This is a genomic window from Citrobacter sp. CK195, from assembly GCF_030333365.1.
Lineage (GTDB): Bacteria > Pseudomonadota > Gammaproteobacteria > Enterobacterales > Enterobacteriaceae > Citrobacter_B > Citrobacter_B koseri.
Window position 1 is genome coordinate 213,857 of sequence record NZ_JAOWGB010000024.1, and the last position, 56,702, is coordinate 270,558.

Consider the following 56,702-nt stretch of genomic DNA (forward strand, 5'->3'; position numbering starts at 1 on the left):
AAGCGGGAATAGCTCAGTTGGTAGAGCACGACCTTGCCAAGGTCGGGGTCGCGAGTTCGAGTCTCGTTTCCCGCTCCAAATTCTTATCTCCATAAAATTATCCACAGCGTATTTTCACGTTGGGGACCTTTTATTTTGCCTCTGAAACACTCTTGTAAACAGACTTATCCACAGGTCCAGGCATTATTCCTGGAATACAAAAAACTTCGCCTGGTGAATAGTAACTTTGTAACTTATTGAAATTGATAAATTAATTATCATTTCGAAATGTTAATGCGATCACTTGACGATTTTTTCCCTCTTGAATCGCAATGTCTTTTTATTTTTATACACAAGCTGTGGATGACTCAGGCGTCGCGCGGCAGTCCCTTTTCAATGACCCTGACCAGGCGTTGTTTCTTCGGTAATTGCACCTCCACCACGCAGGTATTTCGTTTCTCAATTTGCTGCGCAATCGCCCACTCTATGTGTTCATCGAGAAGTGGGTGCTCACCCCGGCGACTTTCCAGGGCGGTAATCACGGCGTTATCCCAGGGCGCATTGCCTAACGCGACGGCAATATTTCGCAGCCAGCGTAAGTGACCAATGCGGCGAATCGCCGATCCTTCCGTAACTTTTAAAAACCAGGCTTCGCTCCAGCCAAACAGTTCAATCAGCTCTGGCGCGTGAAGATGCTTGCGGGGACTGAAATCTTCTTCATCGGTCAGTTGCGAGTAGCGGTTCCACGGGCAGATAAGCTGACAATCGTCGCAGCCGTAAATCCGGTTGCCCATTAATGGCCGAAGCGCTTCTGGTATCGCCCCCTCCAGCTCAATCGTGAGATAGGAGATGCAGCGGCGCGCATCCACCGTGTAGGGCTCGACGATTGCGCCGGTCGGGCAGATGGTCAGACAGGCAACGCATTTCCCGCAGCCTTCTTCAACTGGCGTATCAATGGGGAGAGGCAAATCAATTAACAATTCCCCCAGGAAAAAGAACGAACCGGCTTCGCGGTTAAGGATTAGTGAGTGCTTACCTGTCCAGCCAAGCCCGGCTTTTTCAGCCAGCGGACGTTCCAGAATGGGCGCAGAATCGACAAACGGTCTAAAATTCAGCGAAACGCAGTGCTGCTGAATCCTCTCGCCGAGTTTTTTGAGACGGTTACGTAACAGCTTATGGTAGTCACGACCCAGCGCATAACGGCTGACGTAGCCCAGAGAGGGATTTTTTAGGGTACTGGCGAAAGCGGCATTGGCAGGCAGATAATTCATGCGCACACTGATGACGCGTAGCGTGCCGGGCAATAATTCGTGAGGGCGGGCGCGCATCATTCCGTGGCGAGCCATCCAGTCCATTTCGCCGTGGTATTGTTTATCCAGCCATGCCTGTAATTTGGGTTCGCTGGCGCTGAGATCGGTATCGGTAATACCGACCTGCTGAAAGCCCAGTTCCAGCCCCCACTGTTTAATATTTTGCGCTAACTGATTGAGATCGAGGGGCTCTGACATGACGGACCATACAATGAAGAAAAACCCCGCAAGTATACCACACTCCATCTGGCCCGCCGATGAGATCAAACGGGCGGAACGCGAGGCGGCGGACAGCTTAGGGCTGACGCTGTATGAGCTGATGCTGCGGGCGGGGGAAGCCGCATTTCAGGTTGCACGCGACGCGTACCCCGATTCCCGGCGCTGGCTGGTGCTTTGCGGTCATGGTAATAATGGCGGCGACGGCTACATGGTGGCGAGGCTGGCGAAAGCCGCAGGTATTGAGGTGACGCTACTGGCGCAGGAGAGCGATAAGCCACTTCCTGAAGAGGCGGCGCAGGCGCGCGAGGCGTGGCTCAATGCCGGGGGCGTCATTCATGCGTCGGATATCATCTGGCCGGATCATATTGATGTGATTATTGACGCCCTGCTGGGGACCGGTCTGACGCAGGCTCCGCGCACCTCCCTCTCTACGCTTATTGAACGAGCGAACAGCCATCCAGCGCCGGTGGTGGCTATTGATATCCCCTCCGGTTTGCTGGCGCAAACGGGCGCCACGCCTGGTGCGGTGATGAATGCCGCGCATACCGTTACCTTCGTTGCGCTGAAACCCGGTTTGCTGACGGGCAAGGCGCGGGATGTCGTGGGAGCGCTGCACTTTGACGCGCTGGGGCTGGAAAGCTGGCTGGCAGGACAAGAAGTTCGTATCCAGCGCTTTGCGGCTTCGCAACTTTCCCACTGGCTGACGCCACGCCGCCCGACGTCGCATAAAGGCGATCATGGTCGGCTGGTCATTATTGGCGGCGACCATGGGACGGCGGGAGCGATACGTATGACCGGCGAAGCGGCGCTGCGTGCCGGAGCGGGATTAGTGCGGGTGCTGACGCGCAGCGAAAATATCGCGCCGTTGCTGACCGCCCGTCCCGAACTGATGGTGCATGAACTGACGCCTCAATCCCTTGATGACAGTCTGCAATGGGCGGACGTGGTGGTGATAGGCCCCGGGCTCGGACAGCAGGAATGGGGTAAAAAAGCGCTACAGAAAGCTGAGAATTTTCGCAAACCGATGCTCTGGGATGCGGATGCGCTGAACCTGCTGGCAATCAATCCCGATAAACGTCACAATCGCGTGATCACGCCGCATCCGGGGGAAGCCGCGCGGCTACTGGGTTGTTCTGTCGCAGAAATTGAAAGTGATCGCTTACTTTCAGCACGTCGTCTGGTAAAACGGTATGGTGGCGTGGCGGTGCTGAAAGGTGCGGGAACGGTCGTCGCCGCCCAATCGCATGCGTTGGGCATTATTGATGCCGGTAACGCCGGGATGGCCAGCGGTGGAATGGGCGATGTGCTTTCCGGCATTATTGGCGCATTGCTTGGACAGAAGTTTTCCCCGTATGATGCAGCGTGTGCGGGATGTGTTGCCCACGGTGCGGCGGCGGATGTTTTAGCGGCGCGTTATGGCGCCCGTGGCATGCTGGCAACCGATCTCTTTTCTACGCTACAGCGTATTGTTAACCCTGATGTGATTGACGTAAACCATGATGAATCGAGTAATTCCGCTACCTGACGAGCAGGCGACTTTAGACCTGGGACTACGCGTAGCGAAAGCCTGTGACGGTGCGACCGTCATCTATTTGTACGGCGACCTGGGGGCGGGGAAAACCACCTTCAGCCGGGGATTTCTACAGGCGTTGGGCCACAAAGGTAATGTGAAAAGCCCGACCTACACGCTGGTTGAACCCTATACGCTCGATAACTTAATGGTGTATCACTTCGATTTATACCGACTTGCGGATCCTGAGGAGCTGGAATTTATGGGGATCCGTGATTATTTTGCCAACGATGCCATTTGCCTGGTGGAATGGCCGCAACAAGGTAAAGGTGTACTGCCTGACCCGGATGTCGAAATACACATAGATTACCAGGCGCAAGGTCGTGAGGCGCGCATTAGTGCTGTCTCCTCATCAGGTGATTTGTTGCTGGCGCGTTTGGCCGGTTAACCTTAAGGGTGGCGGGATGATTTATCGCATCAGAAATTGGGTGGTGGCTACGCTGGTCCTGCTGTGCGCGCAGGCGGGGGCCGCCAGCCTCTCCGATATTCAGGTATCTAACGGCGATCGGCAGGCGCGAATTACGTTCAGTTTTATCGGCGATCCTGATTACGCGTTTTCGCAAGAAGGTAAACGTACCGTCGCGCTGGATATCAAACAGACCGGCGTGATTCAGGGACTGCCGTTGCAGTTTAGCGGCAACAACCTGGTAAAAGCGATTCGCTCCGGTACGGCGAAAGACGCGCAGTCGCTGCGGTTGGTTGTCGATCTGACGGAGAACGGTAAAACCGAGGCCGTGAAACGACAGAGCGGCGGTAACTATACCGTGGTCTTTACCATCAACGCCGATACGCCTCCGCCGCCACCTCCACCGCCTGTCGTCGCAAAACGCGTTGAGACGCCGGTGGTCACTCCGCGTCCGACTGAACCTGCGCGAAATCCGTTTAAAACAAACCAGGATCGCGCTACCGCTGTCACCAGCAGCAATACGGTAACGCGCCCGGCAGCGCGGACGACATCCAGTAACGGCGACAAAGTGGTGATCGCCATTGATGCCGGTCACGGCGGGCAAGACCCCGGCGCTATTGGCCCCGGCGGGACGCGGGAGAAAAACGTGACGATTGCTATCGCCCGTAAGCTGCGCACGTTGTTGAATAACGATCCGATGTTCAAAGGCGTATTGACCCGCGACGGGGATTATTTCATCTCCGTGATGGGGCGCTCCGACGTGGCGCGTAAGCAGAACGCCAATTTCCTCGTCTCCATTCATGCGGATGCCGCGCCAAACCGCAACGCGACGGGCGCCTCGGTATGGGTGCTGTCAAACCGTCGCGCCAACAGCGAAATGGCGAACTGGCTGGAAGAACATGAGAAGCAGTCTGAGCTGCTGGGCGGCGCGGGCGATGTGCTGGCGAACAGTCAGGCTGACCCCTACTTAAGCCAGGCGGTACTGGATTTGCAATTCGGTCATTCCCAGCGCGTAGGGTATGATGTGGCGACAAACATGTTAGGTCAGTTGCAGCGCATTGGTTCGTTGCATAAGCGTCGCCCTGAACACGCCAGCCTCGGCGTGTTGCGTTCCCCGGATATCCCCTCGGTGCTGGTTGAAACGGGCTTTATCAGCAACAGCGGCGAAGAGCGTTTACTGGCAAGCGATGCTTATCAGCAGCAGCTGGCAGAGGCAATTTACCAAGGGTTGCGTAACTACTTCCAGGCGCATCCGGTGCAATCCGGGCCGCAGAACGCTCCGGCGCAAACGGCCAGCGCGGTGTCGCCGGGTGAGTCGTTGATTAACTAAGGATTTTACATGCCGATTCAGGTTCTACCGCCGCAACTGGCGAACCAAATTGCCGCAGGTGAGGTGGTAGAGCGACCTGCGTCGGTTGTGAAAGAGCTGGTGGAAAACAGCCTTGATGCAGGGGCGACGCGGATCGATATTGATATCGAACGCGGCGGCGCAAAGCTTATTCGTATTCGCGATAATGGCTGCGGAATTAAAAAAGACGAGCTGGCGCTGGCGCTGGCTCGCCATGCCACCAGTAAAATCGCCTCGCTTGACGATCTCGAAGCGATTATCAGCCTCGGATTTCGCGGCGAAGCGCTGGCAAGTATCAGCTCGGTTTCGCGTTTAACCCTCACGTCACGTACCGCGGAACAGGCGGAAGCCTGGCAGGCCTATGCCGAAGGGCGTGATATGGACGTGACGGTAAAACCGGCGGCGCATCCGATCGGCACCACGCTGGAGGTGCTGGACTTGTTCTACAACACGCCGGCACGGCGCAAGTTTATGCGCACCGAGAAAACCGAGTTCAACCACATTGACGAAATTATCCGCCGCATTGCGCTGGCGCGCTTCGACGTCACCCTTAATTTGTCGCACAACGGTAAAATGGTGCGCCAGTACCGCGCGGTTGCGCAGGACGGGCAGAAGGAACGTCGATTAGGCGCGATTTGCGGCGTACCGTTTCTGGAACAGGCGTTGGCGATTGAATGGCAGCACGGCGATCTGACGCTGCGCGGCTGGGTGGCCGACCCTCACCACACCACGGCGGCGCTGGCGGAAATCCAGTACTGCTACGTGAACGGCCGCATGATGCGCGACCGGTTAATCAATCATGCGATTCGTCAGGCCTGTGAAGACAAACTGGGTGGCGATCAGCAACCGGCATTTGTGCTGTATCTGGAGATTGACCCGCATCAGGTGGATGTGAACGTGCATCCGGCGAAACATGAGGTGCGTTTCCACCAGTCGCGGCTGGTGCATGATTTCATCTATCAGGGCGTATTGAGCGTGCTACAGCAGCAGCTTGATGCGCCGCTGCCGCTGGCGGAAGAAGCGCCTGCGCCGCGTCATATCCCGGAAAACCGCGTGGCGGCCGGGCGTAATCATTTCGCTGAACCGGCCTCTGCGCGGGAACCTGCCGCGCCGCGCTATTCCACGTCGTCAGGGGCAACCGGCGGAGGTCAGCCTGCTGCCAGTTGGCCGCATGCCCAGCCGGGCTACCAGAAACAGCAGGGCGAAGTGTACCGCCAGCTGTTACAGACGCCCGCTCCGCGACAACCGGCGCTTGCACCGGAAGCAGAAACGGCAGCGCCGTCGCTGGCAGGGCATAGCCAGAGTTTCGGTCGCGTGCTGACCATTGTCGGCGCGGATTGCGCATTGCTTGAGCGTGACGGCAATATCCATCTGCTGGCGCTGCCCGTGGCGGAACGCTGGCTGCGTCAGGCCCAACTGACGCCGGGGCAGACGCCGGTCTGCGCCCAGCCGTTGTTGATTCCGCTGCGCTTAAAAGTGTCGGCGGAGGAGAAATCCGCGCTGGAAAAAGCGCAAACACCACTGACGGATCTGGGGATTGAATTCCAGTCAGATGCGCAGCATGTGACCATTCGTGCAGTGCCTTTACCCTTACGCCAACAAAATTTACAAATCTTGATTCCTGAACTGATAGGCTACCTCGCGCAGCAGTCAGCGTTTGACGCGGGCAATATTGCACAGTGGATTGCGCGGAATTTGATGAGTGAACATCCGCAGTGGACGATGGCGCAGGCCATTACGCTGTTGGCTGATGTAGAGCGGCTATGTCCGCAGCTCGTGAAGGCGCCGCCGGGTGGTCTGTTACAACCTGTTGATTTACATTCGGTGATGAACGCCCTGAAACATGAGTGATGTAAGTAAGGCGAGCCTGCCAAAGGCGATTTTTTTGATGGGGCCGACGGCCTCCGGCAAGACAGCGTTAGCAATTGAATTGCGTAAAGTTTTGCCAGTAGAGTTGATAAGCGTTGATTCCGCCCTTATTTATCGGGGGATGGACATCGGTACGGCGAAGCCGACAGCTTCAGAGTTAAAGGCCGCTCCGCACCGATTGCTGGATATTCTCGATCCGGCGCAAGCGTACTCAGCAGCGGATTTTCGTCGCGATGCGTTAGCGGAAATGGCGGAGATTACTGCGGCGGGGCGTATTCCGCTGTTAGTGGGCGGCACCATGTTGTATTTCAAGGCGTTGCTGGAGGGACTTTCGCCCTTACCGTCGGCGGAACCTGAGATCAGAGCCCGAATTGAGCAACAGGCGGCAGAGCAAGGATGGGATGCGTTGCACCGACAGCTTCAGGATATTGATCCGGTCGCTGCCGCACGGATTCATCCAAATGATCCGCAAAGACTTTCCCGGGCACTGGAAGTTTTTTTCATTTCGGGTAAAACTTTAACGGAACTGACGCAAACGTCAGGAGACGCTCTACCGTATCAGGTGCATCAGTTCGCCATCGCCCCGGCGAGCCGTGAACTGCTCCATCAGCGAATTGAGCAGCGTTTTCATCAGATGTTGGCTTCAGGTTTTGAAGCAGAAGTTCGGGCGCTTTTTGCCCGTGGAGATTTGCATACGGACTTGCCTTCCATTCGTTGTGTGGGATACCGCCAGATGTGGTCATACATTGAAGGCGAAATTTCATATGATGAAATGGTTTATAGAGGTGTTTGCGCCACGAGGCAGTTGGCGAAGCGTCAGGTAACCTGGTTGCGTGGTTGGGAAGGAGTACGCTGGCTTGACAGTGAAAAGCCTGACCAGGCGCGAAACGAAGTATTGCAGGTTGTTGGTGCTATCGCGAACTGAATGTGTACAATTGAGACGTATCGTGCGCAATTTTTCAGAATCGAAAGGTTCAAAGTACAAATAAGCATATAAGGAAAAGAGAGAATGGCTAAGGGGCAATCTTTACAAGATCCGTTCCTGAACGCACTGCGTCGGGAACGTGTTCCAGTTTCTATTTATTTGGTGAATGGTATTAAGCTGCAAGGTCAAATCGAGTCTTTTGATCAATTCGTGATCCTGTTGAAAAACACGGTCAGCCAGATGGTTTACAAGCACGCGATTTCTACTGTTGTCCCGTCTCGCCCGGTTTCTCATCACAGTAACAATGCCGGTGGCGGCACCAGCAGTAACTACCATCACGGTAGCAGCGCGCAGGGTACTTCTGCGCAACAGGACAGCGAAGAAACCGAATAAGGTTTTGGCTGTTTTACACACGGGGAGCCAGGGAACCTGCGTTCCCCGCTGATATATATCGAGGGGTTGACGCTTGTTTGACCGTTATGATGCCGGTGAGCAGGCGGTACTGGTACACATCTATTTTTCGCAAGACAAAGATATGGAAGACCTCCAGGAGTTTGAGTCTCTGGTCTCTTCCGCCGGTGTCGAAGCAATGCAGGTGATTACCGGTAGCCGTAAAGCACCGCACCCGAAGTACTTTGTAGGTGAAGGTAAGGCAGTTGAAATTGCGGAAGCCGTGAAAGCGTCTAACGCTGCGGTCGTGCTTTTCGATCATGCTTTAAGCCCGGCCCAGGAGCGTAACCTGGAACGTTTGTGTGAATGTCGCGTGATCGACAGAACCGGTCTTATTTTAGATATTTTTGCTCAGCGTGCACGTACCCACGAAGGTAAGTTGCAGGTTGAACTGGCGCAACTGCGTCATCTGGCCACGCGTCTGGTTCGTGGCTGGACCCACCTTGAAAGGCAGAAAGGCGGGATTGGTTTGCGCGGTCCGGGTGAAACCCAGCTCGAAACCGACCGTCGTTTGCTGCGTAATCGTATTGTACAGATACAGTCGCGCCTGGAGAAAGTTGAGAAGCAACGTGAGCAGGGGCGGCAGTCGCGTATAAAAGCGGATGTCCCGACGGTCTCGCTGGTGGGATATACCAACGCCGGTAAATCCACCCTTTTCAATCAGATTACTGAAGCCAGGGTGTATGCCGCAGACCAACTGTTTGCGACCCTGGACCCGACGCTGCGCCGTATCGATGTCGCAGATGTGGGAGAAACCGTACTGGCGGATACCGTAGGGTTTATCCGTCATTTACCGCACGATCTGGTGGCGGCGTTTAAAGCGACCTTGCAGGAAACCCGGCAGGCCACGCTCTTGTTACACGTTGTTGATGCCGCTGATGTGCGCGTACAGGAAAACATCGACGCAGTGGATACGGTTCTCGAAGAGATCGACGCTCACGAGATCCCAACCCTGATGGTGATGAACAAGATCGATATGCTGGACGATTTTGAACCGCGTATCGACAGGGATGAAGAGAACAAACCAATCCGTGTCTGGCTTTCTGCGCAAACAGGGGTTGGGATACCACAGCTTTTTCAGGCTTTGACGGAGCGGCTTTCCGGCGAGGTGGCGCAGCATACGTTGCGTTTGCCGCCGCAAGAAGGGCGTCTGAGAAGCCGGTTTTACCAACTTCAGGCAATAGAAAAAGAGTGGATGGAGGAGGACGGCAGCGTAAGTTTGCAGGTTCGCATGCCGATTGTCGACTGGCGTCGCCTCTGTAAACAAGAACCGGCGTTGATCGACTATGTGATCTAATGGCGGCTCGTCTGGAGCATGGAGTAATTTCGCCTTATCCCTCTCGTCGAAAGACAACGGGGATCACCGCATAACAAATATGGAGCACAAACATGGCGTGGAATCAGCCCGGTAATAACGGACAAGACCGCGACCCGTGGGGAAGCAGCAAACCTGGCGGCAACTCTGAGGGAAATGGAAACAAAGGTGGTCGCGATCAGGGGCCACCTGATCTTGATGATATCTTCCGCAAACTGAGTAAAAAGCTCGGTGGTCTGGGTGGCGGTAAAGGTACAGGCTCTGGCGGTGGTAGTTCATCGCAGGGGCCGCGCCCGCATATCGGAGGTCGTGTCGTTACCATCGCAGCGGCAGCGATCGTCATTATCTGGGCTGCCAGCGGTTTCTACACCATCAAAGAAGCGGAACGCGGCGTGGTGACACGCTTCGGTAAATTCAGCCACCTGGTTGAGCCGGGTCTGAACTGGAAGCCGACGTTTATCGATGAAGTCACTCCGGTAAACGTGGAAGCGGTTCGCGAACTGGCGGCGTCCGGTGTGATGCTGACTTCTGATGAAAACGTTGTGCGCGTTGAGATGAACGTGCAGTACCGTGTGACCGATCCGCAGCGTTATCTGTTCAGCGTGACCAGCGCGGATGACAGTCTGCGTCAGGCGACCGACAGCGCCCTGCGTGGGGTTATCGGTAAATACACGATGGACCGCATTCTGACGGAAGGTCGTACCGTTATTCGTAGCGATACCCAGCGTGAACTGGAAGAGACCATTCGTCCGTACAACATGGGTATTACCCTGCTGGACGTCAACTTCCAGGCAGCGCGTCCGCCGGAAGAGGTAAAAGCGGCGTTTGACGATGCTATCGCGGCGCGTGAGAACGAACAGCAATACATCCGTGAAGCGGAAGCGTACACCAACGAAGTTCAGCCGCGTGCGAACGGTCAGGCGCAGCGTATTCTTGAAGAAGCGCGTGCATACAGAACCCAAACCATCCTGGAAGCGCAGGGTGAAGTGGCTCGCTTCGCTAAAATTCTGCCGGAATATAAAGCCGCACCAGAGATTACTCGCGAGCGTCTGTATATCGAGACGATGGAAAAAGTGTTGAGCCATACGCGTAAAGTTCTGGTCAACGACAAAGGTGGCAATCTGATGGTTCTGCCATTGGATCAGATGCTGAAAGGCGCTAACGCGCCTGCGGCAAAAGACAGCACGGCTAACAATCTGCTGCGTCTGCCGCCGGCCTCATCGTCCAGCACGAGCGGAGCAAGCAATACCTCGTCCACCAGTCAGGGCGATATTATGGACCAACGCCGCGCTAACGCGCAGCGTAACGACTACCAGCGTCAGGGGGAATAACGATGCGTAAGTCAGTTATTGCGATTATCATCATCGTGCTGGTAGTGCTGTACATGTCTGTCTTTGTTGTCAAAGAAGGCGAGCGCGGAATTACGCTGCGTTTCGGTAAAGTTCTGCGTGACGATGAAAACAAACCGCTGGTTTATGAGCCGGGCCTGCACTTTAAGATCCCGTTCATTGAGTCGGTGAAAACGCTTGATGCGCGTATCCAGACGATGGACAACCAGGCCGATCGCTTTGTAACCAAAGAGAAAAAAGACCTGATCGTTGACTCCTACATCAAATGGCGCATCAGCGATTTCAGCCGTTACTACCTGGCGACAGGCGGCGGCGATGTTTCTCAGGCCGAAGTGCTGCTGAAACGTAAGTTCTCTGACCGTTTGCGCTCTGAGATTGGTCGTCTGGATGTGAAAGACATCGTGACCGATTCCCGTGGTCGTTTAACGCTGGAAGTGCGTGACGCGCTGAACTCCGGTTCTGCGGGAACGGAAGATGAAGTGGCGACTCCGGCGGCGGATAGCGCGATTGCCGAAGCGGCTGAACGCGTTGCGGCAGAAACCAATGGCAAAGTGCCGGTGATCAACCCGAACAGTATGGCGGCGTTAGGTATCGAAGTGGTGGATGTGCGTATCAAGCAGATCAACCTGCCGACCGAAGTATCTGAGGCGATTTACAACCGTATGCGCGCCGAGCGTGAAGCGGTAGCCCGTCGTCACCGTTCACAGGGTCAGGAAGAAGCGGAGAAACTGCGCGCGACCGCCGACTATGAAGTGACCAGAACGCTGGCGGAAGCCGAGCGTCAGGGCCGCATTTCGCGTGGTGAAGGTGATGCCGAAGCCGCGAAACTGTTTGCCGATGCCTTCAGTCAGGACCCGGACTTCTACGCCTTCATCCGTAGCCTGCGTGCTTACGAGAAGAGCTTCGAAGGCAATCAGGACGTGATGATCATGAGCCCGGACAGCGATTTCTTCCGTTACATGAAGACACCGAATACGGCAACACGTTAAAATCGTATCAACGGTTTTAGATGAACAAAACCACCGGCATCCTCAGGGAGGCGGTGGTTTTCTTTTTATATAAGGACGATGGATGAATTCAACTATCTGGCTGGCGCTTGCCCTCGTTTTGGTACTGGAAGGTTTAGGCCCGATGCTGTATCCCCGCGCCTGGAAGAAAATGATCTCTGCCATGACGCAACTGCCGGAAAATGTTTTACGTCGTTTTGGCGGCGGTCTTGTGGTTGCCGGAGTTGTTGTCTACTACATGTTGAGGAAAACGATTGGCTGATCAAAAAGTAGTCGTATTTGCCGATCTTAGCATGCAAAAAGTGCTGTATATCTGAAAAAGCGATGGTAGAATCCATTTTTAAGCAAACGGTGATTTTGAAAAATGGGTAACAACGTCGTCGTACTGGGCACCCAATGGGGTGACGAAGGTAAAGGAAAGATCGTCGATCTTCTGACTGAACGGGCTAAATATGTTGTACGCTACCAGGGCGGTCACAACGCAGGCCATACTCTCGTAATCAACGGTGAAAAAACCGTCCTCCATCTTATTCCATCAGGTATTCTTCGTGAGAATGTTACCAGCATCATCGGTAACGGCGTTGTGCTGTCTCCGGCTGCGCTGATGAAAGAGATGAAAGGACTGGAAGACCGTGGTATCCCTGTCCGTGAGCGCCTGCTGCTGTCTGAAGCCTGTCCGCTGATCCTTGATTATCACGTTGCGCTGGATAACGCGCGTGAGAAAGCGCGTGGCGCGAAAGCGATCGGCACCACCGGTCGTGGTATTGGCCCGGCTTATGAAGACAAAGTGGCTCGTCGCGGTCTGCGCGTTGGCGATCTGTTCGATAAAGCTACCTTCGCTGTAAAACTGAAAGAAGTGATGGAATATCACAACTTCCAGCTGGTGAATTTCTACAAAGTGGAAGCCGTTGACTACCAGAAAGTGCTGGATGATGTGATGGCAATCGCCGACATCCTGACCTCTATGGTTGTTGATGTTTCCGATCTGCTGGACCAGGCGCGTAAGCGTGGCGATTTCGTCATGTTCGAAGGCGCGCAGGGTACGCTGCTGGATATCGACCACGGTACTTATCCGTACGTTACCTCCTCTAACACCACTGCGGGTGGCGTAGCGACCGGTTCTGGCCTGGGGCCGCGTTATGTGGACTACGTTCTGGGTATCATCAAAGCTTACTCCACTCGCGTGGGCGCGGGTCCGTTCCCGACTGAGCTGTTTGATGACACCGGCGAGTTCCTGTGCAAGCAGGGTAACGAATACGGCGCCACCACCGGTCGTCGTCGTCGCACCGGCTGGCTGGACTCCGTTGCTGTGCGCCGTGCGGTGCAGATCAACTCCCTGTCTGGCTTCTGCCTGACCAAACTGGACGTGCTGGACGGTCTGGAAGAGGTGAAAATCTGCGTGGCTTACCGTATGCCGGATGGCCGTGAAGTAACCACCACACCGCTGGCAGCGGATGACTGGGAAGGCATCGAGCCGATCTACGAAACCATGCCGGGTTGGTCTGAGTCCACCTTTGGCGTGAAGGATCGCAGCGGCCTGCCGCAGGCGGCGCTGAACTACATCAAACGTATCGAAGAACTGACCGGCGTGCCGATTGATATTATTTCTACCGGCCCGGATCGTACTGAAACGATGATTCTGCGTGACCCGTTTGACGCATAATTTGGGGTCATGGCGCAGTGCCTGATGGTGCTGCGCTTATCAGACCTGTTCACACTGTAGGCCGGATAAGGCGCTTTTCGCCGCCATCCGGCTTAATACAGCATAAGATCCTCGCTTTTTTCCTTCCCGAACTGAAATAAATTAGCGACCTGGCTGGTGGCTGGTTTATCATCAATGTAATTAATACAACCTGGTTTATCCCGTTTTCCCCTTTTCCTGAGGTTGATGTGCAGTTAACGAGTTTCACCGATTACGGATTACGTGCGCTAATCTATATGGCGTCGCTACCCGAAGGACGTATGACCAGTATTTCTGAGGTGACAGAAGTCTACGGCGTGTCCCGTAATCATATGGTCAAAATAATCAATCAACTTAGCCGGGCGGGCTTCGTTACTGCTATTCGAGGAAAAAATGGCGGTATCCGCCTGGGTAAACCAGCTAATGTTATTGTTATCGGTGATGTGGTTCGTGAGCTGGAACCTTTATCTCTGGTAAATTGCAGCAGCGAATTTTGCCACATTACTCCTGCCTGCCGACTCAAGCAGGCACTTTCGAAGGCCGTGCAAAGTTTTCTCAAGGAACTGGATAACTACACGCTTGCCGATTTGGTTGAAGAGAATCAACCGCTTTATAAATTATTGCTGGTGGAGTGACGAAAATCTTCATCAGAGCTGACAACGGAGGAACCGCCATGTCACAAGATCCTTTCCTGGAACGTGAAGCTGAAAAATACGCTAACCCTATCCCGAGCCGGGAATTTATCCTCGAACATTTAACAAAACGTGAAAAACCAGCCAACCGTGATGAGTTGGCTGCGGAACTGAACATTGAAGGTGAAGAGCAGCAGGAAGCCCTGCGCCGCCGTCTGCGTGCGATGGAACGCGACGGACAGCTGGTCTTTACCCGCCGCCAGTGCTATGCGCTGCCGGAACGCCTCGACCTGCTGAAAGGTACCGTTATCGGCCACCGTGATGGCTACGGCTTTTTGCGTGTCGAAGGACGTAAAGATGACCTGTATCTCTCCAGTGAGCAGATGAAAACCTGCATTCATGGCGATCAGGTACTGGCGCAGCCGCTGGGGGCCGATCGTAAAGGCCGCCGCGAAGCGCGTATCGTGCGCGTTCTGGTGCCGAAAACCAGCCAGATTGTCGGTCGTTACTTTACCGATGCGGGCGTGGGCTTTGTGGTGCCGGACGATAGCCGTCTGAGCTTCGACATCCTGATCCCGCCTGAAGAGGTGATGGGCGCGCGCATGGGCTTTGTGGTGGTGGTGGAACTCACCCAGCGCCCGACCCGCCGCACTAAAGCGGTCGGTAAAATCGTTGAGGTTCTCGGCGATAACATGGGCACTGGCATGGCTGTCGATATGGCGCTGCGCACCCATGAAATTCCTTATATCTGGCCGCAGGCGGTAGAACAGCAGATCGCCGGCCTGAAAGAAGAAGTGCCGGAAGAGGCGAAAGCAGGCCGCGTGGATCTGCGCGACTTACCGCTGGTGACGATTGATGGCGAAGACGCCCGTGACTTTGACGATGCGGTTTACTGCGAGAAGAAACGCGGTGGCGGCTGGCGCCTGTGGGTGGCTATCGCTGACGTAAGTTATTACGTGCGTCCGCCAACGCCGCTGGATCGCGAAGCGCGCAACCGTGGGACGTCGGTCTATTTCCCGTCGCAGGTTGTGCCGATGCTGCCGGAAGTGCTCTCCAATGGCCTGTGCTCGCTGAACCCGCAGGTTGACCGCCTGTGTATGGTCTGCGAAATGACCGTATCATCAAAAGGGCGTTTAACCGGCTATAAATTCTACGAAGCGGTGATGAGTTCCCATGCGCGCCTGACGTATACCAAAGTCTGGCATATGCTACAGGGCGACCAGGACCTGCGCGAGCAGTATGCGCCGCTGGTCAGGCACATCGAAGAGCTGCATAACCTCTACAAAGTGCTGGATAACGCCCGAGAAGAGCGTGGCGGCATCTCATTTGAAAGCGAAGAGGCGAAGTTTATCTTCAATGCTGAACGTCGCATTGAACGTATCGAGCAGACGCAGCGTAATGACGCACACAAGCTGATCGAAGAATGCATGATTCTGGCGAATATCTCGGCGGCGCGATTCGTTGAGAAAGCCAAAGAGCCTGCGCTGTTCCGTATCCACGACAAGCCGAGCACCGAGGCGATTACCTCCTTCCGTTCCGTTCTGGCGGAGCTGGGGCTGGAATTGCCGGGCGGCAATAAGCCGGAACCGCGTGATTATGCGGAGCTGCTGGAGTCGATTGCCGACAGGCCTGACGCGGAAATGCTGCAAACTATGCTGCTGCGCTCAATGAAACAGGCAATTTACGATCCAGAAAACCGTGGCCACTTTGGTCTGGCATTGCAGTCTTACGCGCACTTTACCTCACCGATCCGCCGTTATCCTGACCTGTCGCTGCACCGCGCCATTAAGTATCTGCTGGCGCATGAGCAAGGGCATAAGGGCAACACGACGGAAACGGGCGGCTACCACTATTCGATGGAAGAGATGCTGCAACTGGGCCAGCACTGTTCTATGACCGAGCGCCGTGCTGACGAAGCCACGCGCGACGTCTCTGACTGGCTGAAGTGTGACTTCATGCTGGATCAGGTGGGGAACGTCTTTAAAGGGGTGATTTCCAGCGTAACCGGGTTCGGCTTCTTTGTTCGTCTGGATGAACTGTTTATTGATGGTCTGGTACACGTCTCTTCGCTGGACAACGATTACTACCGTTTCGATCAGGTAGGGCAGCGTCTGATGGGGGAATCCAGCGGCCAGACCTACCGTCTGGGCGACCGCGTGGAAGTCCGCGTCGAAGCGGTCAATATGGATGAGCGTAAAATTGACTTTAGCCTGATCTCCAGCGAACGCGCCCCGCGCAACGTCGGTAAAACCGCGCGTGAGAAAGCGAAAAGAGGCGAAACGGCTAAAAATGCCGGTAAGCGTCGTCAGGTGGGCAAAAAGGTGAATTTCGAACCGGATAGCGCCTTCCGCGGCGAGAAAGCGAAAGGTAAGGCGAAGAAAGAGAAGAAAGCCAAAAATCCATCGGCAAAGACGCAGAAAATCGCTGTCGCGACAAAAGCGAAGCGCGCGGCGAAGAAAAAGTCAGCTGAGTAATTTCCCCCTCTCCCCCTGCGTGGAGAGGGCGTTTGTACTGTAGACCGGGCAGGCATCGCGCCGCCCAGCAAAATTGATCAATGAGAACCATCAATGAGTGAAATGATTTACGGCATCCACGCGGTGCAGGCTCTGCTGGAACGTGCGCCAGAGCGCTTTCAGGACGTCTTTATTCTGAAAGGGCGGGAAGATAAACGCCTGCTGCCGCTGATCCATGCGCTGGAAGCGCAGGGCGTGGTGATCCAACTGGCGAACCGCCAGTATCTTGATGAAAAAAGCGAGGGTGCGGTACATCAGGGGATCATTGCGCGCGTGAAGCCGGGACGCCAGTATCAGGAAAACGATCTTCCTGATCTGATCGCGAAGTTCGACAATCCCTTCCTGCTGATCCTCGACGGCGTGACCGATCCGCATAACCTCGGCGCCTGTCTGCGTAGCGCAGACGCCGCTGGCGTACATGCGGTCATTGTGCCGAAAGATCGTTCCGCACAGCTTAATGCAACGGCGAAAAAGGTGGCCTGCGGCGCAGCCGAAAGCGTGCCGCTGATCCGTGTGACCAACCTGGCGCGTACCATGCGTCTGTTGCAGGAAGAGAATATCTGGCTTGTCGGTACGGCGGGCGAAGCTGACCATACGCTGTTCCAGAGCAAAATGACCGGCCGGATGGCGCTGGTGATGGGCGCTGAAGGCGAAGGGATGCGTCGTCTGACCCGCGAGCACTGTGATGAGCTGATCAGCATTCCGATGGCGGGCAGCGTGTCGTCGCTGAACGTCTCCGTCGCGACCGGGATCTGCCTGTTTGAAGCGGTGCGACAGCGCAGCTAAGCGCTTTTGACTGATGAAGCCATCCCTCGGGATGGCTTTTTTGTGACCATTATCCCAGGCGTGTCCCCCGCAGGCTGACCATACTTAATGCGACTGCCATTGACGGAGGGAAACACAATGCACTGGCAAACGCATACCGTTTTTAACCAACCGGCACCGCTCAACAACAGCAATTTATTCCTGTCTGATGGCGCGCTTTGCGAGGCGGTCGCCCGTGAAGGCGCGGGTTGGGACAGCGATCTTCTCGCCAGCATCGGTCAACAACTGGGCACTGCGGAGTCGCTGGAGCTGGGGCGGCTGGCGAACGCCTTTCCACCTGAACTGCTGCGTTACGATCCACAAGGGCAGCGGCTGGACGATGTCCGTTTTCATCCCGCCTGGCATCTGCTGATGCAGGGCTTGTGCGCTAACCGTGTGCATAATCTGGCCTGGGAAGAGAACGCCAGACAGGGGGCCTTTGTCGCGCGGGCTGCGCGTTTTATGCTGCATGCGCAGGTGGAAGCGGGCACGTTGTGTCCAGTCACGATGACTTTTGCCGCTACGCCGCTGCTGCTACAGATGCTGCCGCCCCCCTTCCACGACTGGTTAACGCCGCTACGCAGCGATCGCTATGATTCACACCTCCTGCCCGGTGGGCAAAAACGCGGCCTGCTGATTGGCATGGGCATGACGGAAAAGCAGGGCGGCTCCGATGTGCTGAGTAACACCACCCGGGCAGAGCGACTGGACGATGGCGCCTGGCGCCTGGTGGGGCACAAATGGTTTTTCTCCGTGCCGCAAAGCGACGCGCACCTGGTGCTGGCGCAGACGAAAGGCGGGTTATCCTGCTTTTTTGTCCCGCGTTTTTTGCCTGACGGGCAGCGAAACGGCGTTCGCCTTGAGCGACTGAAAGACAAACTGGGCAACCGCTCTAATGCCAGTTGCGAGGTTGAGTTTCAGGATGCGGTGGGCTGGCTACTGGGTGAGGAAGGCGAGGGGATTCGTCACATACTGAAGATGGGAGGGATGACCCGCTTTGATTGCGCGCTGGGCAGTCATAGTATGATGCGCCGGGCGTTTTCCGTGGCGATTTACCACGCGCATCAGCGGCAGGTGTTCGGCAAATCTTTGATTGATCAGCCCATGATGCGGCAGGTTTTAAGTCGTATGGCGCTCCAGCTTGAAGGCCAGACGGCGCTGCTGTTTCGTCTGGCTCGTGCGTGGGATCGTCGTGGCGACCCGAAAGAAGCGCTCCGGGCGCGTTTGTTTACGCCAGCCGCGAAGTTTGCTATTTGCAAAAGTGGCATCCCCTTTGTTGCCGAGGCGATGGAAGTGCTCGGTGGCGTTGGCTATTGCGAGGAGAGCGAGCTACCGCGCCTGTATCGTGAGATGCCGGTCAACAGCATCTGGGAAGGGTCGGGAAACGTCATGTGTCTGGACGTGCTGCGGGTGCTGAGTAAACAGACCGGCGTCTATGAGCTGCTCAACGAGGCTTTTGCGGAGGTCAAAGGGCAGGATCGGCATTATGATCGGGCGGTACGTCAGCTGCAACAGCGCTTGCGCAAACCCGATGAAGCGCAGGGACGGGAGATAACGCAGCAGCTGTTCCTGCTCGGTTGCGGGGCGCAAATGCTGCGCTATGCTTCTCCGCCGTTGGCACAGGCCTGGTGCCAAATGATGCTGGACACGCGCGGCGTGTTACGCCTGTCTGAACAGGTGCAAAATGATCTGTTGCTGCGGGCAACGGGGGGATTGCGATAACGATTTGCCTGATGGCGGCGCGGGCGCGTCTTATCATGCCTGCGATCGGTGCAGGCCAGATAAGTTTACGCCATCAGGCAATCTGTTACGCATAAAGTATGGCTTGTACGCGCCAGTTATCGGGCTGCTGTTCTTCGTACATCTGGATAATCCGATACCACGAAGCGCCCTGCTCATCGGCTTTTAACGCAATGATACGTTCCACATCCTGCTGATTTCCCGAAATATTACTCACGGATATCAGACCAATTTCATTCAGGCCCGTTACGCAGTCCGCGCTGGCGAATTCGGCAGACTGCGCCGTCGTACTCACCAGACCGGCAGAAAGCAGCAGTGAGGATAAGGCAAGAGATCGTTTCATCGTCAGCTCCTTTTACGTGACCCCGCATTCAACAGGGCATTCCATTGCGGTCATCCCATGATTTCATTGTGCACAGGTAAACGCATAGAGGCGCAAAGCAATGTAAAGCTGACTAAATTTCAACCTTCCGCTATTTACGATACAGGATGGCTTGCGAATACCATTGGCCTGTTACGATGGTTTCATCAACCAACAAAATAACGTAATAATCTGCTTTAGCGGCGGCGGCTTTTGCTCTGATCTCTGCCACAGCATCGTCAGGAGAACCCCGAACCATTGAGCTTACCGTTCCCAGGCGCTGCAACCCTTGTGTCTGGTCACGGCGAATTTCCTGAGGATGGTCAGCGACTGGCGGTGCTGGTTGCGGCGTCCCTTGCAATACGCTACAGGCGCTTAAAAACAGTACCAGCATCAATGGGGCGAACCGTCGCATAACTCTATCTCGTTTACTGATAGCCATAGTGTAGTGCCTTATTAATTTCCTTTAGGGGGAATGTTCCCAAATTGTTATCTCTCACGCGATTTTCGAATGAAAATAGAGTGAAAGCGTAATCCACTTCTCAACATTATGAATCATTGCCGTACTCATTAACTTGAGTTATGTATTTCTCCGTGGCATATCAGAGAAAGGGGGATATATGATAAAAATAGAAACACGGTACCTGGCAGGACATTCCATACTCCACGCGTTTCCTGACGGTAAACGTGACACGCCCCTTCCATGTATTATTTTTTACCACGGTTTTACCTCTTCCAGCCTGGTCTATAGCTACTTTGCGGTTGCCCTGGCGCAGGCCGGGTTCCGGGTTATCATGCCGGATGCGCCCGAGCATGGCGCGCGGTTTAGCGGTGATGCGCAGGGGCGAATGACCCAATTCTGGCAGATTCTGCGGCAAAACATGCAGGAATTCGCTGCGTTACGTGCGGCAGTTCAACAGGAAAACTGGGTGCTGGAAGAACGTCTGGCCGTGGGGGGCGCATCAATGGGCGGTATGACGGCGCTGGGGATCATGGCCCGCCACCCGGAGGTAAAATGCGTCGCCAGCCTGATGGGGTCGGGTTATTTCACCCGACTGGCGCATACGCTTTTTCCGCCATTAATTCCTGAGACGCCGGAGCAACAGCGAGAATTTGACGACATCATTGCTCCCCTGGCTGAGTGGGAGGTGGCGCATCAGTTGCCAAAACTGGCCGACCGGCCGCTGCTGCTATGGCATGGACAGGAAGATGACGTCGTCCCTGCGGTGGAAACGTTCCGCTTACAACAGGCGCTGATTCAGGCGAACAGGGATCAGAACCTGACCTGTCTGTGGGAAGCAGGCGTACGCCACCGTATTACGCCAGAGGCGCTGGCGGCAACGGTGTCGTTTTTCCGCCAGCATCTTTAAACGCGCAGAATGCTAACGCCTTGCGCTTCAAGCTGTTGCAGAATGTCAGGGTTAGCATTTTTGCCCGTAATCAGCGTGTCGATTTGATCGGCGCGGCTGAACAACATGCCTGCGCGCTCGCCGATCTTGCTGCTATCCACCAGCACCACCAGCTTCCCGACCACGCTGAGCATTTTCTGCTCGGCCATAGCGGTGAGCATATCGGTTTTATACAGACCGTCTGCGGTCAGGCCTTTGCCGCTGGTAAACATCCAGTGCCCGGCATACAGGCTGTTTTCGCTGCCCTGGGGGCTAAGCGTGATGGACTGGCTCTTGTTGTACTGACCTCCCATGATGATCACGCTTTCATGTTCCTGATCGATCAGATAGTTCGCCAGCGGGAGATAGTTGGTGATGATCTGCACCGGCTTACCGCATATTTCTCTGCCCAGCAGAAAGGCGGTCGATCCACAGTTGATCACCACGCTTTCCCCAGGATTCACCAGTTGCGCTGCCGCTTTAGCAATGCGCACTTTTTCATCGTGGTTCTGCGCCTGATGCAGATTCATCGGCGTCCAGCGCGGACGTTGCTGAGCGATTGCTTCGGCGCCATTACGCACTTTTTTGAGCTTTCCGCTCTCATCGAGCTTGTTGATATCCCGACGCGCCGTGGCCGGTGAGATCCCCAGACGTTCGATCACATTCTCGACGGTAACAAAGCCCAATTGCGCCAGCATATCCAGCAATATTTGATGTCTTTGTGCTTCAGTCATGAGCTATTCCGATACGAATTGATTTTAAAAGATGATATTTGAAATAGCCTGAAAATACTAAAGTAAATATAGAAAAATGCCGGGAAAACCCGGCATCGGAGAACAATTACAGGAAGGATTTGAACGGTAAATCCGGTTCCATCGTGAAGCAGTCATCAAAACCACGCGGGTAGTGATATTCAAAGTTGTCTTTATCCAGTGGCCAGGTGAACTTACCGCCAACCTGCCAGATAAACGGCTTGAAGCCATACTTCAGGCGATCTTTTTTCATTTCCCACAGAACGCGGATTTCCTGCGGATCGGCCTGGAAGTTCGACCAGATATCATGGTGGAACGGAATCACGACTTTCGTGTTCAGCGCTTCCGCCATACGCAGCATGTCGGCGCTGGTCATCTTGTCGGTGATGCCACGCGGGTTCTCGCCATAGGAGCCGAGCGCCACGTCGATCTGATGCTCATTGCCGTGCTTCGCATAGTAGTTGGAGTAGTGGGAGTCGCCGCTGTGATACAGCGTACCGCCCGGCGTTTTGAACAGGTAGTTCACCGCGCGCGCATCCATGCCGTCCGGCAGTACGCCCGCCGCCTTTTGATCGGCCGGAAGCGTGATGAGCGCAGTACGATCAAACGCATCAAGCGCATGAATTTCGATGTCTTTCACTTTTACAACATCGCCTGGTTTGACCACGATGCAGCGCTCTTTCGGCACGCCCCAGCCAATCCACAGGTCAACGCAGGTTTGCGGCCCGATGAAAGGCACATCGTTAGCGCAGTTTTGCATCACCGCTGCGGCGACGTTGACGTCGATATGATCGTTATGATCGTGAGTGGCCAGCACGGCATCGATCTGGCGAATCGCGAAAGGATCGAGAACAAACGGCGTGGTGCGCAGGTTCGGCTGCAATTTCTTCACCCCTGCCATGCGCTGCATCTGATGGCCCGTTTTCATCAACGGATTGCCGTGGCTTTGTTTGCCGGTGCCGCACCAGAAATCAACGCATACGTTGGTGCCGCCTTCTGATTTCAGCCAGATGCCGGTGCAACCGAGCCACCACATAGCAAATGTGCCGGGCGCGACCTGTTCCTGTTCGATCTCTTCATTCAGCCAGCTTCCCCACTCAGGAAAGGTGCTCAGGATCCATGATTCACGCGTGATACTTTTCACTTTACTCATCGCATTTACCTTCATGTTTGTTCAAATTGAATCAGTGTGTGATTGGTTTTGATTAATCCTGACATTATTTTTTCAAGATGGCAACGGCATATTTTTGCTTGTGAAGGGCGGTCTGGAAGTAAAGGAGAACGTAATGAAGGGCGTATAACTATTGAAATTAAATATATCTATTTGATTAAAATGAGTTTTATTGATGGCTGGTTAACGTCGAGTTAATCCTTTTCTGAAGTGTGGGAATTATTTGCGTGGTGCGTCACAATTAATCAAATTCAATCTTGTTGTGATTACTTTTGAAAATTAGAGTGGTGACACAACAACCTGAGCGTACGCAGAGCTCAGCAACTTCGTCTACTGGAGATCGTTATGGAGATCCTCTACAACATCTTTACCGTTTTCTTTAACCAGGTTATGACCAATGCTCCGCTGCTACTGGGTATTGTCACCTGTCTGGGCTATATCCTCCTACGCAAAAGTGTCAGCGTTATTATCAAAGGTACGATAAAAACCATTATTGGTTTCATGTTATTACAGGCAGGGTCCGGCATCCTGACCAGTACCTTTAAGCCCGTCGTGGCGAAGATGTCTGAGGTGTATGGCATCAACGGCGCGATTTCTGATACTTACGCCTCCATGATGGCGACGATCGAGCGCATGGGCGATGCCTACAGTTGGGTCGGGTATGCCGTGCTGTTAGCGCTGGCATTGAATATCGGCTACGTGCTGCTGCGCCGGATTACCGGGATTCGCACCATCATGCTTACCGGGCATATCATGTTCCAGCAGGCGGGGCTGATCGCGGTGTTCTTCTACATCTTCGGTTATCCGATGTGGACCACCATTATCTGCACGGCGATTCTGGTGTCCCTGTATTGGGGGATCACCTCCAATATGATGTATAAGCCGACGCAGGAAGTCACAGACGGCTGTGGTTTCTCCATTGGTCACCAGCAACAGTTTGCCGCATGGCTGGCGTATAAAGTCGCGCCATATCTCGGTAAAAAAGAAGAGAGCGTTGAAGATCTCAAACTGCCCGGCTGGCTGAATATCTTCCACGACAATATCGTCTCCACGGCAATTGTCATGACCATCTTCTTCGGCGCGATCCTGCTCTCTTTTGGCCTGGATGTGGTTCAGGCGATGGCGGGTAAAACGCACTGGTCTATCTATATCCTGCAAACCGGCTTCCAGTTCGCTGTCGCTATTTTCATCATCACGCAGGGCGTGCGCATGTTTGTCGCCGAACTGTCCGAAGCATTTAACGGTATCTCTCAGCGTCTGATCCCCGGTGCTGTGCTGGCGATTGACTGTGCGGCGATTTATAGCTTCGCGCCGAACGCGGTGGTCTGGGGCTTTATGTGGGGCACGATTGGTCAGCTGATCGCCGTTGGTATTCTGGTAGGTTGCGGCTCCTCCATTCTGATCATCCCTGGCTTTATCCCAATGTTCTTCTCTAACGCCACGATTGGCGTGTTCGCTAACCACTTTGGCGGCTGGCGCGCGGCGCTCAAGATTTGCCTGGTTATGGGCATGATCGAAATCTTTGGCTGCGTCTGGGCGGTGAAACTGACCGGTATGAGCGCCTGGATGGGAATGGCTGACTGGTCGATTCTGGCGCCTCCGATGATGCAAGGCTTCGTCAGCATCGGGCTGATGTTTATGAGCGTCATGATACTGATTTCACTGGCTTATATGTTCTTCGCAGGGCGCACATTGCGCGCTGAAGAAGATGCAGAAAAACAACTGGCAGAACACTCTGCTTAATAAGGAGTTCCGATTATGACCGTACGTATTCTGGCTGTTTGTGGTTGTGGGCAAGGCAGTTCAATGATCATGAAAATGAAAGTTGACCAGTTTCTGACGCAGCAGGGCGTTGCGCACACGGTAAATAGTTGCGCGGTGGGTGAGTACAAAAGTGAGCTGAACGGTGCGGACATCATTATTGCCTCGACGCACGTCGCCAGCGAAATCACCGTTTCCGGTAATAAATATGTGGTGGGTGTGCGCAATATGCTTTCCGCCGCTGATTTTGGTCCGAAACTGATGGAAGTGATCAAAGAGCACTTTCCGAACGACCTGAAATAAGGACGCAGCATGAAATTACGTGATTCGCTGGCGGAGAATAAGTCCATTCGCCTGAATGCAGAAGCGAGCACCTGGCAGGAGGCGGTGAAAATCGGCGTAGACCTGCTGGTGGAAGCGGATGTTGTGGAGCCGCGTTACTACCAGGCCATTCTTGATGGCGTAGAGCGTTTTGGTCCGTATTTTGTGATTGCGCCAGGCCTGGCGATGCCGCATGGCCGCCCGGAAGAGGGCGTCAAAAAAACCGGCTTCGCGCTGGTGACGCTGAAAACGCCGATGGTCTTCAACCACGAAGATAATGACCCGGTCGATATCCTCATCACGCTGGCGGCAGTGGATGCCCGCGCGCATCAGGAAGACGGCATCATGCAAATCGTCAACCTGTTTGAAGATGAAGCCAACTTTGACCGTTTACGCGCCTGCCGTACCGAGCAGGATGTGCTGGATTTAATTGATAACGCCACTGCGGCGGCAGTTTAAGTAAGGAATAGAAATGTCATTACCTATGTTGCAAGTTGCGCTGGATAACCAGACGCTGTCCCACGCTTACGAAACGACCCGCCTGATCGCGGAAGAAGTCGATATTATCGAAGTTGGCACCATCCTGTGCGTGGGTGAAGGCGTACGTGCGGTACGCGATCTGAAAGCGCTTTATCCGCATAAGATCGTGCTGGCTGACGCCAAAATTGCGGACGCGGGGAAAATTCTCTCTCGTATGTGCTTTGAAGCCAACGCGGATTGGGTGACGGTTATCTGCTGCGCGGATATCAACACCGCCAAAGGCGCGCTGGAAGTGGCGCAAGAGTTTAACGGCGATGTGCAGATTGAACTGACCGGCTACTGGACCTGGGAGCAGGCGCAGGAGTGGCGCGATGCGGGGATCCAGCAGGTGGTTTATCACCGTAGCCGTGATGCACAGGCCGCTGGCGTGGCCTGGGGCGAAGCGGATATCAGCGCGATCAAACGTCTCTCTGATATGGGCTTTAAAGTGACCGTGACCGGCGGCCTGGCGCTGGAAGACCTGCCGCTGTTTAAGGGCATTCCAATCCATGTCTTTATTGCCGGTCGCAGCATTCGCGACGCCGCCTCTCCGGTTGAAGCCGCGCGTCAGTTCAAACGTTCTATCGCCCAGTTGTGGGGATAAGGAGCGGATATGCTGTCTAAACAGACTCCGCTTGGCATCTACGAAAAAGCGCTCCCCGCCGGGGAGTGCTGGTTGGATCGCCTGCGGCTGGCGAAAGAACTGGGCTTCGATTTCGTTGAAATGTCTGTCGATGAAACCGATGCCCGCCTGGCGCGCCTCGACTGGAACCGTGAGCAGCGCCTGGCGCTGGTGAGCGCTATCGCTGAGACCGGCGTGCGGGTGCCGTCCATGTGCCTGAGCGCGCATCGTCGCTTTCCGTTGGGCAGCGAAGATGATGCTGTACGTGCGCAAGGGCTGGAGATCATGCGTAAAGCCATTCAGTTTGCGCAGGACATCGGTATTCGCGTCATCCAGCTTGCGGGTTACGACGTGTACTATCAGGAGGCCAACAATGAAACGCGCCGTCGTTTTCGTGATGGGCTGAAAGAGAGCGTCGAAATGGCAAGCCGTGCCCAGGTCACGCTGGCGATGGAGATCATGGATTACCCTCTGATGAACTCCATCAGCAAAGCGTTGGGTTATGCGCACTATCTTAATAACCCGTGGTTCCAGCTTTATCCTGATATCGGCAACCTGTCAGCCTGGGATAACGATGTGCAGATGGAGTTGCAGGCTGGAATGGGGCATATCGTCGCGGTTCATGTCAAAGATACGAAGCCAGGCGTGTTCAAGAACGTGCCGTTCGGTGAAGGTGTCGTCGATTTTGAACGCTGTTTCGCCACGCTCAAGCAGAGTGGGTATTGCGGGCCATACCTGATTGAGATGTGGAGTGAAACGTCGGACGATCCGGCGCGTGAGGTGGCTAAAGCGCGTGATTGGGTGAAAGCGCGTATGGCCAGCGCCGGTCTGGTGGAGACAGCATAATGCAAAAACTCAGGCAGCACGTTTTTGAAGCCAATATGGATTTGCCGCGTTATGGCCTGGTGACTTTCACCTGGGGTAACGTCAGCGCGATCGACAGGGAGCGCGGGCTGGTGGTCATTAAGCCTAGCGGGGTGGCTTATGAAACCATGAAAGCGGACGATATGGTGGTGGTGGATCTCCAGGGCAATGTGGTGGAAGGGCAGTGGCGGCCTTCTTCCGATACCGCCACGCATCTGGCGCTGTACCGTCGTTACCCTTCGCTGGGTGGTATCGTGCACACGCACTCTACGCATGCCACGGCGTGGGCGCAGGCAGGGCTGGCGATCCCGGCGCTGGGAACGACCCATGCGGACTACTTCTTTGGCGATATCCCCTGTACCAGGGCGTTAACCGAAGAAGAAGTGCAGGGTGAATATGAGCTGAACACCGGCCATGTGATTATCGAAACGCTGGGTGACGGTCAGCCGCTGCATACGCCTGGCATCGTGGTGTATCAGCACGGGCCGTTTGCCTGGGGCAAAGATGCGCATGACGCCGTGCATAATGCGGTGGTGATGGAAGAAGTCGCGCGGATGGCATGGATTACTCGCGGTATCAATCCGGCGCTCAGCCCGATCGACGATTATTTAATGAATAAACATTTTATGCGTAAGCATGGGCCTGACGCCTATTACGGACAAAAGTAAGACACGTGCCCTGGAATCATTACTTCCTTCGGGATGTTACCGGCCTGATTCCGGGGCCGCTTTTGCCATAAAAAAGCCCCCGGTGAAGGGGGCAAGTCAAACTATGGCAATGTTCTCGTTGGTTTTTCCTGGTGCTAGCGATAAATATCCGCGCTGGCGCGCATGTTGCCGTTACTTCCCGGTTCCCGGGTCAGGATGGCGTGGTAGTACGTTGCGCCTCGCGCATCTGTCTCTTCATTCAATGCCTGATCTGCTTCACTTTCAGTGGCGAAGTTATGGTTTATATAAATCACGCCTAAGCTCTGCACATCATCCATATTTCGTGCCTGGTGATTATCGATTTTGATGGCTGCCATCGCGTTTGCACTGAGCAAAAGCGCAGCCAGAAGGGTCATAACACGCGCTCGCATACTGTACCTCCTCGACTGCTGTGTCTGGTTAGCAATATCTCCTGTAAGTGAATTGCTTCTGATTTAATTTTAATCGCTACCAGCGAAGTCGATAGCGACCATTTCTGATGCAGTTGTTCAAAAAATTGGCGCGATGCCATGTGATTAATTTTAAATCACATGGTTAACCTGTCTTTGCGCTTCGTGTGAATTTTTGCGCAATCAACTTGTGTTTCCTCATGGGCGCAAGTATTATGACGCGTCATTTTTCAGCCGACCTTTAACACGTTCCTTGCCTCCCCGGGATTCGGCTGACCCAGACAGGAGGCTGAATAATCCGTAAGGAGCAATTCGATGCGTCATTACGAAATCGTTTTTATGGTCCATCCTGACCAGAGCGAACAGGTTCCGGGCATGATCGAGCGCTACACTGGTGCAATCACTGGTGCAGAAGGCAAGATCCACCGTCTGGAAGACTGGGGCCGCCGTCAGCTGGCTTACCCGATCAACAAACTGCACAAAGCTCACTACGTTCTGCTGAACGTTGAGGCGCCGCAGGAAGTGATCGATGAGCTGGAAACTAACTTCCGCTTCAACGATGCCGTTATCCGTAGCATGGTAATGCGTACTAAGCACGCTGTTACCGAAGCATCTCCGATGGTTAAAGCGAAAGACGAGCGCCGTGAGCGTCGCGATGATTTCGCAAACGAAACCGCAGATGATGCAGATGCTGGGGATTCTGAAGAGTAATTTCTGATGACCAACCGTCTGGCGTTGTCCGGCACCGTGTGCAGGATGCCCCTTCGAAAGGTCAGTCCATCAGGAATTCCGCACTGCCAGTTCGTGCTTGAGCATCGTTCTGTGCAGGAGGAAGCCGGGTTTCACCGGCAGGCGTGGTGTCAAATGCCCGTTATTGTTAGCGGACACGAAAACCAGGCCATTACTCACAGTATAACGGTCGGCAGCCGCATAACCGTTCAGGGGTTCATCTCTTGCCACAAGGCAAAGAACGGTCTGAGCAAAATGGTTCTGCATGCCGAGCAGATTGAATTGATAGATTCTGGAGACTAGCCATATGGCACGTTATTTCCGTCGTCGCAAGTTCTGCCGTTTCACCGCGGAAGGCGTTCAAGAGATCGACTATAAAGATATCGCTACGCTGAAAAACTACATCACCGAAAGCGGTAAGATTGTCCCAAGCCGTATCACCGGTACCCGTGCAAAATACCAGCGTCAGCTGGCTCGCGCTATCAAACGCGCTCGCTACCTGTCCCTGCTGCCGTACACTGATCGTCATCAGTAATCGGCCACGGTCCATTAATACGACTTTGAGAGGATAAGGTAATGCAAGTTATTCTGCTTGATAAAGTAGCAAACCTGGGTAGCCTGGGTGATCAGGTTAACGTTAAAGCGGGCTATGCTCGTAACTTCCTGGTACCACAGGGTAAAGCTGTTCCTGCTACCAAGAAAAACGTTGAATTCTTCGAAGCACGTCGCGCTGAACTGGAAGCTAAACTGGCTGACGTTCTGGCTGCTGCAAATGCACGCGCAGAGAAAATCAACGCCCTGGAAACCGTAACCATCGCGTCCAAAGCTGGCGACGAAGGTAAACTGTTCGGTTCCATCGGTACTCGCGACATCGCTGACGCTGTAACAGCAGCAGGCGTTGAAGTGGCTAAGAGCGAAGTTCGTCTGCCGAACGGCGTTCTGCGTACCACTGGTGAGCACGAAGTGAACTTCCAGGTTCACAGCGAAGTATTCGCTAAACTGACTGTAAACGTAGTAGCTGAATAAGTTTTATTCTTCTATCGCGTAAAAACGCCGGCCTTGTGCTGGCGTTTTGCTTTTCTGCCCCCCTGTTTTTCGCACTGGCTATTCTTTACCCTTTTCGGGATAATAAAAAATAAAACATTATTTCAAAGTGGTGATGGAATGGAGATAACCCACCAGCAGCCCCTGTTCGCGCGTAAAAACGTTGTCTATCTGGGGGCGGCATTTTGTTGTCTGTTATGGGGAAGCGCCTACCCGGCGATAAAAAGCGGGTACGAGATCTTTCAGATTGCGACAGATGATATCCCGTCAAAAATTGTCTTTGCCGGATACCGTTTCTTGTTCGCGGGGTTATTGCTGCTGTTGCTGGCGATGGCGCAGCGTAAACCGATCGGCCGCTTAAGCCCGCGCCAGTTTGGTCAACTGACCCTGCTGGGGCTGACGCAAACCTCGCTGCAATATATCTTTTTCTATATCGGTCTGGCGTTCACCACGGGCGTGAAAGGATCGATCATGAATGCCACAGGCACTTTTTTTAGCGTGCTGCTGGCGCACTTCATCTACCAGAACGACAAACTGAGCTACAACAAAACCCTCGGCTGTATTCTTGGCTTTGCCGGGGTGATGGTGGTGAACTTCAACAGCGGGCTGATGGATTTCAGCTTTAGCCTGTTGGGTGATGGCTCCGTGGTGCTGGCTGCTTTTATTCTTTCTGCCGCGACCCTTTACGGTAAACGTATTTCGCAGACAGTTGACCCAACGGTGATGACGGGCTATCAGCTTGGCATCGGCGGCCTGGCGCTGGTGATTGGCGGCTATGCCTTCGGCGGCTCGCTCTCCGTGCACGGCCTCGCTTCTGTGGCGATTCTGGGCTATCTGACGCTGCTCTCGTCTGTTGCTTTTGCGCTGTGGAGTATTTTGCTCAAGTACAACCGCGTCGGGATGATTGCGCCGTTTAACTTCCTGATTCCGGTTTCCGGTGCGGTGCTGTCGGCGATTTTCCTCGGCGAAAACATTTTTGAATTGAAATATGCGGTTGCGCTGGTGCTGGTGTGTTCGGGGATCTGGTGGGTGAACAAGGTGAAGCGGTAACGCCTGATGGCGCTACCGCTTATCAGGCCTGCAATCGCGGGTGCCGTAGGCCGGATAGGGCGACGCCGCCATCCGGCAATTTGCGCGCTTAACGGGCGCGAATAAAGCTGCCGTTTGGCTGACGGGTAAACAGAACCTGTTGGTCATTACCCGTATCGATGGTCAATCCTGTCACCACGCCATTCGCATTCTGGCGGATCTGCACCATCTGGCCATCTTTCAGATTGCTCAGCGGCTTGCCTGCGCCTTCAACCTGCGCCATCGCGTAAACGTCCGTTGGCGGCAGGCCGTGGTCACGGAACAACTGCGCCAGCGTTTTACCTGACTCCACGCGATAGGAGCGCCACTGCTGGTCAATTCCCCCGTTCTGCTGGAAAGGCTGTGTTTGCGGCTGGGATTGCTGCGTCTGCGGCGGCTCTTCCGGTTGACCTTCCTGGATGGGTTCCGGCGCCACGGGGGCGACCTGTCCCGGATCGTTTTGCGGGGCGACCAGTTGCGCCTGAAGTTCGGCTTCTGTCGGCGGTTGCGACTGTGACTGGATATCTGTCTGGACATTACGCGTGACGACGGGCGTATCGCGGGTATCATTCGAGGGAAGCAGAAAACCGACCACCAGCACGATAGCGGCAATAATAATGCCACGGCGATGCATAGGCGGCAGCGGGTCCATGATGCGAAAATTGTCCGGTGCATGCCAGATTTTCGCCAGGGTTGGTTTTAGTTCAAAGCGCCCGGGCATGGCTTTCCTCCTGCTCCGCGTCTCGTTCCTCAATCATAGAGTATAGATGCCTAACGCTATGATGTTCGTAGTTATACCCGCTTTCGTGACATCAGCATGGGTTATTCTTATTGTTTCTTTTTCCCCGCGATTTGTCATCTCTTCCCGAGACAAAGTTTTACCGGAAGAGACGTGGCTGCTATGCTGCCCGCTACTTTACCTCCGATGAAAGGAAATATGATGGCAACCCCGACTTTTGACACTATCGAAGCGCAAGCAAGCTATGGCATTGGTTTACAGGTAGGGCAGCAGCTGAGCGAATCCGGTCTGGAAGGTCTGTTGCCTGAAGCGCTGGTGGCAGGTATCGCTGATGCGCTGGAAGGCAAACACCCGGCAGTGCCTGTTGATGTGGTGCATCGCGCGCTGCGTGAAATTCACGAACGTGCGGATGCCGTACGTCGCGAACGTTTCCAGGCAATGGCGGCAGATGGCGTCAAATATCTGGAAGAAAACCGTGAGAAAGAGGGTGTGAACAGCACCGAATCCGGTCTGCAATTCCGCGTGATCACCCAGGGTGAAGGCGCGATTCCGGCGCGTACTGACCGTGTACGCGTACACTACACCGGCAAACTGATCGACGGCACCGTCTTTGACAGCTCCGTTGCGCGCGGCGAACCGGCTGAATTCCCGGTGAACGGCGTGATCCCAGGCTGGATTGAAGCGCTGACCCTGATGCCGGTTGGTTCCAAATGGGAACTGACTATCCCTCAGGAACTGGCCTACGGCGAGCGTGGCGCGGGCGCGTCCATTCCTCCGTTCAGCACTCTGGTGTTTGACGTAGAACTGCTGGAAATCCTGTAAGCAGTGACTTCTGTTCCCCTCTTTGTTGGGGGGAACAGAAAATATGCAAGAAAACCGTAAGTTAGCCAGATGTCGATATTTTATCTTGCAAATGTAGCCATTGCGTGTATTTTTGTGAGCTAATTCGCGTTGCCAGAGTGATATGACACTCACTTTAAACATATAATTAACATTATATCTAAATCTTAGTATTCATCCCGCCGATTCTTACCTAATATCGATGAGTCCTGATAACAGGATCGTCGTATCATATGACGCACTAAAGGCCGCAGAGCCTGCACAACACAGACAGGTACAGGAAGAAAAAACATGGTAGATCAGGTAAAAGTCGTTGCCGACGAACAGGCACCGGCTGAACAGTCGCTACGGCGCAATCTCACAAACCGTCATATTCAGCTTATTGCGATTGGCGGCGCCATCGGCACCGGCTTATTTATGGGCTCTGGTAAAACGATCAGCCTCGCCGGGCCGTCGATCATTTTCGTTTATATGATCATCGGTTTTATGCTCTTTTTCGTCATGCGGGCAATGGGTGAATTGCTGCTCTCGAATCTGGAATATAAATCCTTCAGTGATTTCGCTTCCGACCTGCTCGGGCCGTGGGCGGGATATTTCACCGGCTGGACTTACTGGTTCTGCTGGGTGGTCACCGGGATGGCGGACGTCGTTGCGATTACCGCCTATGCGCAGTTTTGGTTCCCCGGCCTTTCCGACTGGGTCGCCTCGCTGGCGGTCGTTGTTCTGCTGCTGAGCCTTAACCTTGCGACCGTGAAAATGTTCGGCGAGATGGAGTTCTGGTTCGCGATGATCAAGATTGTCGCCATCGTGGCGCTGATCGTCGTTGGTCTGGTGATGGTTATGATGCACTTCAAATCACCGACCGGGGTTGAAGCGTCGTTTACTCATCTGTGGAATGATGGCGGCTGGTTCCCGAAAGGGATCAGCGGCTTCTTTGCGGGCTTCCAGATAGCGGTATTCGCGTTCGTGGGGATTGAACTGGTGGGCACCACCGCCGCAGAGACCAAAGACCCGGAGAAATCCCTGCCGCGCGCGATTAACTCAATCCCGATTCGTATCATCATGTTCTACGTTTTTGCGCTGATCATCATTATGTCGGTCACGCCGTGGAGCTCGGTAGTACCAACCAAGAGCCCGTTTGTTGAGCTGTTTGTACTGGTAGGACTGCCGGCCGCCGCCAGCCTGATTAACTTCGTGGTGCTGACGTCTGCGGCCTCTTCCGCCAACAGCGGCGTGTTCTCTACCAGCCGTATGCTGTTTGGTCTGGCGCAAGAGGGTGTGGCGCCGAAAGCGTTCGCTAAATTGTCTAAGCGCGCGGTACCGGCGAAAGGGCTGACCTTCTCCTGTATCTGTCTGCTGGGCGGCGTGGTGATGCTGTACATCAATCCGAGCGTGATTGGCGCGTTCACCATGATCACGACGGTGTCGGCTATTTTGTTCATGTTTGTCTGGACCATCATTCTCTGCTCGTACCTGGTGTATCGTAAGCAGCGTCCGCACCTGCATGAGAAGTCCATCTATAAGATGCCGCTTGGTAAGCTGATGTGCTGGGTGTGTATGGCGTTCTTCGTCTTTGTGCTGGTACTGCTGACGCTGGAAGATGATACCCGTCAGGCGCTGATCGTCACGCCGCTGTGGTTTATTGCGCTGGGGCTGGGCTGGCTGTTTATCGGTAAGAAACGTATGGCAGGAGTGCGTTAATCTTGATGCCCGGTGGCGCAAAGCTTACTGGGCCTACGGATTGTAGGCCGGATAAGCGTTAGCGCCATCCGGCTACACATTATTCCCCGGCCAGTGCGCGCGGGAACAAGACGTTGTTTTCCAGACTGATGTGTTCCATCAGATCGTCAATCATTTCATTAATGCCGTTGTACATCGCTTTCCAGGTGGTGCAGGCTTCTGGCGGCGGCGTGACGTTGTTGGTGGTGTGTTTGATCACTTCCAGCAATTCGCCAGCGTCATCGTGTTCGCTTTCCATGACGCTAATCGGGCCCATTGCCTGGCTTCCCATGCCTTGTTTGATCATCGGGAACAGGATCTGCTCTTCTTTCATCATGTGGCTGGAAAGTTCCTGATGCAGCATAGTCAGGTATTTCGCCAGACCTTTCGGTACGCTGGGTTTGTCTGCGTGAACGCGTTCCACTTTGGTGGCTTGCAGGATCAGCTCCGGCAGTTGCTCGCGGTGTCTGTCGTGGTAGCGCACGATAATGTGGTCGATAATTTCGGCCAACGGCGCGGTACGCCAGTCCTTCTCAATCGGTTGTTCAGCCAACTGTGCCAGTTCTGCTTCAATGGCTTCTACATCCAGCTCTTTACGTGCAGCAGCGCGCGCGAGCGTCTGCTTACCACCGCAGCAGTAATCCATATCGTACTTACGAAACAGCGCCGAGGCGCGAGGAATAGAGAGCGCCAGTTCACCTAAAGGTTGATCGCGAAAAGACATAGCCGTTACCTCATTCTCAATAATATAAGATGTATTTTAAATACATCTTTAAGCCGAAGATATAACCCTTTCGGGTCAGAATAAAATGTGATGACCATCACAAAAAATATTTGTGCCTTAACGTGCTGAATCTTATTGAAAAGGACAGGAATACGCGCGGCAAGCCGCCGGGCAAAATTAAATATGCCGGCGGCACTGCCGATAGTTAGACCTCTGACAATACCTGCATAGTAAAAGGCAACAAATGTTCAAACGAATCAAAGTTATAACCTTACTGATTATCGTGTTACTCGCCCTCGGCGCGATGCAGCTTATTTCGGCGGGCGTTTTTATCAGCGCGCTCAATAACGATAAGCAAAATTTTACCGTATCGCAGCGTTCCAGCCAGAACGTCGCGGAGTTTACCGATGCCTGGATCAGCCTGAACCAGGCGCGCGTCACGCTTAACCGCGGCATGTTGCGCCTGCAAAGCAGCATGGCCAATGAGATCAACGGCGGTCAGCTAAATGAACTGGTGAAGACGGCGAATACCCTGCTGGCTGATGCGCAGCGTCATTACGATAAATATTACGCGCTGCCAGAAACGCCGGGGCTGGATGAACACCTGGCCGACCGTCTGGAAGAGCAGTACGGCATCTACTCCGCGACGCTGGCGAAAATGAATACCTTCCTTGCCGCAGGACAACTGGAAGAGATGTTCAAACAGAATGCGGAACAAAAACAGACGGCGATGCAGGACGTGTACCTGGAATGGCGTGCCGCGCAGGCCGAACTGACGAACGCGGGCATTCAACAAAATGAACAGGACTACCAGCGCATTCTGTGGATTCTGGCGGCCGTTATGCTGGCGGTTGTCGCGGTGATCGTGATTAGCTGGCTGGCAATGCAGCGTGTCTTACTTAAACCGTTGCATGATGTTATGGAACATATCCGCCATATTGCGGCAGGCGACCTGACGCGCAATATCCATACCGAAGGCAGTAATGAAATGGCGCTACTGGCGCATAACGTACATGAGATGCAGCAGGCGCTGGCGAACACGGTCAGCGTGGTACGTGAAGGCGCTGACACGATCTATACCGGTGCGGGTGAAATTGCGACAGGCAGTAGCGATCTCTCTTCGCGTACTGAACAGCAGGCCGCATCGCTGGAAGAGACTGCCGCCAGTATGGAACAACTCACCGCAACCGTGAGACAGAACGCCGACAACGCTCGTCAGGCGTCCAGCCTGGCGAAAAATGCCTCTGAGACGGCGCAGAAGGGCGGCAACGTAGTGGACGGCGTTGTGCGCACGATGGATGAAATTGCCACCAGCTCCAGCAAAATCGCGCAGATCACCAGCGTTATCGACGGTATCGCATTCCAGACCAATATCCTGGCGCTGAACGCGGCGGTGGAAGCCGCTCGCGCGGGCGAACAGGGCCGTGGCTTTGCGGTGGTCGCTGGCGAGGTGCGCACGCTGGCGCAGCGTAGCGCGCAGGCGGCGAAAGAGATCAAAACGCTGATTGATGACTCCGGTAATCGGGTCAGCGCGGGTTCCGCGCTGGTGCATGAAGCGGGAGAAACGATGGCGGAAATTGTCAGTGCGGTAACGCGTGTGACCGACATCATGGGGGAGATTGCCTCTGCATCTGATGAACAAAGTCGCGGCATTGACCAGGTTGGCCTGGCGGTGGCGGAGATGGATCGCGTGACGCAGCAGAACGCCGCGCTGGTGGAAGAGTCGGCGACTGCCGCCGTAGCGCTTGAAGAGCAGGCGGCACGTCTGACCCAGACGGTAGCAGTGTTTAAAGTTTAATCTCTGCTCCGGCCTACAGGATAATATCTTGTAGGCCGGATTAGCGCAGCGCCATCCGGCACATTATGATTGTGAAACCACGACGACGCCGGGTTTCTGCGGCCTGGCTCTGACGGCTATCACCACCCCAACAATCAGCAGCGCAATGCCGCTTACCGTTAGCAGCGGTGGAAATTCCTGGCGCAGTATAAACGTGTACAACAGGCCAGCCAGTGTTTCGAATACAATCAGCGGGCCGAGGATAACCGTCGGCAGCTTCTGACTGGCGACGTTCCAGCATAGCGCCCCCACCCACGAACAGAGCACGGCAATGGCGACCATCAGGGCGACAAAGACATCAGGCCGGGGGCCAAAGGGGAGAGGAAAGTCGGGCATCTGTTTACCCAACCAGATGCAGGCCGCAACATAACCCAGCAGCGAAACGGGAAGCGTCACTAGCGCCTGTGCTGTTGCCCACATCATCGGATGTTTATCCGGGTTTTCCCGCAGCCAGCGGGCATTACGCAACGCGTACCATGCCCAGCAGACAACGGAAACCAGCGCCAGCGCGATACCTGAACCGTAGCGCCAGCCGCTAAACTCCGGCAGCCCCTGATTCAGCTCCGCAATATTGACGCACAGCAGACCAACGCCGATGAGCGCCAGCGCAGGCGCCAGACGCCGCCAGGATAACTTACCATCTCGCTGGCTGTAGAGCAGGTTGGCAAACACCGGGATCACCACCGGCAACGTGCCGATGATCATGGTGGAAACGGGGGCTCCCGTGCGCTGGATAGCGCTCGCCAGGCAGACGTAATAGATCAGATTGCCCATCATCGTCAGCGCGAGTGCGGTTATCCAGTCTTTGCGCGTCAACTGGCGCGCACGCGCACGCCCCAGCCACGCCAGGGGCACAGCAATTAACCCCAGCGCCAGATAGCGCCCCATCGACTGCAATACCGCCGGATACTCCGGTACGATCAACGGTCCGACAAAAATCAGTCCCCACATTAACCCTGCCAGCAGGGCATACAACACGCCGCTAATCATCGTTGATATCCACATCGTTTCACATTGCGAAAAGTGTAGGCAGGAGAAATGCGCCAGTATTGTATGAGATTGCGCATTAGCGCGGATAAACCTGTTTTTGATAGCGCACTGGCGTAATGCCGTAGCGATGGGTAAAGGCGCGCGTGAGATGAGATTGATCGGTTAGCCCGGTGGCGGCCGCCACATCCGCTGCGGGCATCCCGAGCGTGAGAAACGCCTTTGCCCGCCACAGACGGATCGCCATCAGCATTTGGTGCGGCGTAACGTGGAAATGGGCCTTGAACTGACGCTGAAAATGCCAGGGGCTTAATGAGGCGACCCGCGCCAGTTCGTCAAGCGTGACCGGATGCATGTAGTTGTCGTGCAGGTAGTCCCGCACGCGCTCAAAGCGATGCCCGCCTTCCCGCACTTCCGGCGCATGGCGCGCCAGCGGCTGGAAGGTGTCGATCAGATCGAGCAGCAGCCCTTTTTGCGCCAGCGGATCCTCGGTATGCCACAGGCCGTGGATCAGCGTGCAGATCTGGCGTGAGCGCAGCGGATCGTGGCGCGTGACCTCATGAAACCACCAGTGACGAACCCCGGTCACCTCTTCCAGCAGATCGGGATCGAGATAAATCATCCGATAGCGCCAGCCGTCGGCGGTTTCCGCTTCGCCGGTATGCAGCTCATCGGGATTCATGGTGACAACGGAGTGGACGGGGGCAACGTACTGCGTGCCGCGATAGCGAAAGCGTTCGGCGCCGGCTTCAATTGCGCCGATACCGAAGGCTTCGTGGGTGTGAGGCTCGAAAGCGTAACGCGAGATATGCGCATGATACAGCTCAACCCCCGGCACCTGCGCCAGATGGCGAAAGCGGGCGCTGTCTTTCTCATCGCTAAACTGTTCGGGTACGCCTTGCACGTTGTCTCTCCCTGAAAGCCATCTGTTCATTATCAGAGATGGCCAGCAGGGATGCCACAACAATTAACCTGTTTTTAACACTTACAGGATGCTTTTGACGCTTTCCGCCAGCGAGGTTGTCGGGCGACCGATCAGTGCGCTCAGAGTATGGCTGTCGTCAAACAGGCCGCCTTTTGCGGCGCCCGCGTCAGAATCAGCCAGCATATCCGCCAGACCCGCTGGCAGGCCCACGCCTTTCAGCGCGGCGGCGAAATCGGCTTCACTCAGGTTCTGATAGACGACCTTTTTCCCGCTCTGTTTTGCCAGTTCGGCGGCTAACTGGCTCAGCGTCCAGCCTTCGTCGCCTGCCAGTTCATACACTTTACCGGCATGGCCTTCTTCGCTGATGACGCGAGCGGCTGCGGCAGCGTAATCGGCACGGGTTGCAGAGGCGATTTTGCCTTCTCCGGCCGCGCCGATAAAGACGCCGTGCTCCAGGGCCGCTGGCGCGCTCGCCAGGTAATTTTCGGTGTACCAGCCGTTGCGCAGCAGGGCGTAAGGAATGCCTGAATCCGCCAGCATTTTTTCGGTTTCCACATGTTCAACATGCAGGCCCAGCGGGGAACGGTCTGCGTGCAGCAGGCTGGTATAGGCAATGAATTTCACGTTTGCGGCTATTGCCGCGTTAATCACGTTGCGGTGCTGAGCGGCACGTTGCCCGACTTCGCTTGATGAGATCAGCAGCAATCTGTCGATGCCCTGCAACGCTGCCGTGAACGCGGCTTCGTCGCTGTAGTCTGCCTGGCGTACGGTAACGCCCAGTCGGGTTAGCGCGTCAGCTTTCGCGGGGTTACGGACAATCGCCGCAATCTGGCTGGCAGGAACGGTTTTCAGTAAGGTATCGATAACGTGTTGGCCCAGTTGGCCGGTCGCGCCGGTAATTGCAATCATGGGGGATCTCCCTGTGTTCGTCTTGTGTTTCATTAAGCTAGCACTTAAACTTACTTTTAGTAAGTACGTACAAAAAGGTAAGTGTAAAGATGACGAACCCGACGCTTTCTCAGCAGCTTCGCGATGGCAATTTGTTTGCCGAGCAGTGTCCTTCTCGCGAGGTGTTAAAGCATGTCACCAGCCGCTGGGGCGTATTAATTCTCGTGGCACTGCGTGATGGAACGCACCGCTTCAGCGATTTACGCCGCAAGATGGGCGGCGTGAGTGAAAAAATGCTGGCGCAGTCATTACAGGCGCTGGAGCAGGATGGATTTATTCATCGGGTGTCGTACCCGGTGGTGCCGCCGCATGTGGAGTACAGTCTGACGACGCTGGGTGAACAGGTGAGTGAGAAGGTCGCCGCGCTGGCAGACTGGATCGAACTCAATTTGCCGCAGGTGCTGGCACAGCGGAAAGAGCGAGCGGCATAACGGCTTGCCGGATGACGCTGCGCTTATCCGGCCTACGGCATGTCGATCGCGTAGGCCGGGTAAGGCGAAGCCGCCACCCGGCGTGGTTTTACTTACTCAAATCCAGCTGATAAATCGCAAAACCGATGTCATCGGTAGCGACTTTATTCATCGGATATTGTCCCTTCTCTTTGATAAACGCGGCAGCCTTATCGGACGGCGAGGTTTCGAAGCGGATATCCAGTTTCGTGTCGCTGTGAACTGGCGCCAGACGCCAGTTGTTGTCCGCCGCCGGGTGGATTTCCCCCGCACGCTTCGACTCCGCGCCAATCCACGCCGCCAGTACGGAGCGGTTCTCATCCGGTGATGCAAAAGCGATGTGGCTGTCGCCCGTACCGGCAAATTTGCCGCCGTAGGCGCGATAGTTATTGGTCGCGACCAGGAATATAGCGTTCGGATCGACAGGCTTGCCGTTGAAGGTCAGATTTTTAATACGTTCCGCTTGCGGATTCACCGTCTGGCATTCGCCGTCGTAGCGCGCAGGCTGCGACACATCAATCTGATACTCCACGCCGTCAATCACATCAAAGTTATAGGTGCGAAAACCGTCCCAGTTGATCAATGACTGCGGTTTACTGCTGTGGACATCAATCTGATTGAACTGCCCGGCGGAACATTCCAGCCACTCTTTTACCTCTTTGCCGCTGGCTTTTACGACGACCAGCGTATTCGGATAGAGGTAAAGATCGGCGGCGTTGCGGAAGGTAAGCTGACCTTTTTCCACTTCAACAAAGCTGGCAGGATCGTTTTTACGTCCACCGACTTTAAACGGCGCAGCGGCAGAGAGCACCGGCAGTTTCGCCAGATCCGGGTCGCCCTGAATAAAGTGTTCGACATACGCTTTCTGCGCGTTGTTCACCACCTGCACGGTAGGATCGTCCTGTACCAGCGCCAGGTAGCTGTACATGTTATCGGCGGACTTACCGAGCGGTTTGCTAACGAACTCGCGGGTGGCATCGTGGTCGGCTTTCAGGATACCCACCAGTTTTTTATCTTCTGCAGCCAGCGATTTTTTCGCGGCGGCATCGTAAATGGGCCGCGCTTCGGCTTTCGCCCCGGTCACCTGCCATTTGCCGCTGTCGTTGTTGAGCACCAGATCCACCACGCCCAGATGATCGCCCCACATACCCGGCATGACCGCCGGTACTCCGTTAAGCGTACCTTTTGCGATATCCGCGCCGTTGATATCGGCAAAATCTTTGGAAGGGAAGACCGCGTGCGCATGGCCGAACATGATGGCGTCAACGCCGGGGACTTCGCTCAGGTAATACACGGAGTTTTCCGCCATCGTCTGGTACGGATCGGCAGAAAGCCCGGAGTGGGCAATCACCACCACAACGTCGGCGCCGTTGGCGCGCATCTCCGGCACATACTGACGAGCGGTTTCGGTAATGTCGTTGACGGTGACTTTGCCGCTCAGGTTGGCTTTATCCCAGGTCATAATCTGCGGAGGGACAAAACCGATATAGCCAATTTTCAGCGTCTGCGTGTTGCCCTCTTTATCGACCACGTCAGTCTCTTTGATCAGATAAGGCGTAAACAGCGGCTTTTTGGTCTTAACGTCGATGATATTGGCATTCACGTAAGGGAATTTCGCGCCCGCCAGCGCCTTATGCAGATAGTCCAGACCGTAGTTAAATTCATGGTTACCGAGGTTGCCGACCGCATAATCCAGCGTATTCAACGCCTTGTAGACAGGGTGAATATCACCAGCTTTCAGCCCCTTTGCCGCCATGTAATCGCCCAGCGGACTCCCCTGAATAAGATCGCCGTTATCGACCAGCATGCTATTTTTGACTTCATTTCTGGCGGCGTTAATTAAACTTGCTGTGCGTACCAGTCCGAATTTTTCGGTCGCTGTATCTTTGTAATAATCGAAATCCATCATGTTGCTATGCAAATCAGTGGTTTCCATAATCCGAAGATCGACGGTCGCCGCATTCACGCTGGCGGCGATCAGCGTGGCCAGGAGCGTTGCGCTAAACTTAATCATCAGGGGCATCCTTTTTTAGATCTGAAACACAAAAGAAAATGTATATAAGTCTTGTTGCTTACAGAACTGTGAATCATGACATGAATTCAGCCATTAAAACCGCAATCGCTATCACAGATGGCGGATTCATTTACGATGGGGTATAAGTAAAACAAAGAGTTAAACGCCACTGCCATAAACGAGGTGGAGAATGCTAGAACATGTATGCCAGCTTGCACGGAATGCGGGCGATGCCATTATGCAGGTCTACGATGGAATCAAACCGATTGAAATCACCAACAAGCAGGATGATTCTCCGGTTACTGCGGCGGATATTGCCGCCCACGCGGTGATACTGGAAGGGTTACAGGCGCTGACGCCGGATATCCCGGTTTTGTCGGAAGAAGATCCGCCCTCCTGGGATGTGCGCCAGCACTGGCAGCGCTACTGGCTGGTTGACCCGTTAGACGGCACCAAAGAGTTCATCAAACGTAACGGCGAGTTTACCGTCAATATTGCGCTGATTGATAAAGGTAAACCGGTTCTGGGCGTGGTCTACGCGCCCGTCATGAAAGTGATGTACAGCGCTGCGGAAGGAAAAGCCTGGAAAGAAGAGTGCGGCGTGCGTAAACAGATTCAGGTGCGCGACGCGCGACCGCCGCTGGTGGTGATTAGCCGCTCCCATGCCGACAACGAGCTGCAAGAGTACCTGCAACAGCTGGGCGAGCATCAGACGACCTCCATCGGCTCATCGCTGAAGTTTTGTCTGGTGGCGGAAGGGCAGGCGCAGTTATATCCGCGCTTTGGGCCGACCTGCGTCTGGGACACTGCCGCAGGCCATGCCGTTGCCGCTGCGGCCGGGGCGCACGTTCACAACTGGCAGGGGAAACCCCTGGACTATACCCCGCGTGAATCGTTCCTTAACCCCGGCTTCCGGGTCTCTATCTATTAATTATTCAGCAACTTATGCAGCAGGGCGATCACCTGCTGCACCTCTGCCGGGCTTAACCCGCCGTCTTTGGCATACTGAATACGCCCGTCTTTATCGAGCACCACAATGGCGGAGCTCTCTTCTTCAAGCTGCCATGCCTTACGCGCCACGCCATTGCTGTCGACAATAAATTGTGACCAAGGATAGAGTTTTTTATTGCTCTCGATGCTGCTGCGCACAAACATGCTGGTGCCCGGAATCGCGTCGTCGGTATTGACGATAGTGGTCGTCTGGTAGCGGTCATGCGGGAGATTCGCAGATTTAATCGCTTCTATCAGCGCGGCGTTTTTCTCTTTCGCTGACGTTCGCCCGGCGATGTGCTGCAACACCCGAACTTTCCCGGGGAGCTGCGCGCTATTCCAGCTTTTGTAGCTAAACTTGTTGTTATCAAGAATCAGTTCGCCGCGATCGGCGATCCCAATCGGTGATACGCGCTGATGGGTTTCAAAGTTATGCGCGGAGGCCATCATCGGCAGTAACAGGCACGACAGCGCCAGCAGTTTACGTAAGGTCATGGGGTTTCCTTCTTTATTTTTTGCAGGTGATCCGACCACTTGGGTCTGAGGTTTAATCATATGTGCGAATGATGCTTTTTCCCGCAAGCGTGATGCCAGTTTGCGGACGGGCGCACAAATCCTGCGAAAAATGAAGACTTATACTGAAGACAGCGAATCGGTGAATAGATAATTCTGAATAACTGTAATGAAAAGGTAAATAAACTTATACACACTGGAAACATCGTAGAGATAGTCTATAGTCATATGGCATTAAAATTTGCGCCTTAGAACAGCTGGGCCGAATGTGGCACCGCAAAGGCGTAACGCTCAGCAGGAGATAACAATGAAAATTTTCCAACGGTACAACCCGCTACAGGTGGCGAAGTACGTGAAGATCCTGTTCCGTGGACGGTTATATATCAAGGACGTTGGCGCTTTTGAGTTTGATAAGGGCAAGATTCTTATCCCAAAAGTGAAGGATAAGCAGCATTTGTCTGTGATGTCCGAAGTTAACCGTCAGGTTCTGCGTCTGCAAACTGAGATGGCTTAACCAAAGTGCTATGCAGTAGTTTAAAGTAGTATAAAAAAACGGCTCCCAATGGGAGCCGTTGATGTTTCCAGGGCCGGGCATTTATGCCGGGCCTTCTTCTTTCTCTTTGCTATCCGGCAGTTTAGGGACCAGGATGCTGGTTTTGGTGTCGAGGCGCGTTACCAGTAGCTGATCGATACGGTAGTTGTCGATATCCACCACCTCAAATTTATAACCCGAGAACTTCACCGAGTCGGTGCGTTTCGGGATTTTACGCAGCATAAACATCATAAAGCCGCCGATGGTCTCGTAGTTGCCGGACTGCGGGAACTCGTCGATATCCAGCACGCGCATGACGTCGTCAATCGGCGTTCCGCCGTCGATCAGCCAGGAGTTTTCATCGCGCGCCACGATTTGTTCTTCCAGACCCTGGCCGACCAGGTCGCCCATCAGCGTGGTCATCACGTCGTTCAGCGTGATAATCCCGACCACCAGCGCGTATTCGTTCATGATCACCGCGAAGTCTTCCCCCGCCGTCTTAAAGCTTTCCAGCGCTTCAGAGAGGGTCAGGGTGTCCGGCACGATTAATGTGTTGCGGATCTGCACGCCGCTGTTAAGCGCCATACTCTGGTTTGCCAGAACGCGGTTGAGCAGATCTTTAGAATCAACGTAGCCGATGATGTGATCGATATCTTCATTACACACCAGGAATTTTGAGTGCGGATGCTCCGCGACTTTATTTTTCAGGCTTTGCTCATCTTCGTGCAGATCGAACCAGATGATGTTTTCACGCGACGTCATGGAAGACGGCACGGTACGCGATTCCAGCTCAAACACGTTTTCAATCAGCTCGTGTTCCTGCTTACGCAGCACGCCAGCAAGCGCCCCGGCTTCCACGACGGCGTAAATATCGTCCGAGGTGATATCGTCTTTACGCACCATCGGGATTTTAAACAGGCGGAAAATGCTGTTTGCCAGGCCGTTGAAGAACCACACTAAGGGGCGGAAAACGAACAGGCAGAAGCGCATCGGGTTGATGATACGCAAAGCCACGGCTTCTGGCGCAATCATACCGATGCGTTTCGGGGTTAAATCGGCGAACAGGATGAACATACCGGTAACTAACGAGAAGGAGAGCACGAAGCTTAACTGCTCGGAGAGTTCTGGCGACATATAGTTCGAGAACAACGAATGAAAGGCCGGAGAGAATGCGGCATCACCGACGATACCGCCCAGAATGGCGACAGCGTTAAGGCCAATTTGCACCACGGTAAAAAACGTCCCGGGGTTTTCCTGCATTTTCAGGATGCGTTGCGCATTGATGTTGCCTTCATCAGCCAGCAACTTGAGTTTTATCTTTCGTGAAGCGGCAAGCGAGATCTCGGATATCGAGAAGAACGCACTCACAGCGATCAGGCAGAGTATAATTAAAATACTGTTTAACATATCTTATCCGACCGTTCAGGTCAGATCCTCGGAAGGGGAAGTTGATAAATCCGTGTGATATACACATTGAAAACCGGCCCGAAGGATGTGGGCCGGTAATTTCAGTCGCTAGTATAGCGTAAGGAACTGTAAAGCCGCCAGAGGCGCTGAATTAACCTTGCGGCGGTAAGCACACGCCGATCCCGCCAATGCCGCAATAGCCATACGGATTCTTGTGCAGATACTGCTGGTGATCGTCCTCGGCATAGTAAAACGGGGTGGCGGTGTTGATCTCGGTGGTGATGTGGCGATCGTCGTTTGCCGCAGTCATCGCGCTCTGGAAACGCGCCAGGCTGGCATGTGCGGCGGCGTTCTGCTCTGGCGTTAACGGATAAATCGCCGAGCGGTACTGCGTTCCGTGATCGTTGCCCTGCTGCATACCTTGCGCCGGATCGTGATTTTCCCAGAAGACCTGCAACAATTGTTCATAGCTGATAACCTGCGGATCGTAGACGACGCGTACCGCTTCGGCGTGGCCGGTTTGCCCGGAGCAGACTTCCCGGTAGGTTGGGTTTGGCGTGTAGCCGCCGGTGTATCCCGCTGCGGTGCTGTAAACGCCAGGTAATTGCCAGAACAAACGCTCGACGCCCCAGAAGCAACCCATGGCGAAGAGGGCAATTTCCATCCCTTCGGGCACGTTTGTCATTGAGTGTCCGTTTACCGCATGTAAAGTTGCCACTGGCATCGGGGTATTGCGTCCAGGTAGGGCATCTGCTTGTGAAACAAGATGCTTTTTATCAAATAAACTCATGGGCCATTCTCCCGAAATCAGTAATTGGGGTTAAGGTTGTAACGAGACGCGTCTTTGCACACAATAGTTACAGTGAATGCGTCTAGAGTAAACATAAGAAATATTTGGGTTGTCGTCTGTTTTTCAATCCCGGTTGTTGGGTTTTTGTTAAGCCGTGGAGCGGCATTGTGATTTCCTTCCAGGGGTGGGAATAAGGGATATTCAGGAGAAAACGTGCCATATATCCGTCAGTTATGCTGGGTTAGCTTACTGTGCTTAAGCGGTTCTGCCGTAGCCGCAAACGTCCGTTTACAGGTCGAGGGGTTATCGGGCGAGCTGGAAAAAAACGTTCGTGCGCAGTTGTCTACGATTCAAAGTGATGAAGTGACGCCGGACCGGCGTTTTCGCGCGCGCGTTGATGATGCCATCCGCGAAGGGTTAAAAGCGCTGGGCTACTACGAGCCGACCATTGATTTTGAGCTGCGCCCGCCGCCGGAGAAGGGGCGTCAGGTCTTGCTCGCCAAAGTGACGCCAGGCGAACCGGTTCGCATCGGCGGAACAGAAGTGATTTTACGCGGCGGCGCGCGTACCGACAGGGATTATCTGGATTTGCTGAAAACGCGTCCGGCCATCGGAACCGTGCTGAATCATGGCGACTATGACGGCTTCAAAAAGTCATTAACCAGCGTGGCGCTACGTAAAGGCTATTTCGACAGTGAATTTAATAAAAGCCAGTTAGGCGTGTCGCTCGATCGTCATCAGGCGTTCTGGGACATCGATTACAACAGCGGCGAGCGCTATCGCTTTGGTCAGGTTACTTTTGAAGGTTCGCAGATTCGTGACGAGTATCTGCAAAACCTGATCCCGTTCAAAGAGGGAGATTACTACCAGTCGAAAGACCTGGCGGAACTGAACCGCCGTCTGTCGGCCACCGGCTGGTTTAACTCGGTCGTCGTCGCGCCTGAATTTGATAAAGCGCGCGAAACCAAAGTATTGCCGCTGCACGGCGTCATGTCGCCACGTACTGAAAACACCATTGAAACGGGCGTCGGCTACTCTACCGACGTCGGGCCGCGTGTGAAGGCGACGTGGAAAAAACCGTGGATGAACTCCTACGGCCACAGTCTGACCACCAGCGCCAGTATCTCCGCCCCGGAGCAGCAGGTCGATTTCAGCTATAAAATGCCGCTCTTAAAGAACCCGCTGGAACAATACTATCTGGTTCAGGGGGGGATTAAGCGCACCGATCTCAACGACACCGAGGCGGACTCCTCTACGCTTGCCGTTTCCCGCTACTGGGACCTTTCCAGCGGCTGGCAGCGCGCCATCAATCTGCGCTGGAGTCTCGACCACTTTACGCAGGGTAACGTCACCAACACCACCATGCTGCTCTATCCGGGCGTGATGATCAGCCGTACCCGATCGCGCGGCGGCCTGATGCCGACGTGGGGGGATTCCCAGCGTTATTCCATCGATTACTCGAACACCGCCTGGGGTTCGGACGTGGATTTCTCGGTATTTCAGGCGCAAAACGTCTGGATTCGCTCGCTGTACGATCGCCATCGCTTCGTGATGCGCGGCAACCTGGGCTGGATTGAGACCGGCGATTTCGACAAAGTGCCGCCGGATTTGCGTTTCTTCGCCGGTGGCGATCGCAGTATTCGCGGTTATAAATACAAATCTATCTCGCCGGAAGACAGTGACGGCAACCTGAAAGGGGCGTCGAAGCTGGTGACGGGCTCGCTGGAATACCAGTACAACGTGACCGGAAAATGGTGGGGGGCGATGTTCGTCGACAGCGGCGAAGCCGTCAGCGATATCCGTAAGAGCGACTTTAAAACCGGCGCTGGGGTTGGCGTGCGTTGGCAGTCTCCGGTCGGGCCGATCAAGCTCGATTTTGCCGTGCCGGTTGGTGACAAAGACGAACACGGTTTACAGTTTTACATCGGTCTGGGGCCTGAATTATGAGTTTATGGAAGAAAATAAGCCTCGGCGTACTGATTTTTATTCTGCTGCTGCTGGGAACTGTGGCGTTCCTGGTGGGCACCACGACGGGGCTGCATCTGGTCTTTAACGTGGCGAACCGCTGGGTGCCGGGGCTGGAGATCGGTCAGGTAACTGGCGGCTGGCGTGACCTGTCGCTGAAAAATATTCGTTACGATCAGCCCGGCGTGGCGGTGAATGCCGGTGAAATCCACCTGGCGGTGAAACTCGGCTGCCTGTGGGACAGCAGCCTGTGTGTTAACGATCTGTCGTTGAAGGACATCAACGTCGCCATCGACAGCAAAAAAATGCCGCCTTCCGAACCGGTGGAGGAAGAAGAGGACAGCGGGCCGCTGAATCTTTCCACGCCGTATCCCATCACGCTTTCACGCGTGGCGCTCAGCAATATCAATCTCAAAATTGATGATACGACCGTCTCGGTGATGGATTTCACCTCCGGCCTTAACTGGCAGGAGAAAACCCTGACTCTGAAGCCCACTTCGCTACAGGGGCTGCTAATCGCGCTGCCAAAAGTGGCGGAAGTGGCGCAGGAAGAGGTGGTTGAACCGAAGATTGACCATCCCCAACCGGATGAAAAGCCGCTTGGCGAGACGCTGAAGGATCTGTTCTCAAAGCCCGTGTTGCCGGAGATGGCCGATGTGCATCTGCCGCTCAACCTTAATATTGAGGAGTTCAAGGGCGAACAGCTGCGCGTGACGGGCGATACTGACCTGACGGTGCGCAACATGCTGCTGAAAGTCAGCAGCATCGACGGCAATATGAAACTGGATGCGCTGGATATCGACGCCAACCAGGGCACCGTCAATGCGACCGGAACGGCGCAGTTGACCAACTCGTGGCCGGTGGATATCACCCTCAACAGCACGCTGAATATCGATCCGCTGAAAGGCGAAAAGGTGAAGCTGAAGGTAGGCGGCGCGCTGCGTGAACAGCTGGAGATCAGCGTTAACCTCTCCGGGCCGGTGGATATGGATCTGCGCGCCCAGACGCGCCTCGCCGAGGCTGGGTTGCCGCTGAACGTCGAAGTGGCAAGCCGCCAGGTTTACTGGCCGTTTACCGGTGACAAGCAGTTCCAGGCCGACGATATCAAACTCAAACTTACCGGCAAGATGACCGACTACACGTTGTCGATGCGCACGGCGGTGAAGGGGCAGGACATTCCGCCCGCCACCATTACCCTGGATGCGAAAGGCAACGAACAGCAGATCAATCTCGATAAGCTCACCGTGGCGGCGCTGGAAGGGAAAACCGAGCTGAAAGCGCTGGTCGACTGGCAGCAGGCGATCAGCTGGCGCGGCGAACTGACGCTGGACGGCATCAACACGGCGAAAGAGATCCCGGACTGGCCTTCTACGCTTAATGGCCTGATCAAAACCCGGGGAAGCCTCTATGGCGGCAGCTGGCAGATGGATGTGCCTGAGCTGAAACTGACCGGTAACGTGAAGCAGAACAAGGTCAATGTTAACGGCTCTCTGAAGGGTAACAGCTACATGCAGTGGGTCATTCCGGGCCTGCATCTGGAGCTGGGACGCAATAGCGCCGATGTGAAAGGCGAGCTGGGCATTAAGGATCTCAATCTCGACGCCACAATTGATGCGCCGAATCTGGATAACGCGCTGCCGGGGCTGGGCGGTACCGCCAAAGGGCTGGTGAAAGTCCGTGGTACGGTCGATGCGCCGCAGCTGCTGGCGGATATCAACGCGCGCGGATTACGCTGGCAGGAGCTGTCGGTGGCGCAGGTGCGTGTGGAAGGGGACATTAAATCCACCGACCAGATCGCCGGGAATCTTGACGTTCGCGTTGAGCGGATTACGCAGCCGGACGTCAATATCAACCTCGTCACCCTGAATGCCAAAGGCAGCGAAAAGCAGCATGAACTGCAACTGCGGATTCAGGGCGAGCCGGTCTCCGGGCAGCTTGCGCTTGCGGGCAGTTTTGACCGTAAAGAAGCGCGCTGGAAAGGCACGCTCAGCAATACGCGCTTCCAGACGCCGGTGGGGCCGTGGTCGCTGACGCGCGCCATTGCGCTGGATTACCGTAATCAGGAACAGAAAATCAGCATCGGGCCGCACTGCTGGACGAACCCGAATGCGGAGCTGTGCGTACCGCAAACGATCGATGCCGGGGCAGAAGGACGGGCGGTAGTGAATCTCAACCGTTTCGATCTGGCGATGCTGAAGCCGTTTATGCCGGACGCCACGCAGGCCAGCGGCGTCTTTAGCGGGAAAGCGGATGTCGCGTGGGACACCACCAAAGAGGGGCTGCCGCAAGGGCAGGTCACGCTGTCGGGTCGTAACGTGAAGGTAACGCAACGGGTCAATGACGCGCCGTTACCGGTGGCTTTCGACACGCTGAACCTGAATGCCGATCTGCACAATAACCGGGCGCAGTTAGGCTGGATGATCCGTCTGACCAATAACGGCCAGTTCGACGGGCAGGTACAGATAACCGACCCGCAAGGGCGGCGTAATATTGGCGGTAACGTCAATATCCGCAACTTCAACCTGGCGATGGTCAACCCTGTCTTCTCGCGCGGCGAAAAAGCGGCGGGCATGTTGAACGCAAACCTGCGTCTGGGGGGCGACGTGCAAAGCCCACAGATGTTTGGTCAGCTACAGCTGAGCGGCCTGGATGTGGATGGCAACTTTATGCCGTTTGATATGCAGCCAAGCCAACTGGCGATGAATTTCAACGGTACGCGCTCAACTCTGCAAGGCGTGGTGCGCACACAGCAGGGGCAAATTAATCTGAGCGGCGACGCTGACTGGAGCCAGATAGATAACTGGCGCGCCCGCGTGGCGGCGAAAGGCAGCCGCGTGCGTATCACCGTGCCGCCGATGGTGCGGCTGGATGTTTCCCCGGATGTGGTCTTTGAGGCGACGCCGAGCCTGTTCACGCTGGATGGACGTGTGGATGTGCCGTGGGCGCGTATCGTGGTGCATGAACTGCCGGAAAGCGCGGTAGGCGTCTCCAGCGATGAAGTCATGCTCAATAACGATCTACAGCCTGAAAATCCGCAGAGCGCGTCGATTCCGATCAACAGCAACCTGATTGTCCACGTAGGGAACAACGTCCGCATGGATGCGTTTGGCCTGAAAGCGCGTCTGACCGGCGACCTGAAAGTTGCGCAGGACAAACAGGGACTGGGGCTTAACGGGCAGATCAATATTCCTGACGGGCGCTTCCATGCGTATGGTCAGGATCTGATCGTGCGTAAGGGGGAACTGTTGTTCTCTGGCCCGCCGGATCAGCCGCTGCTCAACATCGAGGCGATTCGTAATCCTGAATCGACGGAGAACGACGTCATTGCCGGGGTGCGCGTGACCGGCACTGCGGATGAGCCGAAAGCGGAAATCTTCTCCGACCCGGCGATGTCCCAGCAGGAGGCGCTGTCTTACCTGCTGCGCGGCCAGGGGCTGGAGAGCGATCAGAGCGACAGTGCGGCGATGACCTCAATGCTTGTTGGTCTGGGGGTTGCACAAAGTGGTCAGGTTGTGGGTAAAATCGGGGAGACATTTGGCGTAAGCAATCTGGCGCTGGACACGCAAGGGGTGGGCGACTCATCCCAGGTTGTGGTCAGCGGATATGTGCTGCCAGGTCTGCAAGTGAAATATGGTGTGGGTATATTTGACTCTTTGGCGACGCTCACGTTACGTTATCGCCTGATGCCTAAGCTATATCTGGAAGCAGTGTCTGGCGTAGATCAGGCACTTGATTTGCTCTATCAGTTCGAGTTTTAGCAATGCGAATATTTGTTTACGGCAGTTTACGACGCAAACAGGGCAACAGCCACTGGATGACCAACGCCCAGTTGCTGGGCGATTACAGTATCGATAACTACCAGTTGTATAGCCTGGGCCACTATCCAGGCGCAGTTCCGGGAAACGGATCGGTACACGGTGAAGTTTATCGTATTGATAACGCCACGCTGGCCGAACTTGATGCCTTGCGCACCAGGGGCGGCGAATATGCACGCCAGTTAATCCAGACACCGTACGGAAGCGCATGGATGTATGTGTACCAACGTCCGGTCGAAGGGTTAACGCTGATTGAAAGCGGTAACTGGTTAGACAGAGACCAGTGCTGATAAAAAAACACGCCACCTTCGGGTGGCGTTGTTTTATGTGGTGCCATAATCATGCTGCGGATGCTTGATGGCGCTGCGTCCTTCACCACCGCCACTGGAGGTGGCTTAGGATGGATAAAAAAAAGACCCTCAATAAATGAGGATCTCCAATAGTGACGTTGGCCTTAACGCGAAAACGAACTTATTTCTTCGCTGCGCGCTCGAAGGAAGCAACGATTTCAGCTTTAGCCGCTTCAGCGTTGTCCCAGCCGTCAACTTTCACCCATTTGCCTTTTTCGAGGTCTTTGTAGTGCTCGAAGAAGTGCGTGATCTGCGCTTTCAGCAGTTCCGGCAGGTCGTTCACGTCGTTGATGTGATCGTATTCTTTGCTCAGTTTGGTGTGCGGTACGGCAACCAGCTTCGCATCTTCACCGGATTCGTCGGTCATTTTCAGAACGCCAACCGGACGGCAACGGATCACAGCACCCGGTTGCAGCGGATACGGCGTCGGGACCAGAACATCTACCGGATCGCCATCCAGAGACAGGGTGTTGTTGATGTAGCCGTAGTTGCACGGATAGAACATCGCGGTGGACATGAAGCGGTCAACGAACAGTGCGCCGCTCTCTTTGTCAACTTCGTATTTGATCGGATCTGCGTTAGCCGGGATCTCAATAACAACGTAGATATCTTCCGGCAGATCTTTACCCGCAGGGACGTTGAGTAAGCTCATGTCTGTTTCCTTTAAATATATATGGCAAACAAGTGGCGAGTATTATAGCCAACTCGCGCTGAAAGTCTCCGCTTGTTTTCGTCTTCTTTCCCCTCCGGCTGCGATTTTCAGACGGTTTACGTGACAGGAAAATCCATAACAACAGCTGCTTTTTTCATAGGCGAATGAAAGCGATTACAAAGTTGTGATTAACCTTTTATTTACTTTTTTGAAGTGTGATGTAACGCAATCCGTTACATCACCTATTGTCTATAGTTTTCCTCGCGAATGCTTTTCACCCAACAATAACCTGGGCTACGAGGACATCATTATGTGGAAGCGCTTACTTTTAGTCACAGCAGTTTCGGCAGCCATGTCGTCTATGGCAATGGCCGCCCCCTTAACCGTAGGATTTTCGCAGGTCGGCTCTGAGTCCGGCTGGCGCGCCGCCGAAACCAACGTGGCGAAGAGCGAGGCCGAAAAACGCGGCATCACGCTGAAAATTGCCGACGGTCAGCAAAAACAGGAAAACCAGATTAAAGCCGTACGCTCATTTGTCGCTCAGGGCGTGGACGCCATCTTTATTGCGCCAGTGGTCGCGACAGGCTGGGAACCGGTCTTAAAAGAAGCCAAAGATGCGGAAATTCCGGTCTTTCTGCTCGACCGCTCCATTGATGTTAAAGACAAATCGCTCTATATGACCACCGTCACCGCCGACAACGTGCTGGAAGGCAGATTGATCGGCGACTGGCTGGTAAAAGAGGTGGATGGCAAGCCGTGTAACGTTGTTGAGCTGCAAGGCACCGTTGGGGCCAGCGTGGCGATCGACCGTAAGAAAGGGTTTGCCGAAGCCATCGCCAAAGCGCCAAACATCAAAATCATCCGCTCTCAGTCTGGCGACTTTACCCGTAGTAAAGGGAAAGAGGTGATGGAGAGCTTTATCAAAGCGGAAAACAACGGCAAAAACATCTGCATGGTTTACGCCCATAACGACGACATGGTGATCGGCGCGATCCAGGCGATTAAAGAAGCGGGCCTGAAGCCGGGCAAAGATATTCTGACGGGCTCTATCGACGGCGTGCCGGATATCTATAAAGCGATGATTGATGGCGAAGCCAATGCCAGCGTTGAACTGACGCCGAACATGGCCGGGCCCGCTTTCGATGCGCTGGAGAAATACAAAAAAGACGGCACGATGCCTGAGAAGCTGACCATCACCAAATCGACGCTGTACCTGCCTGACACCGCAAAAGAAGAGTTAGAGAAGAAGAAAAACATGGGCTACTGATTTTGCTGTTGGTCTTCTGTAGGCCGGATAAGGCGTTACGCCGCCATCCGGCATTTATTGCCTGATGGCGCTGCGCTTATCAGGCCTACGGAAAGGCCGCGCTTTCGAACCGGAGGAATGCCATGACCATCGACCAAAATCAGGAAATCCTCCGTACCGAGGGACTCAGTAAATTCTTTCCCGGCGTTAAGGCGCTGGATAACGTCGATTTTAGCCTGCGCCGGGGCGAAATCATGGCGCTGCTCGGGGAAAACGGGGCGGGAAAATCAACGCTGATTAAAGCATTAACCGGCGTATACCATGCCGATCGCGGCACTATCTGGCTGGAAGGCCAGGCGATTTCACCGAAGAATACCGCGCATGCCCAGCAACTGGGGATCGGAACCGTCTACCAGGAGGTTAACCTTCTGCCCAATATGTCGGTGGCGGATAACCTGTTTATCGGTCGTGAGCCCCGGCGTTTTGGCCTGCTACGGCGCAAAGAAATGGAGAAACGCGCTACAGAATTGATGGCCTCTTACGGCTTTTCGCTGGATGTGCGTGAGCCGCTCAACCGCTTTTCCGTTGCAATGCAGCAGATTGTCGCTATCTGCCGGGCCATCGATCTCTCCGCTAAAGTCCTGATCCTCGACGAACCCACCGCCAGCCTCGACACCCAGGAAGTTGAGATGCTGTTTGGCCTGATGCGCCATCTGCGCGATCGCGGCGTCAGCCTGATCTTTGTTACGCACTTTCTCGATCAGGTTTATCAGGTGAGCGATCGGATCACCGTGTTACGCAACGGCAGCTTTGTCGGTTGCCGCGAAACCCGCGAGCTTCCACAGATCGAACTGGTGAAAATGATGCTGGGGCGCGAACTGGAGACCCATGCGCTACAGCGGGCGGGGCGCACCTTGCTGAGCGATAAACCGGTGGCTGCCTTTAAAGATTACGGCAGGAAAGACACCATCTCGCCGTTCAGCCTGGAAGTCCGCCCCGGCGAGATCGTCGGTCTGGCAGGGCTGTTGGGATCGGGGCGTACCGAAACCGCAGAGGTGATCTTCGGCATTAAACCGGCCGACAGCGGCAGTGCGATGATCAAAGGTAAACCGCAAACCCTGCGATCGCCGCATCAGGCTTCGTGCCTTGGGATTGGCTTTTGCCCGGAAGACAGGAAAACGGACGGCATTATTGCCGCCGCATCGGTACGGGAAAATATCATTCTGGCGCTACAGGCGCAGCGAGGCTGGCTGCGGCCGATTTCCCGCAGAGAACAGCAGGAGATTGCCGAGCGTTTTATCCGCCAGTTGGGCATTCGTACCCCCAGTGCGGAACAGCCGATTGAATTTCTCTCCGGCGGCAATCAGCAAAAAGTGTTGCTGTCGCGCTGGTTGCTGACCAAACCGCAGTTCCTGATCCTGGATGAACCGACACGCGGTATCGACGTTGGGGCGCATGCGGAGATCATCCGACTGATTGAAACGCTGTGTGCGGACGGGCTGGCGCTGCTGGTCATCTCCTCTGAACTGGAGGAACTGGTGGGCTATGCCGATCGGGTGATCATCATGCGCGATCGTAAACAGGTGGCGGAGATCCCGCTGGCGGAACTGTCCGTTCCGGCGATCATGAACGCCATTGCGGCGTAAGGAGAATAGTGTGATGCCTCAGTCTCTCCCGCAAACCACACCGCCGAAGCGACGTTTTCGCTGGCCGACAGGTATGCCGCAGATCGTGGCATTGCTGCTGGTGCTGTTGGTGGACAGCCTGGTGGCGCCGCATTTCTGGCAGGTGATTTTGCAGGATGGTCGCCTGTTCGGCAGCCCGATTGACATTCTTAACCGCGCGGCTCCCGTTGCGCTGCTGGCGATTGGGATGACGCTGGTGATCGCCACTGGCGGTATCGATCTCTCCGTCGGGGCGGTAATGGCGATTGCCGGGGCGACCACTGCCGCCATGACGGTGGCCGGGCACAGCTTACCGGTGGTGCTGCTCGCGGCGCTGGGAACAGGCGTACTGGCGGGCTTGTGGAATGGCATTCTGGTGGCGATCCTTAAAATTCAGCCGTTTGTCGCCACGCTCATTCTGATGGTGGCCGGACGTGGCGTGGCGCAGCTCATCACCTCCGGGCAGATCGTCACCTTTAACTCACCCAACTTATCGTGGTTCGGCAGCGGTTCGCTGCTGCTGTTTCCGACGCCCGTGATTATCGCGCTGCTTACCCTGGTGGTGTTCTGGCTGCTGACCCGTAAAACGGCGCTGGGGATGTTCATTGAAGCGGTGGGGATCAACATCCGGGCGGCGAAAAATGCCGGGGTGAACACCCGCATTATCGTCATGCTCACCTATGTTCTGAGCGGCCTGTGCGCGGCGATTGCGGGCATCATCATCACGGCGGATATTCGCGGCGCGGACGCCAACAACGCCGGACTCTGGCTGGAGCTGGACGC

At 54.8% G+C, this 56,702-nt stretch carries 55 protein-coding genes and 1 tRNA gene (1 of these 56 cut by a window edge); 40 read left to right on the top strand and 16 right to left on the bottom strand.

The features are described from left to right. Positions 1-2 precede the first annotated feature (2 nt). Positions 3-78: transfer RNA gene (locus OGX93_RS12185), tRNA-Gly, on the top strand. A 269-nt stretch (positions 79-347) separates the two neighbouring features. Here the strand turns inward: OGX93_RS12185 and queG are convergent. After that, complete coding sequence (gene queG, locus OGX93_RS12190; protein WP_286449922.1) at positions 348-1,487, bottom strand: tRNA epoxyqueuosine(34) reductase QueG; 1,140 nt, start codon at positions 1,485-1,487, stop codon at positions 348-350. Between queG and nnr the strand changes: the two genes are divergently transcribed. The 15 genes from nnr to OGX93_RS12265 all read left to right on the top strand — a co-directional run bounded on the left by nnr (position 1,486) and on the right by OGX93_RS12265 (position 19,099). Beyond that, a complete protein-coding gene (gene nnr, locus OGX93_RS12195; RefSeq protein ID WP_286449921.1) occupies positions 1,486-3,033 on the top strand; it encodes a bifunctional ADP-dependent NAD(P)H-hydrate dehydratase/NAD(P)H-hydrate epimerase in 1,548 nt (515 codons plus the stop codon). The two genes, queG and nnr, sit on opposite strands and share 2 nt — an antisense overlap. After that, positions 3,005-3,466: a tRNA (adenosine(37)-N6)-threonylcarbamoyltransferase complex ATPase subunit type 1 TsaE gene (gene tsaE, locus OGX93_RS12200; protein ID WP_012134443.1), complete on the top strand. Its 462-nt coding sequence runs from the start codon at positions 3,005-3,007 to the stop codon at positions 3,464-3,466. The genes nnr and tsaE overlap by 29 nt, the downstream gene beginning before the upstream one ends. A gap of 16 nt (positions 3,467-3,482) precedes the next feature. Continuing rightward, positions 3,483-4,814, top strand: coding sequence for an N-acetylmuramoyl-L-alanine amidase AmiB (gene amiB / locus OGX93_RS12205; RefSeq protein WP_286449920.1), 1,332 nt, complete (start codon positions 3,483-3,485; stop codon positions 4,812-4,814). 9 nt (positions 4,815-4,823) lie between these two features. Beyond that, positions 4,824-6,683 (top strand): DNA mismatch repair endonuclease MutL, encoded by a 1,860-nt coding sequence (mutL, locus tag OGX93_RS12210; RefSeq protein WP_286449919.1) that lies wholly within the window; start codon positions 4,824-4,826, stop codon positions 6,681-6,683. After that, positions 6,676-7,626 carry a tRNA (adenosine(37)-N6)-dimethylallyltransferase MiaA gene (gene miaA / locus OGX93_RS12215; protein WP_047459461.1) on the top strand — a complete coding sequence of 317 codons (951 nt, stop codon included), beginning with the start codon at positions 6,676-6,678 and terminating at the stop codon, positions 7,624-7,626. The genes mutL and miaA overlap by 8 nt, the downstream gene beginning before the upstream one ends. A gap of 84 nt (positions 7,627-7,710) precedes the next feature. After that, positions 7,711-8,019, top strand: coding sequence for an RNA chaperone Hfq (hfq, locus tag OGX93_RS12220; protein WP_012134439.1), 309 nt, complete (start codon positions 7,711-7,713; stop codon positions 8,017-8,019). A 73-nt stretch (positions 8,020-8,092) separates the two neighbouring features. Then, entirely contained in the window at positions 8,093-9,373 is a 1,281-nt protein-coding gene (hflX, locus tag OGX93_RS12225) for a ribosome rescue GTPase HflX (protein ID WP_047459460.1), read from the top strand. Between the two features lie 92 nt (positions 9,374-9,465). Further along, complete coding sequence (hflK, locus tag OGX93_RS12230) at positions 9,466-10,722, top strand: FtsH protease activity modulator HflK (protein ID WP_047459458.1); 1,257 nt, start codon at positions 9,466-9,468, stop codon at positions 10,720-10,722. Between the two features lie 2 nt (positions 10,723-10,724). Next, on the top strand, positions 10,725-11,729 hold the full coding sequence (gene hflC, locus OGX93_RS12235; RefSeq protein ID WP_012134436.1) for a protease modulator HflC: 1,005 nt from the start codon (positions 10,725-10,727) through the stop codon (positions 11,727-11,729). A gap of 82 nt (positions 11,730-11,811) precedes the next feature. Next, positions 11,812-12,009, top strand: a complete 198-nt coding sequence (locus OGX93_RS12240) for a DUF2065 domain-containing protein (RefSeq protein WP_024130795.1) — start codon at positions 11,812-11,814, stop codon at positions 12,007-12,009. 102 nt (positions 12,010-12,111) lie between these two features. Further along, entirely contained in the window at positions 12,112-13,410 is a 1,299-nt protein-coding gene (gene purA, locus OGX93_RS12245) for an adenylosuccinate synthase (protein ID WP_012134433.1), read from the top strand. 227 nt (positions 13,411-13,637) lie between these two features. Next, positions 13,638-14,063, top strand: a complete 426-nt coding sequence (nsrR, locus tag OGX93_RS12250; protein ID WP_024130794.1) for a nitric oxide-sensing transcriptional repressor NsrR — start codon at positions 13,638-13,640, stop codon at positions 14,061-14,063. 38 nt (positions 14,064-14,101) lie between these two features. After that, complete coding sequence (rnr, locus tag OGX93_RS12255) at positions 14,102-16,534, top strand: ribonuclease R (protein ID WP_286449918.1); 2,433 nt, start codon at positions 14,102-14,104, stop codon at positions 16,532-16,534. A 93-nt stretch (positions 16,535-16,627) separates the two neighbouring features. Then, the gene (gene rlmB, locus OGX93_RS12260; RefSeq protein ID WP_275055365.1) at positions 16,628-17,359 is read left to right on the top strand and encodes a 23S rRNA (guanosine(2251)-2'-O)-methyltransferase RlmB; all 732 of its coding nucleotides are present in this window, start codon (positions 16,628-16,630) and stop codon (positions 17,357-17,359) included. A 117-nt stretch (positions 17,360-17,476) separates the two neighbouring features. After that, positions 17,477-19,099: an isovaleryl-CoA dehydrogenase gene (locus OGX93_RS12265; RefSeq protein ID WP_115615213.1), complete on the top strand. Its 1,623-nt coding sequence runs from the start codon at positions 17,477-17,479 to the stop codon at positions 19,097-19,099. An 85-nt stretch (positions 19,100-19,184) separates the two neighbouring features. Here OGX93_RS12265 and yjfN read toward each other — a convergent pair whose 3' ends face one another. Continuing rightward, the gene (yjfN, locus tag OGX93_RS12270; RefSeq protein ID WP_012134425.1) at positions 19,185-19,460 is read right to left on the bottom strand and encodes a DUF1471 family protease activator YjfN; all 276 of its coding nucleotides are present in this window, start codon (positions 19,458-19,460) and stop codon (positions 19,185-19,187) included. Positions 19,461-19,590: 130 nt separating this feature from the next. Beyond that, positions 19,591-19,920, bottom strand: coding sequence for a biofilm peroxide resistance protein BsmA (bsmA, locus tag OGX93_RS12275; RefSeq protein ID WP_012134424.1), 330 nt, complete (start codon positions 19,918-19,920; stop codon positions 19,591-19,593). Between the two features lie 178 nt (positions 19,921-20,098). Here bsmA and yjfP point away from each other — a divergent pair, with 178 nt between their 5' ends. Next, complete coding sequence (gene yjfP / locus OGX93_RS12280) at positions 20,099-20,848, top strand: esterase (RefSeq protein WP_047459445.1); 750 nt, start codon at positions 20,099-20,101, stop codon at positions 20,846-20,848. Here the strand turns inward: yjfP and ulaR are convergent. Continuing rightward, positions 20,845-21,600: an HTH-type transcriptional regulator UlaR gene (ulaR, locus tag OGX93_RS12285; protein ID WP_012134422.1), complete on the bottom strand. Its 756-nt coding sequence runs from the start codon at positions 21,598-21,600 to the stop codon at positions 20,845-20,847. The genes yjfP and ulaR overlap by 4 nt on opposite strands. A 106-nt stretch (positions 21,601-21,706) precedes the next feature. Beyond that, positions 21,707-22,771 (bottom strand): L-ascorbate 6-phosphate lactonase, encoded by a 1,065-nt coding sequence (gene ulaG / locus OGX93_RS12290; RefSeq protein ID WP_047459442.1) that lies wholly within the window; start codon positions 22,769-22,771, stop codon positions 21,707-21,709. A 363-nt stretch (positions 22,772-23,134) separates the two neighbouring features. On the opposite strand from ulaG, the gene ulaA reads away from it, so the two are divergent. From ulaA to OGX93_RS12320, 6 genes are read left to right on the top strand one after another with little or no spacing between them, the layout of a single operon-like run. After that, complete coding sequence (gene ulaA / locus OGX93_RS12295; RefSeq protein ID WP_071257347.1) at positions 23,135-24,532, top strand: PTS ascorbate transporter subunit IIC; 1,398 nt, start codon at positions 23,135-23,137, stop codon at positions 24,530-24,532. 15 nt (positions 24,533-24,547) lie between these two features. Beyond that, entirely contained in the window at positions 24,548-24,853 is a 306-nt protein-coding gene (ulaB, locus tag OGX93_RS12300) for a PTS ascorbate transporter subunit IIB (RefSeq protein ID WP_024130790.1), read from the top strand. A gap of 9 nt (positions 24,854-24,862) precedes the next feature. Further along, positions 24,863-25,330, top strand: a complete 468-nt coding sequence (gene ulaC, locus OGX93_RS12305; RefSeq protein WP_012134416.1) for a PTS ascorbate transporter subunit IIA — start codon at positions 24,863-24,865, stop codon at positions 25,328-25,330. Between the two features lie 13 nt (positions 25,331-25,343). Continuing rightward, a complete protein-coding gene (gene ulaD / locus OGX93_RS12310) occupies positions 25,344-25,994 on the top strand; it encodes a 3-keto-L-gulonate-6-phosphate decarboxylase UlaD (RefSeq protein ID WP_024130789.1) in 651 nt (216 codons plus the stop codon). Positions 25,995-26,003: 9 nt separating this feature from the next. Further along, entirely contained in the window at positions 26,004-26,858 is an 855-nt protein-coding gene (locus OGX93_RS12315) for an L-ribulose-5-phosphate 3-epimerase (RefSeq protein WP_012134413.1), read from the top strand. After that, positions 26,858-27,544: an L-ribulose-5-phosphate 4-epimerase gene (locus OGX93_RS12320; protein ID WP_286449917.1), complete on the top strand. Its 687-nt coding sequence runs from the start codon at positions 26,858-26,860 to the stop codon at positions 27,542-27,544. The genes OGX93_RS12315 and OGX93_RS12320 overlap by 1 nt, the downstream gene beginning before the upstream one ends. Before the next feature lie 134 nt (positions 27,545-27,678). Here the strand turns inward: OGX93_RS12320 and yjfY are convergent, their stop codons facing one another. Then, on the bottom strand, positions 27,679-27,954 hold the full coding sequence (gene yjfY, locus OGX93_RS12325) for a DUF1471 family protein YjfY (protein ID WP_024130788.1): 276 nt from the start codon (positions 27,952-27,954) through the stop codon (positions 27,679-27,681). A gap of 333 nt (positions 27,955-28,287) precedes the next feature. On the opposite strand from yjfY, the gene rpsF reads away from it, so the two are divergent. From rpsF to OGX93_RS12350, 5 genes are all read left to right on the top strand, one after another. Further along, positions 28,288-28,683: a 30S ribosomal protein S6 gene (gene rpsF, locus OGX93_RS12330; protein WP_012134408.1), complete on the top strand. Its 396-nt coding sequence runs from the start codon at positions 28,288-28,290 to the stop codon at positions 28,681-28,683. 6 nt (positions 28,684-28,689) lie between these two features. Next, positions 28,690-29,004, top strand: a complete 315-nt coding sequence (gene priB / locus OGX93_RS12335) for a primosomal replication protein N (protein ID WP_012134407.1) — start codon at positions 28,690-28,692, stop codon at positions 29,002-29,004. Between the two features lie 4 nt (positions 29,005-29,008). Next, positions 29,009-29,236 (top strand): 30S ribosomal protein S18, encoded by a 228-nt coding sequence (gene rpsR, locus OGX93_RS12340; RefSeq protein ID WP_000135199.1) that lies wholly within the window; start codon positions 29,009-29,011, stop codon positions 29,234-29,236. A 41-nt stretch (positions 29,237-29,277) separates the two neighbouring features. Then, complete coding sequence (gene rplI, locus OGX93_RS12345) at positions 29,278-29,727, top strand: 50S ribosomal protein L9 (RefSeq protein WP_012134405.1); 450 nt, start codon at positions 29,278-29,280, stop codon at positions 29,725-29,727. A 138-nt stretch (positions 29,728-29,865) separates the two neighbouring features. Then, on the top strand, positions 29,866-30,795 hold the full coding sequence (locus OGX93_RS12350; RefSeq protein ID WP_049010943.1) for a DMT family transporter: 930 nt from the start codon (positions 29,866-29,868) through the stop codon (positions 30,793-30,795). Positions 30,796-30,883: 88 nt separating this feature from the next. Here OGX93_RS12350 and OGX93_RS12355 read toward each other — a convergent pair whose 3' ends face one another. Further along, positions 30,884-31,534 (bottom strand): OapA family protein, encoded by a 651-nt coding sequence (locus tag OGX93_RS12355; RefSeq protein WP_012134403.1) that lies wholly within the window; start codon positions 31,532-31,534, stop codon positions 30,884-30,886. Between the two features lie 219 nt (positions 31,535-31,753). Here OGX93_RS12355 and bamJ point away from each other — a divergent pair, with 219 nt between their 5' ends. Both bamJ and cycA read left to right on the top strand, forming a co-directional pair. Beyond that, complete coding sequence (gene bamJ, locus OGX93_RS12360) at positions 31,754-32,374, top strand: BamJ family beta-barrel-assembly machinery protein (RefSeq protein ID WP_024130787.1); 621 nt, start codon at positions 31,754-31,756, stop codon at positions 32,372-32,374. 309 nt (positions 32,375-32,683) lie between these two features. Further along, on the top strand, positions 32,684-34,093 hold the full coding sequence (cycA, locus tag OGX93_RS12365; protein ID WP_012134401.1) for a D-serine/D-alanine/glycine transporter: 1,410 nt from the start codon (positions 32,684-32,686) through the stop codon (positions 34,091-34,093). 79 nt (positions 34,094-34,172) lie between these two features. Here the strand turns inward: cycA and ytfE are convergent, their stop codons facing one another. Further along, entirely contained in the window at positions 34,173-34,835 is a 663-nt protein-coding gene (gene ytfE, locus OGX93_RS12370) for an iron-sulfur cluster repair protein YtfE (RefSeq protein ID WP_012134400.1), read from the bottom strand. A 244-nt stretch (positions 34,836-35,079) separates the two neighbouring features. On the opposite strand from ytfE, the gene OGX93_RS12375 reads away from it, so the two are divergent. Then, a complete protein-coding gene (locus OGX93_RS12375) occupies positions 35,080-36,633 on the top strand; it encodes a methyl-accepting chemotaxis protein (protein ID WP_134769840.1) in 1,554 nt (517 codons plus the stop codon). A 63-nt stretch (positions 36,634-36,696) separates the two neighbouring features. Here OGX93_RS12375 and OGX93_RS12380 read toward each other — a convergent pair whose 3' ends face one another. The 3 genes from OGX93_RS12380 to OGX93_RS12390 all read right to left on the bottom strand — a co-directional run bounded on the left by OGX93_RS12380 (position 36,697) and on the right by OGX93_RS12390 (position 39,493). Continuing rightward, the gene (locus OGX93_RS12380) at positions 36,697-37,662 is read right to left on the bottom strand and encodes a DMT family transporter (protein WP_286449916.1); all 966 of its coding nucleotides are present in this window, start codon (positions 37,660-37,662) and stop codon (positions 36,697-36,699) included. Positions 37,663-37,738: 76 nt separating this feature from the next. Next, complete coding sequence (locus tag OGX93_RS12385) at positions 37,739-38,563, bottom strand: AraC family transcriptional regulator (RefSeq protein ID WP_286449915.1); 825 nt, start codon at positions 38,561-38,563, stop codon at positions 37,739-37,741. An 81-nt stretch (positions 38,564-38,644) separates the two neighbouring features. Then, entirely contained in the window at positions 38,645-39,493 is an 849-nt protein-coding gene (locus OGX93_RS12390) for an SDR family oxidoreductase (RefSeq protein WP_024130785.1), read from the bottom strand. An 89-nt stretch (positions 39,494-39,582) separates the two neighbouring features. Here OGX93_RS12390 and OGX93_RS12395 point away from each other — a divergent pair, with 89 nt between their 5' ends. Then, positions 39,583-39,963, top strand: a complete 381-nt coding sequence (locus OGX93_RS12395; RefSeq protein WP_012134394.1) for a winged helix-turn-helix transcriptional regulator — start codon at positions 39,583-39,585, stop codon at positions 39,961-39,963. Positions 39,964-40,051: 88 nt separating this feature from the next. On the opposite strand, the gene OGX93_RS12400 is transcribed toward OGX93_RS12395, so the two are convergent. Continuing rightward, positions 40,052-41,995: a bifunctional 2',3'-cyclic-nucleotide 2'-phosphodiesterase/3'-nucleotidase gene (locus tag OGX93_RS12400; protein ID WP_286449914.1), complete on the bottom strand. Its 1,944-nt coding sequence runs from the start codon at positions 41,993-41,995 to the stop codon at positions 40,052-40,054. A 190-nt stretch (positions 41,996-42,185) separates the two neighbouring features. Here OGX93_RS12400 and cysQ point away from each other — a divergent pair, with 190 nt between their 5' ends. Next, positions 42,186-42,926 carry a 3'(2'),5'-bisphosphate nucleotidase CysQ gene (gene cysQ, locus OGX93_RS12405; RefSeq protein ID WP_049010955.1) on the top strand — a complete coding sequence of 247 codons (741 nt, stop codon included), beginning with the start codon at positions 42,186-42,188 and terminating at the stop codon, positions 42,924-42,926. On the opposite strand, the gene OGX93_RS12410 is transcribed toward cysQ, so the two are convergent. Further along, on the bottom strand, positions 42,923-43,480 hold the full coding sequence (locus OGX93_RS12410; RefSeq protein WP_024130783.1) for a YtfJ family protein: 558 nt from the start codon (positions 43,478-43,480) through the stop codon (positions 42,923-42,925). The genes cysQ and OGX93_RS12410 overlap by 4 nt on opposite strands. Positions 43,481-43,805: 325 nt before the next feature. Between OGX93_RS12410 and OGX93_RS12415 the strand changes: the two genes are divergently transcribed. Continuing rightward, positions 43,806-44,012, top strand: coding sequence for a DUF1107 domain-containing protein (locus OGX93_RS12415; RefSeq protein ID WP_004857160.1), 207 nt, complete (start codon positions 43,806-43,808; stop codon positions 44,010-44,012). An 81-nt stretch (positions 44,013-44,093) separates the two neighbouring features. Here OGX93_RS12415 and paeA read toward each other — a convergent pair whose 3' ends face one another. Further along, on the bottom strand, positions 44,094-45,437 hold the full coding sequence (gene paeA / locus OGX93_RS12420; RefSeq protein WP_012134390.1) for a polyamine export protein PaeA: 1,344 nt from the start codon (positions 45,435-45,437) through the stop codon (positions 44,094-44,096). 151 nt (positions 45,438-45,588) lie between these two features. Then, positions 45,589-46,227, bottom strand: coding sequence for a peptide-methionine (S)-S-oxide reductase MsrA (gene msrA / locus OGX93_RS12425; protein ID WP_024130782.1), 639 nt, complete (start codon positions 46,225-46,227; stop codon positions 45,589-45,591). Positions 46,228-46,440: 213 nt separating this feature from the next. Between msrA and tamA the strand changes: the two genes are divergently transcribed. The 3 genes from tamA to OGX93_RS12440 are packed head-to-tail and all read left to right on the top strand — an operon-like array spanning position 46,441 to position 52,297. Further along, positions 46,441-48,174, top strand: a complete 1,734-nt coding sequence (gene tamA, locus OGX93_RS12430) for an autotransporter assembly complex protein TamA (RefSeq protein ID WP_012134388.1) — start codon at positions 46,441-46,443, stop codon at positions 48,172-48,174. Further along, positions 48,171-51,950 (top strand): autotransporter assembly complex protein TamB, encoded by a 3,780-nt coding sequence (gene tamB / locus OGX93_RS12435; protein ID WP_286449913.1) that lies wholly within the window; start codon positions 48,171-48,173, stop codon positions 51,948-51,950. The genes tamA and tamB overlap by 4 nt, the downstream gene beginning before the upstream one ends. A gap of 2 nt (positions 51,951-51,952) precedes the next feature. Continuing rightward, complete coding sequence (locus OGX93_RS12440) at positions 51,953-52,297, top strand: gamma-glutamylcyclotransferase family protein (protein WP_012134386.1); 345 nt, start codon at positions 51,953-51,955, stop codon at positions 52,295-52,297. A gap of 181 nt (positions 52,298-52,478) precedes the next feature. Here OGX93_RS12440 and ppa read toward each other — a convergent pair whose 3' ends face one another. Beyond that, on the bottom strand, positions 52,479-53,009 hold the full coding sequence (gene ppa / locus OGX93_RS12445; RefSeq protein WP_012134382.1) for an inorganic diphosphatase: 531 nt from the start codon (positions 53,007-53,009) through the stop codon (positions 52,479-52,481). A gap of 310 nt (positions 53,010-53,319) precedes the next feature. Here ppa and ytfQ point away from each other — a divergent pair, with 310 nt between their 5' ends. The 3 genes from ytfQ to ytfT form a co-directional block, all read left to right on the top strand. Beyond that, on the top strand, positions 53,320-54,276 hold the full coding sequence (gene ytfQ / locus OGX93_RS12450) for a galactofuranose ABC transporter substrate-binding protein YtfQ (RefSeq protein WP_012134381.1): 957 nt from the start codon (positions 53,320-53,322) through the stop codon (positions 54,274-54,276). Between the two features lie 122 nt (positions 54,277-54,398). Continuing rightward, positions 54,399-55,901: a galactofuranose ABC transporter, ATP-binding protein YtfR gene (ytfR, locus tag OGX93_RS12455; protein WP_047459408.1), complete on the top strand. Its 1,503-nt coding sequence runs from the start codon at positions 54,399-54,401 to the stop codon at positions 55,899-55,901. A 13-nt stretch (positions 55,902-55,914) separates the two neighbouring features. Further along, positions 55,915-56,702, top strand: the 5' portion of a protein-coding gene (gene ytfT, locus OGX93_RS12460; RefSeq protein WP_024130780.1) for a galactofuranose ABC transporter, ATP-binding protein YtfT. Its footprint extends 235 nt past the window's final position; the window shows 788 of its 1,023 coding nt (coding positions 1-788); it begins with the start codon at positions 55,915-55,917; its stop codon lies off the right edge, out of view.

What these genes read in the sequence shown, in the direction of transcription:
- nnr (WP_286449921.1), top strand. Translation starts at nt 1,486, where the DNA reads ATGACGGACCATACAATGAAGAAAAACCCCGCAAGTATACCACACTCC.
- queG (WP_286449922.1), bottom strand. Translation starts at nt 1,487, where the DNA reads ATGTCAGAGCCCCTCGATCTCAATCAGTTAGCGCAAAATATTAAACAG.
- tsaE (WP_012134443.1), top strand. Translation starts at nt 3,005, where the DNA reads ATGATGAATCGAGTAATTCCGCTACCTGACGAGCAGGCGACTTTAGAC.
- amiB (WP_286449920.1), top strand. Translation starts at nt 3,483, where the DNA reads ATGATTTATCGCATCAGAAATTGGGTGGTGGCTACGCTGGTCCTGCTG.
- mutL (WP_286449919.1), top strand. Translation starts at nt 4,824, where the DNA reads ATGCCGATTCAGGTTCTACCGCCGCAACTGGCGAACCAAATTGCCGCA.
- miaA (WP_047459461.1), top strand. Translation starts at nt 6,676, where the DNA reads ATGAGTGATGTAAGTAAGGCGAGCCTGCCAAAGGCGATTTTTTTGATG.
- hfq (WP_012134439.1), top strand. Translation starts at nt 7,711, where the DNA reads ATGGCTAAGGGGCAATCTTTACAAGATCCGTTCCTGAACGCACTGCGT.
- hflK (WP_047459458.1), top strand. Translation starts at nt 9,466, where the DNA reads ATGGCGTGGAATCAGCCCGGTAATAACGGACAAGACCGCGACCCGTGG.
- hflC (WP_012134436.1), top strand. Translation starts at nt 10,725, where the DNA reads ATGCGTAAGTCAGTTATTGCGATTATCATCATCGTGCTGGTAGTGCTG.
- OGX93_RS12240 (WP_024130795.1), top strand. Translation starts at nt 11,812, where the DNA reads ATGAATTCAACTATCTGGCTGGCGCTTGCCCTCGTTTTGGTACTGGAA.
- purA (WP_012134433.1), top strand. Translation starts at nt 12,112, where the DNA reads ATGGGTAACAACGTCGTCGTACTGGGCACCCAATGGGGTGACGAAGGT.
- rnr (WP_286449918.1), top strand. Translation starts at nt 14,102, where the DNA reads ATGTCACAAGATCCTTTCCTGGAACGTGAAGCTGAAAAATACGCTAAC.
- rlmB (WP_275055365.1), top strand. Translation starts at nt 16,628, where the DNA reads ATGAGTGAAATGATTTACGGCATCCACGCGGTGCAGGCTCTGCTGGAA.
- OGX93_RS12265 (WP_115615213.1), top strand. Translation starts at nt 17,477, where the DNA reads ATGCACTGGCAAACGCATACCGTTTTTAACCAACCGGCACCGCTCAAC.
- yjfN (WP_012134425.1), bottom strand. Translation starts at nt 19,460, where the DNA reads ATGAAACGATCTCTTGCCTTATCCTCACTGCTGCTTTCTGCCGGTCTG.
- bsmA (WP_012134424.1), bottom strand. Translation starts at nt 19,920, where the DNA reads ATGGCTATCAGTAAACGAGATAGAGTTATGCGACGGTTCGCCCCATTG.
- yjfP (WP_047459445.1), top strand. Translation starts at nt 20,099, where the DNA reads ATGATAAAAATAGAAACACGGTACCTGGCAGGACATTCCATACTCCAC.
- ulaR (WP_012134422.1), bottom strand. Translation starts at nt 21,600, where the DNA reads ATGACTGAAGCACAAAGACATCAAATATTGCTGGATATGCTGGCGCAA.
- ulaG (WP_047459442.1), bottom strand. Translation starts at nt 22,771, where the DNA reads ATGAGTAAAGTGAAAAGTATCACGCGTGAATCATGGATCCTGAGCACC.
- ulaA (WP_071257347.1), top strand. Translation starts at nt 23,135, where the DNA reads ATGGAGATCCTCTACAACATCTTTACCGTTTTCTTTAACCAGGTTATG.
- ulaB (WP_024130790.1), top strand. Translation starts at nt 24,548, where the DNA reads ATGACCGTACGTATTCTGGCTGTTTGTGGTTGTGGGCAAGGCAGTTCA.
- ulaC (WP_012134416.1), top strand. Translation starts at nt 24,863, where the DNA reads ATGAAATTACGTGATTCGCTGGCGGAGAATAAGTCCATTCGCCTGAAT.
- ulaD (WP_024130789.1), top strand. Translation starts at nt 25,344, where the DNA reads ATGTCATTACCTATGTTGCAAGTTGCGCTGGATAACCAGACGCTGTCC.
- OGX93_RS12315 (WP_012134413.1), top strand. Translation starts at nt 26,004, where the DNA reads ATGCTGTCTAAACAGACTCCGCTTGGCATCTACGAAAAAGCGCTCCCC.
- OGX93_RS12320 (WP_286449917.1), top strand. Translation starts at nt 26,858, where the DNA reads ATGCAAAAACTCAGGCAGCACGTTTTTGAAGCCAATATGGATTTGCCG.
- yjfY (WP_024130788.1), bottom strand. Translation starts at nt 27,954, where the DNA reads ATGCGAGCGCGTGTTATGACCCTTCTGGCTGCGCTTTTGCTCAGTGCA.
- rpsF (WP_012134408.1), top strand. Translation starts at nt 28,288, where the DNA reads ATGCGTCATTACGAAATCGTTTTTATGGTCCATCCTGACCAGAGCGAA.
- priB (WP_012134407.1), top strand. Translation starts at nt 28,690, where the DNA reads ATGACCAACCGTCTGGCGTTGTCCGGCACCGTGTGCAGGATGCCCCTT.
- rpsR (WP_000135199.1), top strand. Translation starts at nt 29,009, where the DNA reads ATGGCACGTTATTTCCGTCGTCGCAAGTTCTGCCGTTTCACCGCGGAA.
- rplI (WP_012134405.1), top strand. Translation starts at nt 29,278, where the DNA reads ATGCAAGTTATTCTGCTTGATAAAGTAGCAAACCTGGGTAGCCTGGGT.
- OGX93_RS12350 (WP_049010943.1), top strand. Translation starts at nt 29,866, where the DNA reads ATGGAGATAACCCACCAGCAGCCCCTGTTCGCGCGTAAAAACGTTGTC.
- OGX93_RS12355 (WP_012134403.1), bottom strand. Translation starts at nt 31,534, where the DNA reads ATGCCCGGGCGCTTTGAACTAAAACCAACCCTGGCGAAAATCTGGCAT.
- bamJ (WP_024130787.1), top strand. Translation starts at nt 31,754, where the DNA reads ATGGCAACCCCGACTTTTGACACTATCGAAGCGCAAGCAAGCTATGGC.
- cycA (WP_012134401.1), top strand. Translation starts at nt 32,684, where the DNA reads ATGGTAGATCAGGTAAAAGTCGTTGCCGACGAACAGGCACCGGCTGAA.
- ytfE (WP_012134400.1), bottom strand. Translation starts at nt 34,835, where the DNA reads ATGTCTTTTCGCGATCAACCTTTAGGTGAACTGGCGCTCTCTATTCCT.
- OGX93_RS12375 (WP_134769840.1), top strand. Translation starts at nt 35,080, where the DNA reads ATGTTCAAACGAATCAAAGTTATAACCTTACTGATTATCGTGTTACTC.
- OGX93_RS12380 (WP_286449916.1), bottom strand. Translation starts at nt 37,662, where the DNA reads ATGATTAGCGGCGTGTTGTATGCCCTGCTGGCAGGGTTAATGTGGGGA.
- OGX93_RS12390 (WP_024130785.1), bottom strand. Translation starts at nt 39,493, where the DNA reads ATGATTGCAATTACCGGCGCGACCGGCCAACTGGGCCAACACGTTATC.
- OGX93_RS12395 (WP_012134394.1), top strand. Translation starts at nt 39,583, where the DNA reads ATGACGAACCCGACGCTTTCTCAGCAGCTTCGCGATGGCAATTTGTTT.
- OGX93_RS12400 (WP_286449914.1), bottom strand. Translation starts at nt 41,995, where the DNA reads ATGATTAAGTTTAGCGCAACGCTCCTGGCCACGCTGATCGCCGCCAGC.
- cysQ (WP_049010955.1), top strand. Translation starts at nt 42,186, where the DNA reads ATGCTAGAACATGTATGCCAGCTTGCACGGAATGCGGGCGATGCCATT.
- OGX93_RS12410 (WP_024130783.1), bottom strand. Translation starts at nt 43,480, where the DNA reads ATGACCTTACGTAAACTGCTGGCGCTGTCGTGCCTGTTACTGCCGATG.
- OGX93_RS12415 (WP_004857160.1), top strand. Translation starts at nt 43,806, where the DNA reads ATGAAAATTTTCCAACGGTACAACCCGCTACAGGTGGCGAAGTACGTG.
- paeA (WP_012134390.1), bottom strand. Translation starts at nt 45,437, where the DNA reads ATGTTAAACAGTATTTTAATTATACTCTGCCTGATCGCTGTGAGTGCG.
- msrA (WP_024130782.1), bottom strand. Translation starts at nt 46,227, where the DNA reads ATGAGTTTATTTGATAAAAAGCATCTTGTTTCACAAGCAGATGCCCTA.
- tamB (WP_286449913.1), top strand. Translation starts at nt 48,171, where the DNA reads ATGAGTTTATGGAAGAAAATAAGCCTCGGCGTACTGATTTTTATTCTG.
- OGX93_RS12440 (WP_012134386.1), top strand. Translation starts at nt 51,953, where the DNA reads ATGCGAATATTTGTTTACGGCAGTTTACGACGCAAACAGGGCAACAGC.
- ppa (WP_012134382.1), bottom strand. Translation starts at nt 53,009, where the DNA reads ATGAGCTTACTCAACGTCCCTGCGGGTAAAGATCTGCCGGAAGATATC.
- ytfQ (WP_012134381.1), top strand. Translation starts at nt 53,320, where the DNA reads ATGTGGAAGCGCTTACTTTTAGTCACAGCAGTTTCGGCAGCCATGTCG.
- ytfR (WP_047459408.1), top strand. Translation starts at nt 54,399, where the DNA reads ATGACCATCGACCAAAATCAGGAAATCCTCCGTACCGAGGGACTCAGT.